Source organism: Halomonas sp. YLGW01 (assembly GCF_014840935.1).
GTDB lineage: Bacteria > Pseudomonadota > Gammaproteobacteria > Pseudomonadales > Halomonadaceae > Onishia.
Window position 1 is genome coordinate 3,398,765 of sequence record NZ_CP062005.1, and the last position, 54,303, is coordinate 3,453,067.

Here is a 54,303-nt window from a genome sequence, read left to right on the forward strand (position 1 = left end):
CCAAGGCAATGATCTGGCCCGTTTGTTCGGCAAGCGGAATGAACACCCCGGGGGAGATCATCCCGCGCTGGGGGTGATGCCAACGTAGTAAGACTTCAGTATTGCGAATCCTTCCACTACTGGCGTCGACCACTGGTTGGTAGTAGAGCTCAAGCTGATTGTGCCGCAAGGCTTGTTGCAATTCATGCCGAAGTAGCAGCTGATCTCGCGTCGTCTTCTCTACGCGTGGTGTGTACCACTGCCAGGTATGACGTCCCTGGCGTTTGGCTTCAACCATGGCCAGGTCGGCCCGCTGAAGCAGTTGATGGGGTGAGTGGACGGTGTTGTCGTCGTAGGCGACCCCTAGGCTTGCGCTGATGTACAGCACATTCTCGTCGAACTCGAAAGGTGCATCAAACAGTTGGAGCACCTGCTCCGCGATATTGATGATCGTTTGGTCGTCTTGTAGCTCCGGCATCAGCAGGACGAACTCATCACCCGTGATGCGAGCCAGGGTGTGATCTGGGCCGAGCAACTGACGAAGCCGGCTCGCCACCGCAACCAATAGCCGGTTGCCGACAACGTGGCCCAAGGCTTCATTGATCCCCCGTAGCCCATCCAGGTCGAGATACATCAGCGTCAATAACCCTTGGCGCTGCTCCTGATGGTCGTGGAACGCCTTGGTGAGATGGCCCTCTAGAGCATTTCGATTGGGTAAACCAGTGAGCTGATCGTGAGTGGCCTGATAGGCAATTTGAGCCTCTTGCTGGCGTTGTTGCGTGATGTCTTCTTGGGTGCCGATGAAGTGGGTGCACTGTCCATCGGCATCCATGACAGGACTGATGCGCAGACGATTCCAGAAAGGCGTTCCATCCTGGTGATAATTGAGCAACGTGATCTGCACACCTTCACGGGCCTCGATTGCCGTGCGAATCTTCGTGACGGCATCAGGATCCGTTTCTTCGCCCTGCAGAAAGCGACAATTTAAGCCAAGAACCTGATCTTGGGAGTAGCCAGTGATACGGCAGAAGGCCTCATTGACGTAGACCAGTGGCATGCCGGACTGGCGCGCATCGGCCATGACGACCCCGACGGGAGTGGCCTCGATACCACGTTCCAGAAGCTTCAGTTCCGCTTCCTGACGCTTGCGCATGGTGATGTCATGACAAATGGCATATACACCGACAACACCTGCATCCGTGGTCACAGGGAAGCTGGTCACTGTCAGCTGTCGGGTGCGCCCACCGGCGTGGCGACCAAGCATTTCTTGTTGCTGCGCTTCGCCATTTAAAGCCGCTTCGAAGGTAGCCTTTGCTTTTACATGGCAGCTGGGATCGAGCAAGTCCAAGAAATGGCGACCGACTAACGTGTCCTCGGCATAGCCGGTGAGGCTCTCCAGTGCCCGGTTAGCCTGCTGTAAGCGGCCATCCAGGCTGAACTTATAGACCCCATCCGGATGATTGGTGAACAATGACGTATGCCACGCCGTCAGGCTATTTAATTCCTGAGTGTCCTGGTCTCGAATGATGGCTAGAGCCGCCAGTGATGCGGCTTTTTTCAGGGTGTTTTGGCTAGCAGGAGACGGCTCTGCCGGGTGACGGTAATAGGTAGCGAAAGTGCCCAGCAGCTGCCCTTCGCGTGTCAGGATGGGCATCGACCAGCAAGCGCGTAGGCCCTCTAACCGGGCGGCGGCACGGAAGGCTTCCCAGTAGGTATCCGTCATAATATCTTCGGATATGACCATCTGGCGTAAGAAGGCCGCCGTTCCGCAGGTGCCAACGCCATCACCGATCTCGAGGCCTTGCATGGCCTTAAAGTAACGTGACGAGAACTGGGAGCCGGCAATCATGCTTAACGTCTTGCGTTTTGGCTCATAGTGCATGATGGACACTAGCGCGTCCGAGAGCAGGTGGCCTGCCCAATATGTGATCGCCTCGAGTACCTCCTCGAGTGGCGCCTCGTGCGCAATCATGTCATGAATTTTCTGCTGGTCTTCCAGTAGAGAAATATCGTGAGCCATAGAGTGATGCCTAGCTTACCTACCTAAACGTGGGCAAGCTCTTTAAGGAAGGGCGACACCGAGCATCGTCATATCGCAAGACGAAAGTATTAGGTGATGTCGTGGCGGCGTGCTTTCTTTTGCTCGTACATGGCCGCATCGCACAACGATAGTAGCATCGCTGCGTCATGCTGTTCCGGTTTGGCGGTGATCGTTCCCACACTCGCGCCAGAGTAGTCGATGATGTCGTCGCAGATGTGAAACTGCCCGGCTGTGAGCTCTTCCAGATACTGCCGGAAGGCTTGTTCGCTGGTGTCTGTGTGGCTTTCCCGTACGACCACAAACTCATCGCCGCCATAGCGTGCGATCAGATCATCCTTGCGGCAGTGTCGGGTCAGCTGCTGGGCCAATTCGATCAAAAATCGGTCACCGGCGTCATGGCCATGACGGTCGTTGATGGCCTTGAAGCCATCCAGGTCAATAAAGGCGACATATAAATGTTGCCCATTGAGCGCCGCGTGCTGAAGGCGCGCCTCCAGTCCCTGTACCAAGGCTCGACGATTGGCAATCCCGGTCAACGGATCGGTATTGGCGTGGTGCGCCAGGATGCGGTTTTCAGTGGTCACTAGCTGAAGCAGCCGCTCACTCTCAAGGTAACGTGAGATCAGCTGAGTAAACAGCGACATATAGTGAATCACCTCAGGCGACAGCGTGACCTGTTCGTCACTGGCGGCACACAAGGTGCCATACAAAGTGCTGTCGAGGAGGTAAACCGGTTCACTGAGATAGGTGCATAGCCCGAGCTCACGGGCAGCCATAGAGTCTCCCCAGTGCGTTGCCACGTCTTGGCTGTAGCGGCGACCTTCCAGGATGGCGCGGCGGCATAGTGTGTCACACCACGGCACTGAGAGACCCTCCGGGATAATCAGGTTACCGATATTGCGGGCATACACCACCGTTTGTACCTGCCTCTCTTCGTCGATCAGAGTGAAGTAGGTCGAGCTTAGCCCTGTGATGTCCGCTAACAAGTCGAGCAGGGGATAGATCAGCGCTTCCAGTTTTTCGCTTGGCGCTGGCGTGCCTGCCAGGCAATCCAGCAAAGCGGTGGTTTTAGCGTCAGCTTGGGGCATGGGAAGATTCCATTGCTTCCTCCAGGAAAAACCGACCATAGCATAATGGACTGCTTGTCAATAAAACGTATGTTTCATACTTTATATTCAGATGTAGGGTCCCGGATAAAAAATCTATAGCCAGATCACACTTGGCAGCTATTTCAATGCATTCTACATCTTCAGAACCTTCACCCCGTAGGTAGAGGGACTGACTATGTCTTCGAGCTTACCGATCTGTGCGAAATCACTTTGGGTGATTACGCTGCTGATGTTGGTGTCGGGAAAACGCAAGTTTTTGATGATATGCACCTGGGTCGGCATGCCCTTTCGGTCAATGTCCATTACCCAAGCGAGAAAGCCTCCCGAGAACTTGGCCAGGCTGCCGATTGGGTAGAGCCCATAGGTTTGGATGTACTCCACTAACACCGTCTTATCATAGGCAGCGCTCGCCCCATGGACCATGCGGTAGGCGTCTAGCGGCGAGCGAGGCGGCGCACCGTTTCGCACATTGCGTAGTTTATTGACCACTTTGATGACAGAGACCAGGCGAACCAGGGCTGAGAGCTGCCTACCGTGCTTGCCCGCAGGGTAGCCAGAACCGTCCAAACGCTCGTTGGCCTGTTCGATCACGGCGCGACAGATGGGACTGGGGGACCAGTCAAGCCCCTGCAACTTATGGCACAACACGGCCACGTGACCCTTGAGGATTTCCTTCTGCCCAGGGTTCATGTTGACCTTGAGTGACGGGATTTTCGGGCCGACCAGCAGCGGCTTGCCAAGGGTATGCATCAGGGCTCCCAGCACGGCTTCACGCACCCTGGGGTCGTATGGGTCACGCGCTAGCAGCATGTCGGCCAGCTGGCCTGCTACCTGCACTGCGTGGCGGACCCAATCCGGTTCGTCGCGCAAAGAGGAGAGGGCGTAGAGAAAGGCCTTACGGTCCTGCTCCACCAGGTGGCGCAGAGTGTCGACGCAATCGTAGAAGAGCTGCTCGGGGAACAGATCACGGGTTTTGATGTACATCAGCCCCACCTGAAGCTGGTGGGCAAGGTCCATCACACCGCGTTCCATGGGCGATTGGCGGGCGCGCTTCGCTCGCGCCTGGGTTTCACGCTGCCGGATCTTCTTCTCCTTGTTTCCGGGGATGAAGAGCGGGGAGTGGTGGTCCAGTTTGTTGTTGCTCCCTGTACGATAGGCCGCTTCTTTTTCCGACTCGGCCACATAGCGGAACAAGGTCTCTGACTGAAGCGTGTTCAGGTTGATGAACTGAATACCGGCCGCGGCATAGCCGTGATTGCCGAAGGGACGAATGTGACGAACCTTACCCTCGGCGAAGAACCGTTCTCCATTGGGAAACTCGATGGTGATACCGGGGATATGCTGATCAACGTTGATCGCCACACTTTCGGCCAAGTCTATATCCACCATGCACCCTCCCACCGACAGGTTGCGTAGCCGTGCCGGCATATTGAGCTCGTGAAGGTAGACTTCGATGCTGACCCTTGCATGCATCCCAAGGAGAAAAGGGATGCGGATTGCCCCTCGTTGCTCGGGCACGAATACCGACTCCGGGAGCTGGCAATCTAGGTGATAAAGCGAACTGTCGATCTTGAGCAGCTTGGTGGGGACATTGCTGAGGCTGTAGGTTTCGCGCTCCATGATCTGGTTGCTCTTGATAGCTTCCAGATCGAAGTTGATTCCGCCATTGGTCAGATATTGCTCGATGTCAGAACCAGCGTATGCCACTTCCAGTACCAGCTGCCCGCTACTCAGATCGAGATGGTGCACCTCTGCCCTCAACGGATAGGCCATGTCCTTCGCATATACTGACACCTCATGGGTGTGTTGCAGCAGTGAGTGAATCACTGCTGCCGAAGGGTTGGAGGACTGAGCCGGAATAGCCAAATTAATCACCTGAGAATGAAAAAAACTTTCACTTATATAAGTTGCTTAAATTTATAGGCTTTTTATCACTTTGAATGTGATCAATTTGCCTAATACCGTTTGTCGGTGAGTGAGTAGGGGCTAGCTTGCTTGTTACAAGTGACTCATTTTTTTGCATGCTAGCGGCCGCTCAGGCCGGCTGCCACTGCACGCGGTTGCGTCCCGCTTGCTTGGCGGCATATAGCCCCAGATCGGCGCGTTTGATCGCGGGTTTTAGCGAAGCCTCTCTAGCAATAACCAATGTGACACCCAGCGAGGCGGTGTAGCCTAGCATGCTGTCGTCCTTCGTATCCTGACCAACCTTGGCAGGGGTGGTGGCGACTGCCTTGCGCAGCCTCTCGGCAACCCAAAAGGCCTGCTCCCGATCAGTGTCAGGAAGCAGGATCGCGAACTCCTCGCCTCCCATGCGGCACAGTACATCGCCGTCACGTAGCATGCCGCGAGCCAAATCGGCGAAGGCTTGCAGTACCCTGTCACCCACGTCGTGGCCGTGAGTATCGTTGATGTGCTTGAAGTGGTCCAAGTCGATGGCAATCAACGATAAGGGGGCACCGCTACGCTTGGCGCGAGCGATCTCCATGGCTGCCTGGTTTTCCAGATGCCGTCGGTTGCCTAAACCGGTGAGCGGATCGGTCATGGCCTGCTTCGCCAGGGTCGCTTCCAGTCGTTTGCGTTCGGTCAGGTCGAAGACCGTGGCACGGGTGTACTTGAAGCCACGGGGGGTGATCGAGGCCGTGGCTTGAATGGCGACCGGTAAGGTGGTGCCGTCGCGGGTGACCAGCTCGCACTCCGCCGTACCTTCTTGCTGTGGCCCGAGGACCCCCTGAAAGGCGGCCCCAAAGGCCTCACGAGTGGCCGATGTCACGAAGTCCCGATAATACCGCTGGCCGATCACTTCGTCGGCGCGATAGCCCAGCCAGTCGAGTTCGGTGTGGTTCATCTTGACGATACGACCGTCGACATCCAGCGAATGATAGCCGCAGGGCGCACGTTCATAGAGGTCCCGCACCTCATTGGCGTACCGCTGAGCTTGCCGTTTTAGTATTTGCTGACGGTGACTGCTTACGGCCCAGGACACGCCTAGGAGAAGGGCAAGGACATAGAGCAAGAGCATCAGCCGCAAGGCGAGACTCTCCGTCACCAGGGCGACAATGCTTTGCTTGGGTAACAGCAGTCCCAGGTGCCAGGGGTGAGAGGACGGCAGACTCGCCACATTTTCCACCAGGCTCCGGTAATTCTGGGTTCGCATATCGAGAGTCTGCGACAGCAAGAGACGATCACTCAGGCTCGCGGGGCCCGGTTCCTCTTGGGAGAGAGACTCCCAGATATTTGGGAGGTGGGATGCAGCGGGGCGCCCGAATGGAATGACACTACTAGGTCCGGGAAGCAGCGAACGGCCGCTGGCATCGACCAGGATCAGCTGAGCGGCCTGGTCGCGGGCGATATCCTGATGGAGGGCGGCGGTCAGGTACTGCCAATCCAGGCTGAACAATAGGACGCCCTTCTTCTCCCCGCGGGTATCGAAGACGGGGGTGGCGATATCAATAACAGGAGCGAGGCCATCAGCGGTGTTTTCGTAGCTGATTTCATGGCCAGGAGGCGAGATATAGAGATCGCGAGAGTGCAGTTGCATGGCCGCCTGAAAATAGACGGCATCGGCGTGTGACATGCCCCGTGCGACCGGGGGGAGTGGCGACCCATGGTGGATACGAAAGAGCTCTTCTCCCTGTGAGTCCAGCAACACCATTTTGGTGTAGTGGGGGGCATGGATCAGCTGCGTTCGAAACTGCGCCGCGAGCTGGCGAGCTTCCCATGCGGGCGCCGGCGTGGGGTTCCCGCCGCGGGAGTCGCCCAGGTAGGAGAGGTAGCGTCTGAGCAGGGGTTGCTGCGCGATGGCCAGGATGTCGTTGAAACTCTCGTTCATCCCTCGGCGCAGAGTGGCCTGGCCCGCCTCCAGCATCGCCTCCGCGCTGGCCTTCTCCCCGTCGAAGCGGGCATCAAGATAGGCCTGGGAGAGCGGAAACAAGAGAGCAGTCAACAAGAGGCTCGGCACCACGACTGCCAAGACGAGTCGACTGCATAAGGTTTTTAGCGCCATCCATGAGGCTCCCAAAGCGCGACACCAAGACCACCGCGTCGCTACGCGGTGCTGAATGCTTAGCATAGTAATGCGCTTTGATGGAAATTACTCTAACGGGAATGCATCGTTAGCCAAATGGTGGGCTACTGCTGCTTTCTTGTTCGATGACAAAGCAGTTTGGTAGCTGGTGAAATGCCTCGAGGGGCATGGGAGCGGCGAAGAGGTAGCCTTGATAGATCGCGCAGCCCAGATCCGCCAGCACCGCGAGCTGAGCCGGTGTCTCTACCCCTTCGGCAACCACCGCCAGCCCCATACTGTCGGCGAGGGCGATAATGATGACGGCGATCGGGTGCGCCTGCATCTCGCGGTTCAGGTCACGTACGAAGGCGATATTGATCTTAAGGATATCCAGTGGCAGGGACTGCAGGTACCTCAGCGAGGAGTAGCCGGTCCCGAAGTCGTCCAGCGCAACGCTATTGAAGGGTGCTCGGTCCACCGACGGATTTCTTGAGCACCTCGGCGCAAACTTCCAGCGGTGCGCTCCACCCCAGTGTCTTGTGCGGCCGCGTGTTCAGTGAGTCGGCGATCTCGTCGAGTTCTTCCTGACTGTAGACGGAGAGATCCGTGCCCTTTGGCAGGTACTGCCGCAACAGCCCGTTGGTGTTACCGTTGGAACCCCGCTGCCATGGGCTATGCGGGTCAGCAAAGTAGGTCGCCGTACCGGTCTTTTGGGTGATCTCGGCATGCTTCACCATCTCTCTGCCTTGGTCGTAGGTCATGGAGAGTCGCAAGGCTCGCGGCACCTCATTGAGCTTATCGCTGAAGCCAACGGCCGCCGCCGTGGCCGTGGTGCCATCCACTTTCGCCAGAATCACAAAACGCGTAGTGCGCTCCACCAGCGTACCGACGGCAGAGCGATTGTTGGCGCCCATGATGAGATCGTCCTCCCAGTGCGGTCTTCGATCTCAGACGGCCGTATATGGATGCTGACCAGTTCGGGAATCTGCTGGCGTCGATCCTTACCACGACTGCGTGGCCGGCACTTGCCGTTGCCCTGCCGCAAACAGGCGATGAGCTCCTTCTTGAGACTGCCACGGGGCATCATTAGAGCGCGTTGTAGATGGCCTCATGCGAGACCTGTCGACGTGAATCGTTGGGAGTCATGCGCTTCAGTGTGCGGGCTACCTGTTCCGGTGACCAGTACTTGCGCAACAGGTAGACCACTACCTCGAAGAGATCACCGTCAGGGTACAGCTTGGGACGCTGACGTGGCCGATGTCGCGTCAAACGAGCCCGATATCCTGCCAGGCCGGCATCCTAGCCCTTGATGGGATCGACCACGTGGCGCGCGATTTCTCTCGACACGGTGCTCGGTGCACGGCCCAGATGAATGGCGATGGACCGGATCGAATGAGTCGCTCGCATCATCATAATGGCAGCTCGGTCTTCGGCGGTGAGATGGCGGTAGCAATGGGGCATGGCAACACCGTACCTGATGGTTCATGTGTTGCGCCTGGTCATTGAGACCGCCCTTTATTTTCCTCCCACACTAGAGGCAAGCAGGCCGATGGCGTTATTCCACGGTCACCGACTTCGCCAGGTTACGCGGCTGATCGACGTCGGTACCCTTGAGCACCGCCACGTGGTAGGACAGCAGCTGCAGCGGCAGTGTATAGAGGATCGGCGCCAGGGCCTCGTCGATGTGCGGCAAGCGCAGCACATGCAACCCCTCGGCTTCCTCGAGCCCCACGCTCTCGTCGGCGAAGACGTAGAGCTCGCCGCCCCGGGCGCGTACCTCCTGCAGGTTCGACTTGAGCTTGTCGAGCAGGGCGTCGTTGGGGGCCACCGAGATCACCGGCATCTCGCTGTCGACCAGTGCCAGCGGGCCGTGCTTGAGCTCGCCGGCGGGATAGGCCTCGGCGTGGATGTAGGAGATCTCCTTGAGCTTGAGCGCACCTTCCAGGGCGATCGGGAAATGAGCGCCGCGTCCCAGGAAGAGCGCATGGTGCTTCTCGGCAAAGGCCGTGGACAACGCCTCGATCTCGCCATCCAGCCCCAGCACCCGGCTCACCACCGAGGGCAGGCCACGCAGAGCCTGGACGATCTCGGCCTGACGACCCTCGTCCATGCCACGCACCTTGCCAAGGCCCAGGCTTAGCAGCATCAGAGCGGCGAGCTGAGTGGTGAAGGCCTTGGTCGAGGCCACGCCGATCTCGGGGCCGGCCTGCGTCATCAGCGTCAGGTCGGACTCGCGCACCAGGGAGCTGCCGGGCACGTTGCAGATCGAAAGGCTGCCCACATAGCCGAGGTCCCGGGCGAAGCGCAGCGCGGCCAGGGTGTCGGCGGTCTCACCGGATTGGGACAGGGTCACGAACAGGGTGCCCTCGGGCACTACCACCCGGCGATAGCGGAATTCCGAGGCCACCTCGACCTGAGTGGGGATACCGGCGTACTGCTCGAGCCAGTAGCGCGCCACCAGGCCCGCGTGGTAGCTGGTGCCGCAGGCGACGATATGCACCTGCTTGACCGTCGACAGCAGCGCCTCGGCCCCGGTGCCGAAGCTCTCGATAAGCACGCTGCGCTCGCCCAGCCGCCCCTCGAGGGTCGCCGCCAACACCTGGGGCTGCTCGTAGATCTCCTTGAGCATGAAGTGACGGTACTCGCCCTTGCTGGCGGCGCCGTCACCGTGCTCGAAGACCTGGATCGGCCGCTCCACGGCTTCGCCCGCGGCATCGAAGATCTCGATGCTGCCACCGCGACGCAGGCGTACCACGTCGCCTTCCTGCAGGTAGATGAAGCGGTCGGTGACCTGCAAGAGCGCCAGGGGGTCGGAGGCCAGGAAGGCCTCCTCGATGCCCACGCCGACCACCAGCGGGCTGCCCTTGCGGGCGCCGATCAGGGTATCGGGCTCGCCCCGGTGGATCACGCCCAGCGCATAGGCGCCGTCCAGCGTCGCCAGTACCCGCTGCACCGCCGCCAGCAGGTCCTGGCCGAGGGTGTACTCACGGCCGACCAGGTGGGCGATAACCTCGGTATCGGTGTCCGAGGTGAAGGCATAGCCCTGGCCTTCAAGTTCGGCCTTGAGGGTCTCGAAGTTCTCGATGATGCCGTTATGGACCACCGCCAGGCTGTCGCCGGACTGGTGGGGATGGGCATTGTGCTCGCTGGGCTTGCCGTGGGTCGCCCAGCGGGTATGGGCGATACCCACGCTGCCGACCAGCGGCGAGGCATCCAGACAGGCCTCCAGGGCCGCCACCTTGCCGGCGGCACGCTGACGATCGAGGCGCCCCTCGGCCGTCAACACGGCCATCCCGGCCGAGTCATAGCCCCGGTACTCGAGGCGCTTCAGGCCCTCTAGCAGAATGCCCTGAACATTACGCTCGGCGATCCCTGCGACGATTCCACACATGCCCTTCTCCTCTCGATTCTTGCCGACGGCCGGACCGTCATGTCGAGCCGTCGTGGCGCCCCGGCCGGGCGCTGATCAGCGTCGCACGCCCGGGGCGGATAGTGTCACTGTTGTCTGAGACGCCGTCAGTCCTTGACGACCTTGCTCGGGCGCGGCCAGTCGGCCTTGCTGATCTGGCGTGCCCGGGATACCGCCAGGGCGTTGTCGCCCACGTCCTTGCTGATGGTCGAGCCGGCCCCGATGGTGGCGCCCGTGCCGATGCTGACCGGCGCCACCAAAGCGGTGTTGGAGCCGATGAAGGCGCCATCGCCGATCTCGGTGCGATGCTTGTTGACGCCGTCGTAGTTGCAGGTGATGGTCCCGGCGCCGACGTTCACACCCTCGCCCAGGTGAGCATCACCGACATAGCTCAGGTGATTGATCTTGCTGCCCTCGCCAACCCGGGCGTTCTTGGTCTCGACGAAGTTGCCGACCTTGGCCTTGATGGCCAGCTGGGTACCGGGGCGCAGCCGCGCGAAGGGACCGACCCGATTGTGCCCCGCGGCCACCGCCTGATCGAGCACGCTGTGGGCCTCGACCACCGTCTCGGCACCGAGGTGGCTGTCGCGGATCACGCAGTAGGGCCCGATGCGAACCCCCTCGCCGAGGGTCACCTCGCCCTCGAAGACGCAGCCGATATCGATCTCGACGTCATGGCCGCAGGTCAGGGTGCCGCGCACGTCGAGCCGTGCCGGGTCGGCCAGGGCCACGCCCTCGGTCATCAGCCGCTCGGCGATGCCCTGCTGGTAGGCCCGCTCCAGGCGGGCCAGCTGCAGGCGATTGTTGACCCCTTCGACCTCCACCGGCGCGGCCGGCTGGGCGGTGACGATGCCCACGCCCTCGGCGGCGGCCATGGCGATCACGTCTGTCAGGTAGTACTCGCCCTGCTGGTTGTCGGCGGACAGCCGCGGCAGCCAGCGCTTCAGCTGCGCCGCGGTCATGGCCATGATGCCGGTGTTGCACTCCTTGACCGCGCGTTCGCGCTCGGAGGCGTCCTTGTGCTCGACGATGGCCACCGCCCGGTCCTGATCGTCGCGCAGGATACGGCCATAACCCGACGGGTCATCAAGGGTCACGGTGAGCAATCCCATGTGCTCCTCGTCGACCCGTTCGAGCAGGGCCGAGAGGGTCTCGCGGCGAATCAGCGGTACGTCCCCGTAGAGGACCAGCACCTTGTCGTGGCCGAGCTGGTCGAGGGTCTGGGCCACGGCGTGGCCGGTGCCGAGCTGCTCCTCCTGCACCGCGAAATGCACGCCGGTATCGCCAAGCGCCTGGCGCATGGCATCACCGCCATGGCCGATCACCACATGCAGCTTGTCGGCGCCCAGCCCCGCCGCGGTATCGATCACATGACGCACCATCGGCTTACCGGCGAGGGTATGCAGGACCTTGGGCTTGCGGGAACGCATCCGCGTACCCTGGCCGGCGGCGAGAATCACCACGTCGAGTGTCATCATGTCTCCTCGTTGTCTGACGCCGGGGCCTGGCCCGGTCGATTGATGCCTAACTTGTCGAGAGCGCCTTCGCCGACCCGCTCGGCGAAGGCCGGGCTGACCCGACTGCGCCAGCCCTCGCCGTCGCGCTCCAGAGTCAGCACCGCGAGTCCTTCACGGCGGGCGGTGTCGAGCGCTGCTCGGGGCCCCAGCACGCTGAGCGCGGTGGCCCAGGCATCAGCCTCGGCCGCGGTATCATCGAGCACCGTCACCGAGGCCAGTGCATGTTCGACCGGGCGCCCGGTGCGGGGGTCGATGGTATGGGAATAGCGTTTCCCATCCTCTTCAAAGTAGTTGCGATAGTCGCCGGAGGTGGCGAGGGCGAGATCGGTCAGGGCCAGCACGTACTGCGCCACCTGGCGATGCTCGTCGGGCACCTCGACGCCGACCCGCCAGGGCATGGCCTCGCCGTTCCGATAGCCGCGCAGCACGAGCTCGCCACCGATATCGACCAGGAAATGCTCGACACCCTGGGCCTCGAGATAGGCGCCGACCCGATCGACGCCGTAGCCCTTGGCCACCGCCGAGAGATCCACATAGACATCGCCGAGGCGCCGAGCACGGCCGGTTTCGGTATCGAGCTCGACCTTGTCGGGGCCGATCTGGGCGAGGCGCTCCTCGAGCAGATTCTCGGGCGGCACCGTCTCGGGGCGTGCCTCGGGGCCGAAGCTCCACAGGTTCACGAGTCCCCCTACGGTGATGTCGAAGGCGCCATCGCTCGCTCGCGAGACTCGCCGGCTGATCTCGAGCACCTGCATCAGCTCGGGCGAGAGGCTCTGCCACTCGCCGATCGGGGAGTGATTGAAGGCCGAGAGCTCCGAGTCCTCCCTGTAGGTCGACATCGAGGCATCGACCGCCTCGAGTGCCTCCCGAATGCCGGCCTCGAGGTCCGCGACTTCATCACGGCGCATCGGCTCGGCCAGGATCACCTGGTAGTAGGTGCCGAAGATCTGGCCCTTTAGCGTGATCGGCGCCTCGCGCAAGGGTTCGCTGCAGCCTCCCAGCATAACCGGAAGCAGCAGCATGAAAAGCGCGAACAGGGAAAGGCGGCGCGTCATGATCGTGGTCCTACCAGAAGAACCACACCAGCCACAGCCCGAAGACCACGCGATAGATCACGAAGGGCTGCATGCCGATGCGGTGGATGAAGATCAGGAAGTAATGAATGCACAGATAGGCGCTGATCCCGGACAGCAGGGTCCCCCCGGCCAGCGCTGCCCAGTCCACGGGCGCAGGGGACTCGAGCAGGTCCAGGGTCTTGAGGCCACCGGCCAGCACGATGACCGGAATCGAGGTCAGGAAGGAGAAGCGTGCCGAGGCCTCACGGCTCAGGCCCAGCATCAGGGCTGCGGTCATGGTGATTCCCGAACGCGAGGTGCCCGGGATCAGCGCCAGCGCCTGGGCCAGGCCGATCAGCAGGGCACCCTTCCAGTTAAGCTCGAACTCGCTGCGGGCACCGCGACAACGCGCGTCGGCCCAGCCCAGCAACAGCCCGAAGCCGGCAAGGCTCGCCCCGATCAGCACCGCGGAGCGCAGGTTGGCCTCGATCAGGTCCTTGCACAGGAGCCCGACCAGCCCCACCGGAATGGTGGCCAGGATCACCCACCAGGCGAGCCGGGAGTTCTCGTCCTGACCGCGTCCGGCGAGCGAACCGCACCAGCTGGTCACCATCCTCACCAGGTCGCGGCGGAAGTAGAGCACCACCGCCGCGAGGCTGCCGACATGCAGGGCCACATCGAAGGCCAGCCCCTGATCGGGCCAGTCGGTCAGTGCCGGCACCAACACCAGGTGAGCGGAACTCGATACCGGCAAGAATTCGGAGATGCCCTGTACCAGGGCCAGAACGATGACCTGTAGCCAATCCATGCAGTTCACTTTCGCTGTTCGAGTGAGATCGCCAGGCGCCCCCTGCGCCTGCCAAGCGGGGCTTGAGGATACACGTCACGGCCGCCCTTGTCCTCGCCGGCCCTTGTCCTCGTCTCTAGGCGAGCCCTCTATCCAAGCCCCAGCAGGTAGCGGGCGATGCCGAAGTAGATCACCACCCCGCAGGCATCGATCACCGTGGTGACCAGCGGCGCCGAGGCAGTGGCCGGATCCCAGCCGAGGCGATCGAGCAGGAAGGGCAGGCACATGCCGAGCAGGCTGCCGAACAACACGATGGTGATCATGCTCACCGCCACCACCATGGCGACTGTTTCACCGCCGCGCATCATGCCGATCGGCGCCACGGCCAGCGCCATGGTCAGGCCCAGGGCGCCGGCCACCAGCAGTTCACGGCCCATCAGCTTGCCCCAGTCACGCACCCCGACGTCGCCGGTGGCCATGCCGCGCACCGTCAGGGTGGCGGCCTGGGCACCGGCGTTGCCGCCGCTGCCGATCAGCAGCGGCAGGAAGAACACCAGCGCCACCTGGGCGGCGATGGTGTCCTCGAAGAAGGCGATGCCGGCGCCCGAGAAGAGGTTGCCGAACACCAGCAGCACCAGCCAGACGATGCGCTTGCGATACAGGCTCAGGAGCGGCACCCGGCTGACGCCGGTCTCGAGCTGACCGATCGACATCCCCTTGTGGATATCTTCGGTGGCCTCGGCTTCCACCACATCCAGGGCATCGTCGTGGGTGACGATGCCCACCAGCCGCTCGGCGTCATCGACCACCGGCACCGCCAGCAGATCGTAGCGAGCCACCAGCTTGGCCACATCTTCCTGCTCGGCATCCACTCGGGTGTGGATAACGTCACGGATCATCAGCTCGGCCACCGCCGCCCCGGGCCGCGCCACGATCAGCTGACGCAGCGACAGGGTACCGCTGAGCCGCCCGGCGTCATCGAGGATATAGACCTGATAGACGGTCTCGGCGTCCGGTGCCGTCTGACGCACCCGCATCAGCGCCTGCGAGACGCTGAGGCCGACCGGGATCGCAACATAGTCGGCGGTCATCAAGGCCCCGGCGGTACCTTCCTCATAGCTCGCCAGGTGCAGCACCTCCTCACGCTGGAGGCGCGCCATGCGGCGCAGCAGGGCCTCGCGGCGATCCTCGCCGATCAGGTTGAAGAAGTCGGTGCGCTCGTCCGAGCCCATCTCCTCCAGCAGCATCACCAACGGCTGGTCAGCCATGCCGTCGGCGAGCCGCTGCTGGGTCTCGTCACGCAGGTAGCTGAACACATTGCCGCCCCGCTCGAGCGACAACGCCTCGAGCAGGGCAAGTGCGGTCGCCTCGTCGTCGTCCTCATCGACGAAGGCCTCGAGCAGCTCCGCCACATCGGCGGAGCGCCGCTTGTCGAGCAGCGCCTCCACACAGGCTCGGTCCTGCTGCGCGAGGGCGGTCTCGAGCCGCGCCTTGTCGGTCTCGAGGCTGTCTGACACTGCCATGGCATCCTCCTGACACCGGTGGTTTCCTGCGCCGGCCCTCCGGCGGCGACGCACCGAAGAGCAAGAAACGGGCATCGCCAACACGAAAACGCCCCTTGAACCTGGGGTCCAAGGGGCGTCACGGACGGCCAGGGGTAAGGCTTAGCCCCTGCCGGCCTTCTTGCGCAATTGCTGAATGGTCCGCAACTGGGCAACGGCCTCGGCGAGCTCGGAAGCGGCTCGCGAATAGTCGAGATCGGCGTTGCTGTCGTTGAGTTCCTTCAGTGCATGCTGGCGGGCCTCTTCGGCGGCCGCCTCATCCAGATCATCGGCGCGCACGGCGGTGTCGGCCAGGATGGTCACTACCTTGGGCTGCACTTCGAGGAAGCCGCCGGTGATGTAGTAGTGCTCTTCCTGTCCGCCATCATGAATGACCCGCACCGGGCCCGGCGAGAGCTCGGTGAGCAGCGGCGTGTGACCCGGGAGAATACCCAGGTCACCCATCACGCCCGCGGCAATCACCTGCTCGACGGCACCGGAAAAGATCGAAGCCTCGGCGCTGACGATCTCGCACTTGAAGCTTTTCGCCATAGCTATGTCCCCTCTGGGGCTCCCGTAGGGTGGACGACCTTACTGCATGGAGTTGGCTTTCTCGACCGCTTCGTCGATGGTGCCAACCATGTAGAAGGCCTGCTCCGGCAGCTCGTCGTAATCGCCATTGAGGATGCCCTGGAAGCCACGGATGGTTTCCTTCAGGGACACGTACTTGCCCGGCGCACCGGTGAAGACCTCGGCCACGAAGAACGGCTGCGACAGGAAGCGCTGGATCTTACGCGCCCGGTTCACGGCCAGCTTGTCCTCATCGGACAGCTCGTCCATGCCCAGGATCGCGATGATGTCCTTGAGCTCCTTGTAGCGCTGCAGCACGCCCTGCACGCGGCGAGCGGTATCGTAGTGCTCGTCACCGACCACCAGCGGATCGAGCTGACGCGAGGTGGAGTCGAGCGGATCGATGGCCGGGTAGATACCCAGCTCGGCGATCGAGCGCGCCAGTACCACGGTCGCATCCAGGTGCGAGAAGGTGGTCGCCGGCGACGGGTCGGTCAGGTCATCCGCGGGCACGTAGACGGCCTGCACGGAGGTGATCGAGCCGGTCTTGGTGGAGGTGATGCGCTCCTGCAGGACACCCATCTCCTCGGCCAGGGTCGGCTGATAGCCCACCGCCGACGGCATACGACCCAGCAGCGCGGACACTTCGGTACCGGCCAGGGTGTAACGGTAGATGTTGTCGACGAACAGCAGCACGTCACGGCCTTCATCGCGGAACTTCTCGGCGATGGTCAGGCCGGTCAGGGCCACGCGCAGGCGGTTCCCGGGCGGCTCGTTCATCTGACCGTAGACCAGCGATACCTTGTCGATAACGTTGGATTCGGTCATCTCGTGATAGAAGTCGTTACCCTCACGGGTACGCTCGCCCACGCCGGCGAACACGGAGTAGCCGCTGTGCTCGGTGGCGATGTTGCGAATCAGCTCCATCATGTTGACGGTCTTGCCGACACCGGCACCGCCAAACAGGCCGACCTTGCCACCCTTGGCGAACGGGCAGACCAGGTCGATGACCTTGATGCCGGTCTCGAGCAGTTCGCTGGTCGCCGCCTGATCCGCGTAGCCCGGGGCCTTGCGGTGGATCGGCATGCGCTCTTGCTCGCCGATCTCGCCGGCTTCGTCGATCGGCTGACCGAGCACGTTCATGATGCGGCCCAGGGTCTCCTTGCCGACCGGCACGGAGATGGCTGCACCGGTGTTCTCGACCTCGGTGCCCCGCTTGAGGCCCTCGGTGGAGCCCATGGCGATGGTGCGCACCACGCCGTCGCCCAGCTGCTGCTGGACCTCGAGTACGGTCTCGCTCTGCGAGACATTCAGCGCGTCGTAGACCTTGGGAACTGCGTCCCGCGGAAACTCTACGTCAATCACCGCGCCGATGATCTGTACGATACGTCCGCTCATCTTGGTTCCTCTTAGATACCTGCAAATGAAACCTGTGTGCCTGGGCGGCCAGTCGCCGCGCGACGGCCCGGCCCAGTGGCGCTATACGGCTGCCGCGCCGCCAACGATCTCGGAGATTTCCTGGGTAATCGCGGCCTGACGGGCCTTGTTGTACACCAGTTGAAGCTCGTCGATCAGGTCGCCGGCATTGTCGGTGGCACTCTTCATCGCGATCATTCGCGCGGCCTGTTCGCAGGCGGCGTTCTCGACCACCCCCTGATAGACCTGGGATTCGATGAAGCGCACCAGCAGCCGGTCCAGCAGCACCTTGGCATCCGGCTCATACAGGTAGTCCCAGCTTGCGGGACGGCTGTGTTCTTCGTCTTGCGAGTCGTCACTACCCATGTCGGGAGACAGCGGCACCAGCTGCCGCACGGCCGGCTTCTGGGTCATGGTGTTCACGAACTGGTTGTGCACCACGTAGAGCCGATCCAGCTGACCCGCATCGTAGGCTTCCAGCATCACCTTGACGCTGCCGATCAGGTCTTCCACCGCGGGGGCTTCGCCCATGCCGCTGGTCGCCGATACCAGGCGTCCACCGTACTTGCGGAAGAAGCCGCTGGCCTTGGCGCCCAGGGCGCAGAAGTCGAGCTCGACGCCCTTGTCCTGCCACGCCTTGGCATCCTTGAGCACGGCCTTGAACAGGTTGACGTTCAGACCACCGCACAGGCCGCGGTCGGTGGAGACCACGATATAACCGACCCGCTTGACCTCGCGCTCGACCATGTAGTCATGGCGATACTCGGGGTTGGCGTCGGCGAGATGGCCAACGACATTGCGGATCTGGCGCGCATAGGGCTGGCTGGCCGCCATGCGCTCCTGAGCCTTACGCATCTTCGACGCAGCGACCATTTCCATGGCGCTGGTGATCTTCTGCGTATTCTTGATGCTCCCGATCTGGGTGCGTATCTCTTTTCCAGCTGCCATAGCGATCTACCTCTCGTTCGTGGCCCTCAGAAACATCCGTGACCCGGCCAGGGGCACGCCCTGACCGGGCCGGGGAATCACCAGCTCTGAGTGGCCTTGAACGTCTCGAGACCGGCCTTGAGGCCTGACTTGATCTCGTCGTTGTAGTCGCCGCTGGCATTGATCTTGTCGAGCAGATCGCCGTGCTCGGCCTTCATGTAGGCATGCAGGGCCTGCTCGAAGTCCAGCACCTTGCTGACGTCGACGTCGTCCAGGAAGCCTTCGTTGGCGGCGTACAGGGACAGCGCCATCTCGGCCACGGACATCGGCGAGTACTGCTTCTGCTTCATCAGCTCGGTGACGCGCTGACCGTGCTCGAGCTGCTTGCGGGTCGCGTCGTCGAGGTCGGAAGCGAACTGCGAGAACGCCGCCAGCTCACGATACTGAGCCAGGGCCAGACGCACGCTGCCGCCGAGTTTCTTGACGATCTTGGTCTGGGCCGAGCCACCGACACGGGAGACCGACAGACCGGCGTTGATCGCCGGGCGGATGCCCGAGTTGAACAGGTTGGTCTCGAGGAAGATCTGACCGTCGGTGATCGAGATCACGTTGGTCGGAACGAACGCGGAGACGTCGCCGCCCTGGGTCTCGATGATCGGCAGCGCGGTCAGCGAGCCGGTCTTGCCCTTGACTTCACCGTTGGTGAACTTCTCCACGTAGTCGGCGTTGACGCGCGCGGCGCGCTCGAGCAGACGGGAGTGGAGATAGAAGACGTCACCCGGGAAGGCTTCGCGGCCCGGCGGACGACGCAGCAGCAGCGAGGTCTGGCGGTAGGCCACGGCCTGCTTGGACAGGTCGTCGTAGACGATCAGGGCGTCTTCACCGCGGTCGCGGAAGTACTCGCCCATGGTGCAGCCGGAGTAGGCGGCGAGGAACTGCATCGGGGCCGGGTCGGCTGCGCCGGCCGCCACCACGATGGTGTGTTCCATGGCGCCGTGCTCTTCGAGCTTGCGCACCACGTTGGCAATGGTCGACTGCTTCTGGCCGATGGCCACGTAGACGCAGGTGATGCCCTTGCCTTTCTGGTTGATGATCGCGTCGATGGCGATCGCCGACTTACCGATCTGGCGGTCGCCGATGATCAGCTCACGCTGACCGCGACCGATCGGCACCATGGCGTCGATCGACTTGAGACCGGTCTGGACCGGCTCGTCGACGGACTGACGGGTGATGACGCCCGGGGCGACCTTTTCCACCGCGTCGGTCAGCTTGGCGTCGATGTCGCCCTTGCCGTCGATCGGGTTACCCAGGGCATCGACCACGCGGCCGACCAGCTCCGGGCCCACCGGCACTTCGAGTACCCGCCCGGTGCACTGGGCGGTCATGCCTTCCTCGAGCTGCTGGTAGTCGCCCAGCACCACGGCACCGACGCTGTCGCGCTCGAGGTTCAGCGTCATGCCGTAGATGCCGCCGGGGAATTCGATCATCTCGCCGAACATCGCGTCGGCCAGACCGTGGATCTGCACGATACCGTCAGACACGCTGACGATGGTGCCTTCGTTACGGGCTTCGGATGCGACATCCAGCTTTTCGATACGCTGCTTGATGATGTCGCTGATCTCGGAAGGATTCAGTTGCTGCATGCCATGTCCCTCAGACTCAGGCGGAAAGGGCCTCGTGGAGGCGGTTCAGTCGACCACGCACCGACCCGTCGATGACGGTATCGCCGGCGCGTAGGATGACGCCTCCCAGGAGGGTGGAATCCACCTGAGTGGTAATGGAGATTTCGCGGTTCAGACGCTTGGCCAGTGCACTCGCGAGCTTGTCCTGCTGCGCTTCATCCAGCGCGAAGGCAGAGACGATCTGCACGTCCATGCGCTTCTCTTGCTGGGCCTTGAGCAGCTCGAACTGCTCGGCGATAGCCGGCAGCGCGGACAGACGGCCCTGGGCGCCGATCTGACGCAGGAAGTTGCCGATCTCGTCGCTGACGGCGTCGCCGCAGAGCTCGAGAAGCAGGTCCACCTTCTGCGCGCTGGTCAGCTGAGGATTGCTCAGGACCCGCTGGTGCACGTCGCCCTGACGGGCGACCTGCGAAAGCGTTGCCAGCATGCCGGACCAGTCGTCGAGCGCCGCCTTGCCAAGCGCGTGCTCGAAGGCCGCCTTAGCGTAAGGACGTGCGACGGTAGACGTTTCCGCCATGGGTCACCTCCTCAAAGCTCGTTGGCGAGTTTGTCGACGAGATCGCGATGCTTCTGCTCATCGATGGAGGATTCCAGGATCCGCTCGGCGCCGACAACGGCGAGACGCGAGACCTGGGCACGCAGATCTTCCCGCGCGCGATTGATTTCCTGGTCGATCTCGGACTTGGCCGCGGTGATCATGCGCTCGCCTTCCTGGCGAGCCTGCTCGCGCGCTTCCTCGACCATCTGGCTCGAGCGCTTATGCGCCTGTTCCAGGATCTCGGCTGCCTGCTCCTTGCTCGCACGCAGCGTCTCGTTGGCCTCTTCTTGGGCCACCTCGAGGTCGCGTGTTGCACGGCTGGCGGCATCCAGGCCATCGGCGATCTTTTTCTGACGCTCATGGAGCGCATTACTGATCGGCGGCCACACGTACTTGGTGCAGAACCAGACAAAGATCGCGAAGGCGATCATTTGCCCGATTAGCGTCATGTTGATATTCACAGGGACGTACCTCTGACAGATTCGTGGCGACCGGAAACAAGCAAACCGAGCGCAGAGCGCTCGGCATGCCAATCGTTAACCGGCGACGACGAAGATCAGGTACATCGCGATACCCACGCCGATCATCGGCACGGCGTCGAGCAGGCCGGCCATCAGGAAGGTCTTGGTCTGCAGCTGGTCGCTCAGCTCCGGCTGACGCGCGGTGGTTTCGAGCAGCTTGCCGCCCAGCAGGGCGAAGCCGATGCCGGTGCCCAGTGCGCCGAGGCCGATCATGAGGGAGGCAGCAATGTAGACGAGTTCCATGGTGATGCTCCTATCGAGTTGAGATTAAAGTGCAAGGGGTTAATGGGTACTGCGTTATTGGTGACTGCGTAAATCAGTGATGCTCGTGTGCCGCATTCAGGTAGACCACCGTCAGCACGGTGAAGATGAATGCCTGCAGGGTGATGACGAGAATATGGAAGATGGCCCAGGGTACGTTCAGCGTCCAGGACACCCAGAACGGCAGCAGCGCGATCAGGATGAAGATCACCTCGCCGGCGAACATGTTACCGAACAGACGCAGACCGAGGCTGAGCGGCTTGACCAACAGGCCGATGATTTCCATCACCAGGTTGAAGGGGATCAGCAGCCAGTGATTGAACGGCGTCAGCGACAGTTCCTTGGCGAAACCGCCGAGGCCCTTGACCTTGACGCTGTAGAAGATGATCAGGCAGAAGACGCCGAGCGCCATGCCCAGGGTGGCATTGGGGTCCGTCGTCGGCACCAGCTTCATGTACTCGACGCCCAAGCGGGCGAACAGCTCGGGCGCCAGGTCAACCGGCACCAGCTTGAGCAGGTTCATCAGGAAGATCCAGACGAACAGGGTCAGAGCCAGCGGCGCGATCAGCGAGTTCTTGCCGTGGAAGGCGCCGCGCACGGTGCCTTCGATGAACTCGAAGATCATCTCGATGGCACTCTGCAGCTTGCCCGGCACGCCGGTGGTGGCGGCCTTGCCGACCTTGCGGAACAGCCAGATGAACAGCGCGCCCATGGCCAGGGACCAGCCCATGGTATCCAGGTGAATCGCCCAGAAGCCCATCTCACGAGCTTCGACGGCAGAATGCGCGATCGACCAGCCGTTTTCCGGATGATAGCCGTAGGTCAGATTCTGCAGGTGGTGCTGGATATACTCCGTCGGAGTGGGGTTGTTGCCTGCCATGAGCCGCCTCGATTTCAGTTGGGTGTCTGTCGCATCACCAGCCAGGAGGCCAGCCAGTGGGCGATCAGCGTCACCACATAAGCGCTAAAGAATAAAGCATGATTTGAGAGAGGCACTGTCAGGAACACCAGCGTGAACAATGCCACCGTCAAACCAAACTTGCCGGCCTCGGCCCGATAGAGCCCCCGGGCCACCGCTCGGGCGCGACTCCCGCCCTGCACGCGGAAGGCGCGCACGGCGAAATAGGCACCGGGCAAGGTCGCGACGCCACTGCCGACCAGCGCCGCCTTGCCGTTCTCGATACCGGCGATCAGGGCGGTAACAAGGCCGATCGCGGCCAGAATGAGGCCCTGAATCACGAGCAGGCGTGCAATGGGGGGTCGCTTGAGCTTGGCTGCCACCGTCGTCCCTGCCTTGCCTCGTCTGCCCATTCCTGTCGCCGCATACCGGCGACAGACTCCGGCGCGATTATAGGGAAGCACCCTGTCGGCTTCAACCGAAGCCATCGCGATTTTGCTCGATATTCCGCCAGTCTACGACCAATAGCCCGCTAAACGTCGCCAAATTACGTTAGCTTGCTAAATGAGGCCGCGGCCCGCCCGGGTGCGCAACGGCCCTAGCCTCGCACCTAACGGATGTGTCCCAGGATGCCATCCAGCTCATCGAGGCTGGTGTAGCGGATGGTCAGGCGACCCTTGCCGCTGCGCCCGTGCTGGATCTTCACCGGGGCACCGAGCAGCTCGCCGAGCTGAGTCTCGAGGCGCACCACGTCCGTCGAGCGGGGCTCGGCGGACGGCTTGGCCGGCGTCCCCTCGAGCAGCTGCTTCACCAGCGCTTCGGTGGCGCGCACCGTTAGGTCCTTGTCGACCACCTCGTGCGCCGCCCTGCGCTGGGCGGCACCGGACAGCGCCAGCAGGGCGCGGGCATGACCCATGTCCAGATCGCCGCGCTCGAGCAGGGTCTGCACCTCCGGATCCAGCGCCAGCAGGCGCATCAGATTGGCGACCTGGGCCCGGGACTTGCCCACGGCATCGGCGACCTGCTGTTGAGTCAGCTCGAACTCGTCCTGCAGGCGCTTGAGGGCCATGGCCTCCTCGACCGGGTTGAGGTTCTCGCGCTGGATGTTCTCGATCACCGCCAGGGCCAGGGCCACCTGGTCGCTGACCTCGCGGATCACCGCGGGAATGACGTCGAGCTCGGCCAGCTGGGCGGCGCGCCAGCGCCGCTCGCCGGCGATGATCTCGTAGCGCTCCTCATCGATCGGGCGCACCACGATGGGTTGCATCACCCCCTGGGCACGGATCGAGTCGGCCAGCTCCTCGAGCGCCTCGGGCTGAATGTCACGGCGCGGCTGGTACTTGCCACGGCTGAGCTGGCCCAGCGGCAGGCGCTCGAGGCGTTCCTGGTCCTTGGGCGCGAGGTCGTCCGCAGCGTCGATCGCCACCAAGGCCTCGCCATCGGCACCGTCGAGACTCTCGTCCGGCTGGAGGGAACGATGGCGTGAACCGGCACCGATCAGGGCATCCAGGCCTCGTCCCAGGGCTCGCTTACGCGTCATCTGCAATCCTCGAAATCGATCCAACGTTACAGGTCCCGCCCGATCGGCGGGGCGACTAGATCAGCTGACGGCGAATCAGCTCCTTGGCCAGCACCCGATAGGCCTGGCTGCCGCGAGAGAGGCGGGCGTACTTGGTCACCGGCAGACCGTGACTCGGTGCCTCGGCGACCCGCACGTTGCGGGGGATGGTGGTCTTGAGCAGGCCATCGCCGAAGTAGTCGTGCAGCTGCTTGCTGACATCACGGGTCAGGCTGTTGCGGGCATCGAACATGGTGCGCACGATGCCCAGCACCTCGAGGCGCGGATTGACGCTGGCCTGCAGCTGCTCGACCGTGTCGAGCAGCGCCGAGAGCCCCTCGAGGGCATAGAACTCGCACTGCAGCGGAATCAACACGCCGTGGGCGGCGGTCAGGGCGTTAACGGTCAGCATGTTGAGCGAAGGCGGGCTATCGATCAGCACCACGTCGTACTCGCTGGCCACGCTCTCAAGGGCCTCCTGCAGGCAGCGCTCGCGGCCCTCGTCACGATCGAGCAGCGCGACCTCGGCGGCGGTCAGGTCGCCGTTGCCGGGCAGCAGCGCATAGCCGGCCTCGGGGCAGTCCAGGATCACATCGGCGGGGCGCTGGTCGCCGAGCAGCACGTCGAGGACGCTGCCGTCGAGCTCGTGCTTGTCGACGCCGCTGCCCATGGTGGCATGGCCTTGCGGGTCGAGGTCGACCAGCAGCACCCGGCGGTCGAGGGCCGCCAGGCTGGCGGCGAGATTGACGGCCGTGGTGGTCTTGCCCACCCCGCCCTTCTGGTTCGTCAAGGCGATGATCTTGGTCACGAGCGGCATCCTTCCTGGGTCCGGCTCCCTGAAAGCGGGGGCAGCCTTGGTGATCGCGTTGCAGCGCTGTCTCAGTCGGTACGGCGGGCCAGCGTCAGCAGGTGGCGGGCGCCTTCCTCGCCGGGCACGGCCAGGGCGCGGCGCTCGATGAGGGCGACTCCGTCGGGCAGGGCCGCGAGCTCCTCGTCGCTGGCCTTGCCCTTCATGGCCAACCATTCCCCGCCCGGCGCCAGCAAGGGCTCGGTCAGGCCGATGAAGTCCTGAAGGCTCGCAAAGGCCCGGGAGATCACCTGGTCGAAGGGCGTGGCCTCGAAGGCCTCGACCCGCACCTGGCTCGGCGTGACATTGGTCAATCCCAGCTCGAACACCGCCTGGCGCTGGAAGCGCACCTTCTTGCCGTTGCTGTCGAGCAGGGTGACATCGAGTTCGGGCTTGAGGATCGCCAGCACCAGCCCCGGCAGGCCAGGCCCGGCGCCGACATCCAGCAGCCGTGGCCCCCGCACCTGGGCAAGTACCGAGGCGCTATCGAGCAGGTGTTTGGTGACCATGTCATCGAGCGAGCGTACCGCGGTGAGGTTATAGGCGCGGTTCCACTTGTGCAACAACGCCAGCAGGCCCAGCAGGCGCTCGCGCTGGGCGTCATCGGGGGCGATGTCGAGCGCCGCGAGCCCCGCGTCGAGCCGGGCGGCCACGGCCTCGGGGACCGTGTTGGCGAGGACGTGACTCATGCGCTTACCGCCTGGCTGTCGTCGAGCAGGCGACGCTTCTTCAGGTGGATCAGCAGGATCGACACCGCGGCAGGCGTCACCCCGGAGATGCGGCCGGCATGGGCCAGGGTCTCCGGGCGGGCGGCCTCGAGCTTCTGGCGGATCTCATGGGAGAGCCCCTCGACGCGCTGGTAGTCCAGGTCGGCCGGCAGCGGGGTCGCCTCGTGGCGCTTGAGCTTGTCGATCTCGTCCTGCTGACGCTCGATGTAACCCTGGTATTTGGTCTGGATCTGCACCTGCTCGGCCACCGCCGGATCATCGACCGGCTCGCCGGCTATGCCGGGAAGCCCAGCGACATCGGCGTACTCGAACTCCGGCCGGCGCAACAGCTCGGTGAGGCTGTATTCACGGGTCAGCGGCTTCTCGGTCTTGGCCTCGAGTGTTTTGGCCGCGGCACTGCCCGGCTGCACGAAACTGGTCTTGAGACGGGCGGACTCGCGCTCGATGGCCTCACGCTTGGTGGTGAAGGCCGCCCAGCGGGCGTCGTCGACCAGCCCCAGTTCGCGGCCGATCTCGGTCAGGCGCAGGTCTGCGTTGTCCTCGCGCAGCAGCAGGCGATATTCGGCCCGCGAGGTGAACATGCGATAGGGCTCTTGAGTGCCCAGGGTGATCAGGTCATCGACCAGCACCCCGAGGTAGGCCTGATCGCGACGCGGCGACCAGCCATCGAGGCCTTGTGCACGACGGGCGGCGTTGAGGCCCGCGAGCAACCCCTGGGCGCCGGCCTCCTCGTAGCCGGTGGTGCCATTGATCTGGCCGGCGAAGTACAGGTTGTGGACAAACTTGGTTTCCAGGGTGTGCTTCAGATCGCGGGGATCGAAGAAATCGTACTCGATGGCGTAACCGGGACGCGTGATATGCGCGTTCTCCAGCCCCTTGATCGAGCGCACCACCTCGAGCTGCACGTCGAAGGGCAGCGAGGTGGAAATCCCGTTGGGGTAGAGCTCGTGGGTATCCAGGCCCTCGGGCTCGATGAAGATCTGGTGGCTGGCCTTGTCGGCGAAGCGATGCACCTTGTCCTCGATGGACGGGCAGTAACGCGGGCCGACCCCCTCGATAGAGCCGGAGTACATCGGCGAGCGGTCGAGGTTGGCGAAGATGATCTCGTGGGTGCGCTCATTGGTATGCGCGATATGACAGCTGACCTGATCAGGATGCATCTCCCGGTTGCCGAGATATGACATCACCGGCGTCGGGCTGTCGCCGGGCTGTTCCTCGAGGTCGGTGAAATCGACGGTGCGGGCATCGATGCGCGGCGGCGTGCCGGTCTTCAGGCGGGCCACGTTGAACGGCAGTGCCCGCAGGCGCTCCGCCAGGGCATTGGACGGCGCATCGCCGGCGCGACCGCCGCGGCTCTGGTCGAGGCCGATATGGATCACGCCGCCGAGGAAGGTCCCGGTGCACAGCACCACGCTCTCACCGAGAAAGCGGATGCCGGTCTCGGTCACCGCGCCGCGCACGGTGTCGCCATCGACGATCAGATCGCCGGCCGCCTGCTGGAAGATCGTCAGGTTGGGCTGGTTTTCCAGCATGCCGCGGATCGCCGCCTTGTAGCGGACCCGATCGGCCTGGGCACGAGTAGCGCGCACGGCAGGGCCCTTGCGGGCATTGAGCCGGCGGAACTGGATACCGCCCATGTCCGTGGCCAGCGCCATGGCGCCGCCGAGTGCATCGATCTCCTTGACGAGATGGCTCTTGCCGATCCCGCCGATGGCCGGATTGCAGGACATCTGGCCCAGCGTCTCGATGTTATGGGTCAGCAGCAGGGTCTTGGCACCCATGCGAGCAGAGGCCAGGGCGGCTTCGGTTCCCGCATGGCCTCCGCCGATGACGATGACGTCAAAACGGTCGGGGTAATCCACGTTGCACCTCGAATGGCGCCGATGGCGCCGTGTCCATAGCCGTCGTCAGCCGACGGGGTGAGAAATCAGCCGCACAGTATAAACCTCCTGTGGGTAACCGTCAGGGGTTTTCCACACCCGGGTTCTCAGCCGTGAGGCTGAGTGAGGGGTTCAATATAAAAAACAGATTAAATAAAGAAGAAGTTCTGTTGTAGTAGTAACTACTGGTGTGGACACTTTCTGTGGAAAACCGTTGTTCCCCTTTTCTTATCAACATCATGAAATGTTGACTAGTCGTGTGAAAAACGGCGGAGGGCATGCGTACAGCCTGTCGCGAGCCTGTGGACGAAAGCGCGCCTTGTCCACAGCCGAGAATGACCCAAGGTTATCCACCGAGCCCAGCGCGGGTTGTTACCGCGACGATCAACATGAAGGGGTATGAGGCAAAAGGCGCTGATGCTGCCGGTCATGGAGAGATTGGACGGCCTTGGCAAAAAACTTGTCCACAGCCCAAAAAAAGGGCCTGTCGAGAAGTCGACAGGCCCTTTGGGGTGCCAGATCCGGTCACATGAAGCCGCACCGGAGAGGTTTGGGAAGCATGTGAAGCCGCAGCGTCAGTGCTTGAGCACGCGCCCCAGGAAGCTTTGGGTGCGTTCGTTCTGAGGGTTGTCGAACACGTCTTCCGGCTTGCCTTGCTCGACGATCTGGCCCTTGTGGATATAGATCACGCGATCGGCCACTTCCCGGGCAAAGCCCATTTCGTGGGTCACGATCATCATCGTCATGCCGGCCTTGGCGAGCTCGCGCATGGCATCCAGCACCTCGCCGATCATCTCCGGATCGAGGGCCGAGGTGGGCTCGTCGAAGAGCATCAGACGCGGCTCCATGGCCAATGCGCGTGCCAGCGCTACGCGCTGCTGCTGGCCGCCTGAGAGCTGGCCTGGCAGCTTGTCGGCCTGGTCGGCGATGTTGACCTGTTCCAGCAGCCGGTTGGCGTTCTCGATGGCCTGTGCCTCGTTGGTGCCACGCACCTTGATCGGTGCCAGGGTGACGTTGTCGCGCACGCTGAGGTGCGGGAAGAGGTTGAACTGCTGGAAGACCATGCCGACCTCGGTGCGGATGGTCTGCAGCGACTTGCTGCTCTTGCCGTGAGGCAGCAGCTCGTTGCCATCGACATCGATATGGCCGTTCTGGAACTCCTCGAGGCCGTTGACGCAGCGGATCAGCGTGGACTTGCCCGAGCCGCTGGCGCCGATGATCACCACCACTTCGCCGTGGCTGACCGAGAGTTCGATGTCCTGCAGCACGTGCAGGCTGCCGAAGAACTTGTTGACCTTCTCCATGCGCACGATCGGCTCGGCGCCGGGCCCTGTCTTGATATCTGTCATGATCGGTTCCCTAGTTGTACCGGCGTTCGTTTTCCCGGCTTATTGACCTACCAGTCCCTTGCGCTCGAGCAGGCGCAAGGCCAGCGAGAGGCTCAGGGTGATCGCGAGATACAGCATGGCGACCATCAGGTAGACCTCCAGGGCACTGAAGGTAGTGGCGATGTAGATCTGACCCTGGCGGACCAGTTCACCGACGCCGATCACCGAGAACAGCGAGGTATCCTTGATGCTGATGATGCCTTGGTTGCCAAGCGACGGGATCATGCGGCGAAAGGCCTGGGGCCAGATCACGTAGCGGAACGATTGGGTGCGCGACAGGCCCAGTGACAGGCTGGCCTCACGCTGGCCGCGCTCGATGGACTGCACGCCGCCGCGCACGATTTCCGAGATGTAGGCGCCGGAGTTGACCGCGATGGCGGCGATGCCGGCGACCAGCGCATTGACCGGGCCGCCGATGATCTGCGGCAGGCCATAGAAGATGAAGAGGACCTGTACCAGCACCGGCGTGCCGCGGAAGATCTCGATGTAGGCGATGGCCGGAATGCGCAGCCAGGCGAGCGGGCTGATGCGCAGAAGGCCAAACAGGATGCCGATCAGAAAGCCGATGGCGAGACCACCGAAGGAGATCAGCAGGGTGTAGGGAATCCCCGTCAGCAGGTAGGGAATCGAGGATATGGCGGCCTGCCAGTCGAATTGAAAGGTGACGTCCACGAGGGATCTCCCGTCCAGAAGCTTCGTCAGTTAGAGGGGGTGCAAAGGGCACCACGCAAAGGGGTCGAGCCTGGTGACTCGACCCCGTGCGACTGGACCATGTCTGGAGTAACGGCCAGCGTGCGCTGACGTGTCAGACATAGCCCCGGCGTGCCGCGTTATTCGGCGCTACCGAACCACTTTTCGTGGATCTCGTCGTAGGTGCCGTCTTCGCGCATGGCCGCGAGGGCCTCGTTGACGGGCTTCACCCACTCGCTGCCCTTGACCAGGGCAATGCCGTATTGCTGGCCTTCGTAGAGCGGGCCGACGACCTTGGCCCGGCCTTCGCCGCGGGTCTTGGAGAAGTAGCCGACGTTGGGCGCGTCGTAGAAGACCGCATCGACGCTGCCGCCGAGCAGGGCCATGTACATGTCGGAGCTGCCCGGATAGGGCGTGATGGTGGCCTCGTCACCGAGGTTCTCGGTGAGGTAGTCATAGCTCGTTGAGCCGATCTTGGTGCCGATGGTCATGCCGGCCAGGTCGTCGATGGTGCTGACGCTGTCGTTATCGGCGGCGACCATGATGCGCAGGCCGCTATCGTAGTAGGGATCGGAGAAGTCGACGATCTCGCTGCGCTCGTCGGTGATGGTGATGCCGGCGATGGCGATATCCACGTTGCCGGTCTGGATCGCGGGGATGATACCGTTGAAGTCCATGGTGTTCAGGTTGACTTCGAAGCCGGCGCGATCGGCGATTTCGGTGATGATGTCGATATCGAAGCCGACCATCTCGCCGGACTCGGTATCCATCATCTCGAAGGGCACGAAGCTCGGGTCGGTGACTACGTCGAGCACGTGGTTATCGGCGCTGGCAAGGGTGGACATGCCAAGGCCGAGGGCGAGAGAGGAAAGCAGGGAGGCTTTCTTATGCAGCTGTTTCATGAGGTTCCCCGTTTGGAAATTTTGTTTATGGAACGCGCCTTTAACAATGGCGAGTTCCCGGGGAAGCGTCAAGTTGAAGCAAAATGCGCCAGGTTGGCGGCGATTCACACCATGAAGGAGGCGCCGCAGCCGCAGGTGCTGGTGGCGTTGGGATTCTGGATCACGAAGCGTGCTCCGGCGAGGCCCTCTTCATAGTCGACCGTGGAGCCCACCAGGTACTGATAGGACAGCGGGTCAACGATCATGGCGACGTCATCGAAGGCGATCAGGGTATCGTCCTCGCTGGCATCATCGGCGAAATCGAAGCCGTACTGGAAGCCCGAGCAGCCACCACCGGTGACGTAGACGCGCAGCTTGAGCGCCGGGTTGCCCTCCTCGGCGATCAGTCCGCGCAGGCGCCGCTGGGCGCTTGGTGACAGCTGCATCGGCTTGAGGGATCCGGGGTCGAAGGATTCGGCACCGCTCATGGAGACACTCCCGCGGTTGATGGAATGGGGTTCATGCGAGGATTATCCCCAATCCCCAGCAAAAGGGTCAACTTTGGAGGAGGATAAGCCGGGGGCAGGTCACGTGCGAAGGCGCTATGAACCCTTCCCTGGGCGCTACCTCTGCCATCCATGGCAGAGGACCTTCGCTGTGATCTGCCTCCGACTTCCTGGGGATAACCCAGAGGGGGCAGTTCAGGGCATCAGTGCCGGCGCCTGGAGGCCCGCCATCTCGTCGAAGCCGAACATCAGGTTGAGGTTCTGGATGGCCTGGCCGGAGGCGCCCTTGACCAGGTTGTCGATCACGGAAAGGATCACCACGGTGTCGCCGTCGCCGGGCCGGTGCACGGCCAGCCGGCAGATGTCACTGCCCTTGACGCTACGGGTCTCCGGGTGGCTGCCCGCGGGCATCACGTCGACCGCCGGTTCATTCTCGAAGCGGGCCTCGAACAGCGCCTGCAAATCGCTGGGCTCTCCGGTCAGCTGGCCGTAGAGGGTCGCGTGGATGCCGCGGATCATCGGCGTCAGGTGAGGCACGAAGGTCAGGCCCACCGGCGCCTTGGCGGCCCGCGCTAGGCCCTGGCGGATCTCGGGCAGGTGGCGATGCCCGCTGGCGCCATAGGCCTTCATGGATTCGCTGGCCTCGGCCAGCAGCGAGCCGACCTTGGCGCCGCGTCCGGCCCCGGTGACGCCGGACTTGCAGTCGGCGATCACCCGCTCGCGATCGATCAGGCCGGCCTCCAGCAGCGGCAGCAGCCCCAGCTGCACCGCCGTGGGGTAGCAGCCCGGCACCGCGATCAGACGCGCCTCGCGGATCGCCGCGCGGTTGACCTCGGGCAGCCCGTAGACGGCCTCCTCGAGCAGCTCGGGGGCGCCGTGGGGCTGACCGTACCACTGAGCCCATTCCTCGGCGTCCTCCAGGCGGAAGTCGGCGGAGAGGTCGATCACCCGGGTGCCGCGCGCGAGCAGATCGCCGGCCAGCGCATGGGCGACGCCATGCGGCGTGGCAAAGAACACGGCATCGCAGCGCCCCAGCAGGTCGGCGTCCGGGGCGCTGAAGACAAGGCCCGGGTAGTTACCGCGCAGGTTGGGATAGAGCTCGTCCACGGCGAGGCCCGCCTCGGAGCGGGAGGTGATGGCCGCCACTTCGACCTGAGGATGCTGGGCCAGCAGCCGCAGCAGTTCGACGCCGGTATACCCGGTGCCACCGACAATGCCCACCTTGATCACGATGTCCCTCCTAAGGTGCCTGGCCGACCCTCGGCGGGGTCGAGTCTGAAGAGATGGTTCCGATATGATACACATGTCAGGCAATCATCGGTGGATTCACGGCTCCCTCATGGGCCCTTGGTCAAGGACGCGCCAACGTGCCACGCCTTCATTTCCCCGACCTGAGCCTCGCGACCTTCCGTCGCAAACTGGCCAATGTCGATGCACTGCCCCAGCTGTGTGTGCTGGGGACGATCGCCGGGCTCGCCACCGGCAGCCTGATGGTGGGCTTTCGCCTGTTGCTGGACCTGGGGGCGCTGGCCTTCATGCCGGGAGGGGATTCGGAAGCCTTCGAGGGGCTGCCGACCTGGAGCCGGGCGCTGTTGCCGCTGGCCGCGGTGGCGCTGATCGGCGTGGGCCTATGGCGCCAGCCGCCGGCGGCTCGCAAGCTCGGCGTCGGCCATGTGATCGAGCGCCTGACCTATCACCAGGGGCGCTTCCCGCTGCGTAACTGGCTGAACCAGTGGTGGGTCGGCGTGTCCTCTGTGCTCGGCGGACTCTCCGCCGGCCGGGAGGGGCCGGCGATCCATCTCGGCGCGGCGGCGGTCAGCGGCATCGGCGAGCGCCTGCGCCTGCCCCACAACAGCCTGCGGGTGCTGGTGGCCTGCGGCACCGCGGCGGGCATCTCGGCGTCCTTCAATACGCCGATCGCCGGGGTGATCTTCGCCATGGAAGTGGTGATGATGGAATACACCATCGCCGGCTTCATGCCGGTGATTCTGGCCGCCAGCATGGGGGCGGTGGTGGCGCAGCTGGTCTATGCCACCGAACCCGCCTTTCAGGGCTCGAGCGTGGCGCTGAATTCCTGGTTCAACCTGTCCTGGATCCTGGTCAGTGCGCTGGTGATCGGCCTGCTGGCGGGGGGCTTCATTCGCCTGGCCAAGCTCACCACCGGCTTCGCCGCCTGGCCCGTCGCGGTGCGCCTGGCCGCGGTGGGGGGCGTCACCGGCCTGGTGGCCTGGTGGTACCCCGAGGTGCAGGGCATCGGCTATGACAGCCTGGCGAGCGCCCTCGATGGCGGCCTGGCGGTGGACGTGCTGGTGGCGCTGGCGCTGGCCAAGCTGGCGCTGACCGCGATCACCGTGGCCAGCGGCATTCCCATCGGCATCATCGGGCCGGTGCTGGTCTCGGGCACCGCCGCCGGCGCCCTGTGTGGCCTGCTCGGCCACTGGCTATGGCCCGAGATGGCGGCACAGCCGGCCCTGTTCGCCATGCTCGGCATGGCGGCGATGATGGGGGCGGTGCTGCAGGCGCCGCTGGCGGCCCTGATGGCGCTGCTGGAGCTGACCCACAACCCCAACATCATTCTACCTGGCATGCTGGCGGTGGTGATCTCCGGGCTCACCGCGCGGCGCCTGTGTCGCTGCGAGGGCTTCTTCATCAACCTGACCCGCCATGGCCTGCATCCGCTGCAGCAGCCGCTTGCACAGGCTTTGTCGCGGGTCTCGGTGCCGGCGGTGATGGAGCGTAGCCTGGTGCGCAGCCAGCGGCTGGTGGGCCGCGAGGAGGCCGAGGCGCTCTTGCATGCCAAGCCTGCCTGGGTGGTGATCGTGCGCTCCCGGGACGACAAGCCGACCCTGGCGTTGAAGGCCGCTGATCTGGCCCGGGTGCTGCTCGACGAGGAGGTCTGGGCCAAGGAGCAGCATATCGACCTGCTCGAGGTACCGGGCCAGCGCCTGGACATGGCGCCGATCCATCTCGAGGCGACCCTCAGCGAGGCGCTGGATCGTCTTAACGAGGCGCGGGTCGATGCCCTCTATGTGGAAACCTCGACGGGGCCGATCAAGCGCCGAATTTCCGGTATCATCACTCGGGATAGCATCGAGGACTACTATCGCTACACGCCCTGAGGCCAGGATGGCCGCAGAGCGGCGTCTCCATCCCGCCGAATGCCCGAGGAGTGGTTATGTACCTATGGATTCAGGCCCTGCACCTGATCGCCGTGGTGACCTGGTTTGCCGCGCTGTTCTACCTGCCGCGGCTGTTCGTCTATCACGCCATGGCGCGCGATGCCGGCGACACCCAGGCCATCGACTACTTCCTGACCATGGAGCGCAAGCTGTATCGCGGCATCATGATGCCCTCGATGATCGCGGTGATCGTGCTCGGGGTGAGCATGCTGGCGATGGTGCCGGGACTGATGAGCCAGGGCTGGTTGCATGCCAAACTGGCGCTGGTGGTACTGCTGATCGGTTACCACCATGTGTGCCTGGCGTACCTGAAGAAGCTGGCCGTGGGTACCTGTCACAAGTCTCATGTGTTCTTCCGCTGGTTCAATGAGGCGCCGGTGCTGGTGTTGGTGCTGGTGGTGATCCTGGCGGTGGTCAAGCCGTTCTGATGCCTCATGCCCACGACTCCCCGATGCACGATACCCGTCGCCTGCCGGTGGTGCTGGTGCTGGCCGGCCACGACCCCAGTGGCGGGGCCGGGCTGACCGCCGATGCCGAGGCCATCGGCGCTTGCGGCGCCTGGCCACTGACCATCCCCACCGCCCTGACGGTGCAGAATAGCTGTGACGTGCGTGCCGTGATGCCCTGTCGCGGCGATGAGATGCGCGCCATGGCTGCGGCCTTGGATGAGTTCACGGTGGCCGCGATCAAGGTCGGGCTGGTGGCGGATCTGGAGAGCCTGGACGCGGTGGTCGACATCGTGGGTCGCTATCCCGGGGTGCCGGTGGTGGTCGACCCGGTCCTCAAGGCCGGCGGTGGCCGCGAGCTCACCTCCGCCGAGCTGATCGATGCCTTCCATGCCCGGCTGCTGCCACGGGTCGATATCCTGACGCCTAACCGGGATGAGCTTGCCCGGCTCACCGATGCGCGCTGGGAGAATGACACCGATCGCGCCATCGCGCTGATGGCCGAGGGCTGTCAGGCGGTGCTGGTCACCGGCACCGATACGCCGGCGGCGGGCAGCGCCGAGGACAAGGTTGTTCACACCCTGCATACGCCAGACAATGGGCGTCAATGGCAATGGCCGCGCTTGGCCGGCACCTTCCACGGTTCCGGCTGCACCCTGGCGGCCTCCCTGGCGGCACACCTGGCCGCGGGGGAGAGCCTGATCCAGGCCTGCGAGCTGGCCCAGGCCTACACCTGGCAGACACTGCGCCACGGCTGGCGCCCGGCCGATGGCCAGGCCCTGCCACGCCGCCTGTGGCGCCACCCGAGCCCCGCCATCACTTCGGAGTGACGATGTTGAAGCCCGACTGGACCCGTGGCCTCTATGCCATCACCGACGCCCGCCTGCTGCCCGATGACGCGCGGCTGCTGGACGCCTGCGAGGCAGCGCTGCGCGGTGGCTTGGCCCTCCTGCAGTACCGGGACAAGTCCGGCGATGACGAGAAGCGCTGGCGTCAGGCGAGTGCGCTTGCTGCGCGCTGCGCGGCCCACGGGGTGCCGCTGATCATCAATGACGATGTGGCGCTGGCCGCGCGCCTGCATCGGGCGGGCCATGAGGGGGTCGGTGTGCACCTCGGCCAGCAGGATGGCGAGGTGAGCGAGGCCCGGCGCCGGCTGGGACCCACGGCGATCATCGGCGTCACCTGCCATGATCGGCTGGAGCTCGCCGAGCGGGCCGCCGCCGAGGGCGCCTCCTACCTGGCCTTCGGTCGCTTCTTCGCCTCGCGCACCAAGCCCACGGCATCGCCAGCGGACCTGTCGCTGCTCGCCGGTGCTGGGCGGTTCGGCCTGCCGCGGGTGGCGATCGGCGGCATCTCGCTCGATAACATCGCCGAGGTGCGCGAGGCGGGGGCAGACCTGGCCGCTACCGTCGAGGCGGTGTTCGGCAGCGAGGATCCCGAGGTACGCGTCGTCGCGTTGAATCGGCAGCTGGCCGCGGACACCGCCAACCCATAGCTTATCCACAGGGCACTCACCGAAAGTTATCCGCAGTGTCCAGAGACTTATCCACAAAATTCGCTGCATCAGACCCGAGAGGCTTCCATGACCACCTCCGCAGAGCTCTTCGCACAGGCCTGTCGCCATATCCCGGGCGGCGTCAATTCGCCGGTTCGTGCCTTCAAGGGCATGGACCGTCCGCCGGTGTTCATCGAGCGCGCCCAGGGCGCCTACCTGCATGATGTCGAGGGCAAGCGCTACGTCGACTATGTGGGCTCCTGGGGGCCGATGATCACCGGGCATGCCGACCCGGACGTGCTGGGGGCGGTGCGCGAGCGACTCGACATGGGGCTGTCCTTCGGCACGCCGACGGCCATCGAGACCCGCATGGCGGAGCTGATCTGCGAGATCATGCCGTCTATCGACCTGGTGCGCATGACCAACTCGGGCACCGAGGCCACCATGTCGGCGATCCGCCTGGCGCGGGGCTATACCGGGCGCGACAAGATCGTGAAGTTCGAGGGCAACTACCACGGCCATTCCGATTCGCTGCTGGTCAAGGCCGGCTCCGGCGCCCTGACCCACGGCGAGCCGAGCTCGCCGGGTGTACCGGCCTCCTTGGCCGAGCACACCGTGACCCTGCCCTTCAACGATATCGACGCGGTGGAAGCCTGCTTCGAGGAGATCGGCGATCAGGTGGCCTGCATCATCGTCGAGCCGGTGGCCGGCAACATGAATTGCATTCCGCCGCGGGAGGGCTTCCTCGAGTCGCTGCGCGAGGCCTGCGACCGCCATTCGAGTGTACTGATCTTCGATGAGGTGATGACCGGCTTCCGGGTCGCCAAGGGCGGCGCCCAGGCGCACTTCGGCGTGACGCCGGACCTTACCTGCCTTGGCAAGATCGTCGGCGGTGGCATGCCGGTCGGCGCCTTCGGCGGCAAGCGAGAGGTGATGGAGCAGCTCTCGCCGCTGGGGCCGGTCTATCAGGCCGGCACCCTGGCCGGCAATCCGCTGGCCATGGCCGCGGGCATCGCCCTGTTGACCAAGATTCAGGCGCCGGGCTTCCACGACGCCCTCACCCAGCGGGTCGAGACCCTCTGCGATGGCCTCCAGGCCCGGGCCGATGCCGCAGGAATCGAGATGATCACCCAGCGGGCCGGCGGCATGTTTGGGCTCTTCTTCACCGCCCAGTCGCGGGTCGACAACTTCGCCCAGGCGACCGCCTGTGACGCCGAGGCCTTCCGTCGCTTCTTCTCGCTGATGCTCGACGAGGGGGTCTACCTGGCGCCCTCGGCCTATGAAGCCGGCTTCATGTCCAACGCCCATACTCCGGAAGACATCCAGGCCACCCTGGATGGCGCCGAGCGTGCCTTCGCCGCCATGCGACCGGCCTGACGAGGAGACATCATCGTGAGCGACGTCCTGATCCAGGCCCTGCGCGAGGCGGCCTGCTACGACCATCCGGTGGGCGAGATCGAGCTCCACGAGACGCATATCTCGTGGATCCTGCTGACCGGCGACTATGCCTACAAGATCAAGAAGCCGGTGGATTTCGGCAGTTTCCTCGATTTCTCGACGCTGGAGAAGCGCCGCGGCCTGTGCGAACAGGAGGTGCGACTCAACCGACGCCTGGCGCCGAGCCTGTATCTGGATGTGGTGCCGATCTCCGGCTCGCCGGAGGCACCTCGGCTCAATGATGACAGCGCCCCCTTCGAGTATGCGGTTAAGATGCGCCAGTTCAGCAACCGCCATCTGTTCAGCAGCCTGCAGGCCGATGGCGAGCTGTCGCTGGAGCTGCTCGATGACTTGGTCGATCAGCTGGTGGATTTCCACGAGCAGGCGGCCAGGGTCGAGGCAACGAGTCATCATGGCAGCGCCGACTCGACTCGTGGCATCGTCGCCCGGGAGTTCTCGCTGATCGGCGAGCGCTTGCCCGGTTCACAAGATCGTGAGCGGCTGGAGGAGCTTCAGGAACGGGTGGGCGAGATGGAAGCGCGACTGACGCCGGTATTTGCCGAGCGCCATCGCGAGGGATTCGTTCGCGAGACCCACGGCGACATCCATCTGGGTAACGCGGTGCGTCATCAGGGCCGGGCGTTGCTGTTCGATGGCATCGAGTTCAATGACGCCCTGCGCTGGAACGATATCGGTTGTGACCTGGCCTTTCTGTTGATGGACTTGGAGGCCCGGGGCGAGCTGATGCTGGCGCGTCATGCCCTGAACCGTTACCTGGAGCTCTCCGGCGACTACGCCTTGGTGCGGGTGCTCGACTACTACAAGATCTATCGTGCCCTGGTGCGGGCCAAGGTCGCCATGCTGCGTCATGCCGAGCCGGGGCTCCCGGCCGATGAGCGCACGTCGCTCTGGTCCGAATATCAGCGTTATCTGGCCTTGGCGGAAGGCTATAGCGAGTTCCGCTTCCCTTATCTGCTGATCGGGGTCGGGGTATCCGGCAGTGGCAAGAGTCGGTTCACCGGCGAAATGGTCAGGCGGCTGGGGGGCGTGCGCTTGCGCTCGGATGTCGAGCGCAAGCGCCTGTATGGCTTCGCTCCACAGGCCGATAGCCGCCAGGGGGGTGTGGATATCTATACCCCCGAGGCGACCGAGCGTACCTATCAGCACCTGGCCCGGCTCTGCGGCCTCCTCTTCGAGGCGGGACTGTCGGTGTGTGTGGATGCCACCTGCCTGAAGCGTTCACAGCGTGACTTGCTGGCCGATCAGGCCGAAGCGAGAGGGCTGGCGGTGATGATCATCAGCTTCGAGGCCGACGCGGCCACCCTCAGAGCACGGATCGAGAAGCGTGCCCGGCTGGGTGGCGATCCCTCCGAGGCGAGCCTCGCCGTACTCGAGCGACAGCTTGCGCATTTCGAGCCCTTCAGCGATGAGGAACGACGCCACCTGGTCCACCTGGATACGACCGCCGACAATGCCAGCGAGACGCTGGCCGAACTGATCCATCAGCACATGAATCACGCCTGATTTCCCCACCTCTAATAAAGACGTCGTGTGCTGGTTTACAAGAGTATACGGCGTCATTAACCCCCTTGTTTCCATGCGGTTTTCCCCTCTCCATTTGGCGCCATTCCACGTCTTCTCTCCCATCTTCTCCTTTCTTGTATCACTGCTGAGCCATTTCCTTTTCCCGCCTTAATATATTGAATTACAACGTTATAGAGCACTTTCACTGATCCGCTTCCTCTGGCTGAGTTACATGGATGAAACAGTTTCCATGCCGACGGTTAACCGCCTTTACCAGCCAAAGGCTTGCCCCTCCCCCTCCCCGTTTTTATTTCCTGAAACTTACAGTGATTTACAAACCGTTTCATAAAAGCTGGCACGCATTATGCCCAGTGAATATCGACTGCGACTGGATGCCGCCAGCCATTGACCGCTACCGGTTCACTGACGAGTCACGGTTCGCAGCTTGAGGCAAGGGATTCTATCCAGACTGGAGAAACGGTCATGAAAAACTATGTAATCGCGGGTACTTCGCTGCTGGCTCTGGTGATGGCGATTTCCGCTGCGCACGCCAACCCGAGTGTCGGTGTTGCCGACGACAATACCACTCAAAGAGTCGACTCGAGCGCCTCTGCTACCGGCGGAAATAGCGGTAACGCCAATGGTGGCAGCGGTCTGGGCCTGGGAGTCGGTGGCACTGGCTGGGGCGGTGACGCCAACGGCGGTGATGCAGAAAGTGGAGGTCAAGGGGGGGCCCAGCATGCGTCTCGCGGTCGCCCTGGTCGGGGTGGAGATGACGACGGCAACTATGGCGGTGACGGCGGTACCGGGGGTAATGGCAGCGGTGCCGCTGGTACCGGTAATGGTGCTGGCGCTGCAGGTGGTTCGACCGGTCGAGGCGGCGATGCTTGGGCCTACAGCGAATCCTTCAATACCTCCACCAGCGTGATCTCCATGCAGGAGATGAAATCACATGTCAGTGGTGCCGCCATCAATGTGAATGGAGGTAACGGTGCTCGTGGTGCCGATGGTGGCGACAGTGGGCATGCCGCTGCGCTGAACTTTACCGTTGCGGGTAATGGCGGCAACGGCAACGGCGGCGATGGTGGCAAGGCCAAAGCCAGAGGTGGTGATGGCGATGATGGCGGTGATGCCGGCAGCCTCGGCCTTGGATTGGGCTTTGGGGTAGGTGGCGAAGGTGATGCCGATGCCGATTCCGATGCAGGCGCCATTGCACTGAATAACAGTGAAGGTGCTGGCGGTGGAATGGCACACCGCGGCGGTCGTCGTGGCGGCGGCGGTAGTGGTGTCGACCAGGATGCCAATGCCGACGCAACCGCTCGTGCCAATGGCGGAACTGGAACCGGCGGCGCCGGAACCGGCGCAGGTACCGGTGATAGTAGGGCGAATGCCGGTGATGGCGGTGACGGCGCCTATGCCACAGCCGATAGCGGTAACGGCGGGGCTGGTAACGGCGGTGGTGGCGGTGGTGCCACCAGTGGTGCTGTGACTGCCTCCAGCGGCAATGGCGGTGCCGGTGGTGCCGGTGGCGCTGGCGGAGCTGCTCTGCTGAGCACCGGTGCGGCCAACGTTAGCGTGGCGGCCGGTAACTTCGGCGGTATCGCCAACATGAACGTCTCCACTGGCATCTACAACTCCCAGGTGGCCGGTACCAACGTTGCTGCTCACAGCAACGTCAACATCGGCAACTGATGGAAGAGTTCGACCGATGTGATATCGGAACGATCTCATCCTGAGGAGTAATTGTGAACGGCTGGCGGAGCTTGCTCCGCCAGCCTGTTGCTCATCAAGAGTATTCAAAGCAAGGAGTGCCAGGCCATGTTTGCAACAAGTGTTTGCTCGCCTCGGTACAGAGCCATTCTCATCGGCGCAGGATTAGTAGTTGCTGTGGGAATAAGTCAGTCAAGCCATGCCGACGAGTCCATTGTATCCAGCGGCTTCGGTGATCAGAACAGTCTCGATATGAGTGAGATGGAGGAGGCGCGAGGCAAGGAAGGAATCAACTTGACCAATGTGCAGAGCATCCAGAACGTCGATACCTCGGTTGAAACCACGTCCTTCAATGTTGGAGGAGACGTGAGAACCGGGAACGTCAAGATCGAGGCGGATTCACTGAACAGTTTCAGAGGGGTCGGGGTGTTCAATATCACCACAGGTAACGCCAATGCCGTGAGTGGGGCGGTGGGCATCAGTGTCTATATCGTCAATCCACAATGATGGTGCTCGATTAAGGCGCCGGTGAAACGACAAGAGGCACGAATCTGATGTCGCAGTTATTTCGTGTAGCGGTCATCTCGGTCACTTTGGGACTGTCGGCTCAGCCTGCAGCAGCAGGCCCCGTGACGATCGCCAACCCCTTTGGTTCCTTTCAGGTCAAGGCCGAGAGCCTGAATGAGCTGCGCTGGGAGAATGTGGTCCGTCAGCAATACGACTTCAGCTGTGGTTCGGCAGCCGTCGCGACTCTTCTGACCTACCACTACGAGCGCCCCACCACGGAAGCGGCCGTCTTCGAGTCGATGATACAGAAGGGGGATGTGGAGAAGATTCGTATCTACGGCTTTTCCATGCTGGACATGAAGCAGTACCTGGATTCGCGGGGACTCGACTCCGATGGCTTTCGCGTCAAGCTCGAGGACTTCATCAATATCGGCTTGCCCGCCATCACTCTGATCAATACGGGGGGATACAAGCATTTCGTGGTGATCAAGGGCATGGATGACGGCAATGTGCTGGTCGGGGACCCGGCCGTCGGCACTGTCGTGGTGCCCAAGGAACATTTCGAGACCCTATGGACGGGAAGTGTGTTGGGAGCTCGTGAGGATATGCTCCTGGCGCAACAGTACTTCAACAATGATCGAGATTGGCAGGTTCGTCCGGAATCTCCACTCGACCAGGGCATGCAGCGCTCGGCCACCGGTTCGGCCATGTTGCCACTGCCGGGACGCAATGAACTGGGGCGCTAATTGCTGCGCTCATATGAACCGGGGATCAAAGATTTATCACTATACGGTTTATCACTACAGGAGTGGCAAACCATGAAAGCGTCAAGAAACATCAGTAAGATAGTCGCTTGTCGGAGCGTATCAAGACATAGCTTCCTCGCCGTATTGCTGCTGGGGGCGACCACTGTATCGGCGGCTGCAGGTACCGAGAGCCTGCTCCTGCAAGAGGCCGCCATGGCACCACTTCAGGAAGATATCTACACCACTGCACATGCCACCATCATTCCGATGGACGACATGCAGGAACTGCGTGGAGGTTTCTCGATTGGCGGCGTCGACATGGACTTCGGTGCCACCTTGCAGACCAAGATCGATGGCATGGTACGCATGAAGACGCAGTTGGCTTTTACACAAGCCGGTATCAATATCGTCTCGCAAGAGGTATCAGGCTTATCGCCGGGTGTTACCAGCGTGAGTCCCAGTGCTAATCCAGTTACACAGATAGCACCTGATTCATTCAATCTATCGGGCCTCGCCAGTTTTTCCGGGTTGGCAATGTCCGACGCTGAGAGCTTTACAGCGGCGCTATATAAAATAACTAGAAATGCTATCGTAAGCGCTGTCGTCAGTAATGGTTCGGGGCAGGATATATCTCAAAGCATAAATATTGATATCAAGGTTAATAATATTGGAGACATCCGGTCTGCTCGGGAGCGTGCTTCATTTATACGTTCTCTTCATAATTATTGATTATACCGGATTGGAGGTGCTGTAAAATGGCAAGGAGCTCGATATCATCGAGCTCCTTGTCTTTTCTTTTCTCTATTAGAAAACATTGAATCCAAAGGGCGAGCGAAGGGTGAGAGTGGTATCCGGAGCGTCTTCTGTAATGCCAAATTCTAGATTGAGATTTAGAGCGACATCCGGATCTAGTTGATACGACCATCCAAGCAACATTGAGCCAATATTTAATGAAGAAGATGGAAATGTCACACCATTCACTTCAGTCTCTGTCTCTCCAATAAAGTCGTTTTTATAGCCCAAAGTGAAGGATGATTTTTGATTGATCGAGTAAGCCATACCGAAACTCAGCCTGACGGCATCTCCAGGATCAACTTCTCCAACAAATGATTCGCCTATTGATTTATTAACATCATCCTTCATATTGTATAGATAGCCAATGTTGGCAAAATAAATTGCCGGGTCTGACGGGGCTAGAATAGTCAGGCTCGGTTCAATGGAATGAAATCCAGACCCCGTAGCTAACTCAGATTCTATTCCATCGCTGTCACGATCAATATCAAAAGGACTTTCACCTGTTGTTGATTTATAGCGAAGGTTTCCAATGAAGAAGGGGGATCCATTCCCCCCTCTGTTGAGCTGATAGTGTGCTGCAACCTCGACATCACCAATCCCATCGCCGGAAAGTGATCTGTCGCTATACCTCGTTGCACCGCCCAAATTAGAGGTGTTCCCATAGGTGTCATCGCGATACACATACGGGACCTTTAGTTCAAGTTCAAACCTGTTGGTTACTCCTAAGCGACCTGTCAGCGATGCAGTCCAGCTATCACGGTCGACATCTTCTGCGTCTATGACACCAACAAGAAATGCTGGAACGATTTCCGAACCTCGAAATGTCAGTCGATTGACACTGGAGTGCGAGTACTGGAGCTCGGGTTCCAGTACTAGCCTGCCTTGCGGAGTCAACACCCCTCCAATATCGGGAATCGCCTGAATCTCTGGCTGAGCGGCTTGCTGAGGAGGGGGCTGGCCCACCTGCTCCATGTTCTCGTCGTTCGATGTCTGTGCATAGGCGGCACTGGCCACCATCATGGATAGCAGGCTAGGTGCCATGAACACCTTCTTGGTCATACTGATCATAGTAGTCCCCTTACCTTTCATCCCTTGTGATGCCAGCAGCGTCGTAAGCATCGAGTAGTATTAATTGCCAACTAATAATGGCGGATCAGTCATCATGCTTCCCTCGCCATCAGCTTAGTTGATCCGGGGTCGGCCTCAAGGAATTTACGCTAGGCCGGTATCCTTGATTGAGGTCTTCTTATCTATCTAGCCAGGAGATAGATTTGCTATATTAAGTGGCGTTGGCGCTAAGCCTTTTCCTTTTCCATCTACATCTTCTCCTGGGTGTCGGTGAAGCCGATGTTTTTCCATCATCCGATAGAGTGTCACACGCGAGATACCCAACTCCTTGGCGGCTCTTTGCACCTTGAACTTGTTCCTGACCAAGGCCGCGTTGATCGCATCATAATCGGCTATGTCCCTCGCCTTCTCCAGGGTGATCGGTTGTCGGAAGTCATTACTGCGGCGTTCGAGTCCCATATCTTCAGGAGATATCAAGCGGTTCTCACACATGACAGTGGCGCGCCTGACACGATTGATGAGTTCCCTGACATTGCCGGGCCACTCATATCTCTTCATCATTTCCCTGCTATCCTGGTCGAATCCTCGTACCCTTGATGAAGACTCATGAGAAAATTTCTCCAAGAAATGTTCGGCTATCGCTTCGATATCCTGGCTACGCTCTCTTAAGGAAGGGACGGATACCTGAAGTACGTTGAGTCGATGATACAGGTCTTCCCGAAAGCTGCCTTCCTGGACAGCTTTTTCCAGATCGACATGAGTCGCCGCCAACACCCTGACATCGACCGGGATATCGCCCACGCCGCCAATACGTTGCACTTTGTGATCCTCAAGGAATCTCAGCAGATTGACCTGCATCTCCAACGGAAGATCACCAATTTCATCGAGAAACAGGGTGCCACCCTCGGTCGCTTCGATACGCCCGATTTTGCGTTGTACTGCTCCTGTGAAGGCTCCCTTCTCATGGCCAAAAAGTTCGGACTGAATCAGGTGGGTAGGCAGGGCCCCGCAATTGACTGCCGTGAAAGGACCGTCACAACGTACAGAAAGATCGTGAATGCTCCTTGCGGTTAGCTCTTTCCCTGTCCCTGATTCACCACGGATAAAAACGGGGGCATCCACGGCCGCCACTTTTTGGATTGTGCAAAAAAGGGTCTTCATGGAAGGTGTGTTGCCCAACATCTTTACCGAGGTGCCTAGCTTGCTTATCTTCTGGTCATTTCTTTTTCGTTGCCTCTTGCGTATTTCCGAGATATTTCTGCATCGAACCAGTGACTCGACGATTTCGTCAACAGAGGCATCGCATCCATGAAAGCAGTAGATATTACGTGTGATGAAGTTATCTAGAGTTTCATCTTCTTCCTCTCTTGATGATGGAGACAGTTGCCACCCGACCCACTCGATATCCTTGCAGTGACCAATCAGATTTTCGATTCCTGAAAAGACATTGTCGTCAATGCTGTAAATGGCTACTAGCCCGACGGTAATTGAACTCGTTTCCTTAGCTTCTTTCAGGGTGACCTCGTCAGCTGACAGCCCTTTCCATCCTTTTTTTTCCAGGGAACTAAGATGTTGTTGAAAGTGTGGATGACACTCTTGAGGAAACAAAAAATAGTCAGGTGATACCATTAGCCTCACCTATCCTAAGGGGTGACAATTCATGGTTAATCAGGTTTGTCTCTCAAGCCCCTTTGAGAATTTTTTTTAATGGTGCAGGCGTCGTGGCCAGGTTCTGTCGCGCCCAGTTCATGGCCTGAATGCGGTTATGCACCTTGATCTTCTTGAAGATGTTGTACAGGTGTGATTTGACGGTATGCTCACTGACAAAAAGTTTATCGGCGATATCGGTGTTGGAGGCGCCCGAACTCAGCAGGCTGATGATCTCCATTTCGCGATGGGTCAGCCCGCATACCGGGCGATAGGCATTGCGCTGCTGTTGTCGGTAGAAATTGATCAGTCGCGCCATCAGGGTGCGTGACATCCACAGATCGCCTTCGATGAGCCGACCGATTCCCTTGCAGGTCAGTATCAGGCTATCGTTACGATAGAAGACGCCGTGAAAGTGGTAGGCGGCGAGTAGGTCCGCTGCATGGTCTTCATCGCGGAGGTTCAAGGCCGCCAGGATAACGGTGGAATCTTCCAAGGAGAGGTTGTGCCACTGCTGAATGGCTTCCTCACTGACATGGTCCGTATCCAACAGGACGATATTCTTGGTGCTGCCTTCCGGAATGGTAGAGGCATCCGGCGGCAGGGCACTGACGGTCTCATCCAGCTGTTCATGAATATATTCGATGAAGAGTTGAGACTGCGGACTGCAGTCCGTGACGAGCAGGATGGCGATGCCTGGATGACTCATGATCTGTACTCCGACGAAATATCTAGTATCCGGTCCGGTGAAGGCTGAGCTGATGCGGGGTCATTAATCTCGTCTAAGCGTTGTCTGTTCTTCCTATTTTGTAAAGTTGCGTTACAGTAAACGGCATTCCTCACCTCCCCGTCTCTGGCCAAGCCTTCTTCCGGGATTATAAAAAATCATTAATAATCTTGTGGTTACGTAATATTTTGATGAGTGAGTCGGTACGTCTACTGTACTGTGTTGAGCCAATTTTCAGCTCTCAACCTTTTTTTTGCGTTCTTGAAGCCATGTTTTTTAGTGATACTTCTAGTTCTGCGTCATTGGATGCCTTCCTTCGCCACATGTCGCCGAATCGTCACGACAGGTAAAATGGCTGCCTTTCCCATCAAGGAGTCGGGTAATGATGACGACGCAACAGATGGTTCTGGCCAGCGGAAATCGTGGCAAGCTGCAGGAGTTCGATCAGCTGCTTGCTCCCCTGGGCTACGCCGTGAGGCCCCAGGCCGAGTATCAGGTCGCCGAGGTAGAGGAGACGGGGCTGACCTTCGTCGAGAACGCGCTGCTCAAGGCGCGGGAAGCCAGTCGCGTCAGTGGATTGCCGGCACTCGCCGACGATTCCGGCCTGGCAGTGGATGCCCTGCAGGGTGCTCCCGGCATCTACTCGGCCCGCTTCGCGGGAGAGCCGAAGAGTGATGCCGCCAACAACCAGAAGCTGCTCGAGGCCCTGGTCGATGTCCCGGCAGGCCAACGTACGGCACGCTACTGGTGCGTGCTGGTCTACCTGCGTCACGCCGAGGATCCGGTACCGGTGATCGTGCAGCGCAGCTGGGAGGGCGAGATTCTCACCTCGCCGCGCGGCGATGGCGGATTCGGCTATGATCCGCTGTTCTGGGTGCCCACACTCAACCGGTCGGCCGCCGAGCTGCAGGCCAATGAGAAGAACCGCCTGAGTCACCGTGGCCAGGCCATGCAGGCCCTGCTCGAGAAGCTCTCCGTATGAGTGTTCTGCCGCCTCTGGCGCTCTATGTGCATGTGCCCTGGTGCGTGCGCAAGTGTCCCTACTGCGATTTCAATTCCCATGGAGTGGGCTATGGCGCCGACCTCCCCGAGGAGGCCTACCTAGAGGCCCTGCTCGCCGATCTCGATGCCGACCTGCCGCTGGCCGCGGGACGGGAGTTGGTCAGTATCTTCATCGGAGGGGGCACGCCGAGCCTGATGTCGGCGGCGTTCTATCGGCGCTTCCTTAAGGAACTTCGCACGCGATTGCCCTTCGCCAAGGACATCGAGATCACCCTCGAGGCCAATCCCGGCACCGTCGAGCATGACCGCTTTGAGGGGTATCGAGAGGCGGGCATCAACCGCCTGTCGCTGGGCGTGCAGAGCTTCCAGGCCCCGCAACTGGCCGCTTTGGGCCGGATCCATAGTGGCGACGACGCCGAGCGCGCCTTTGCGCAGGCCCGGGCCGCGGGCTTTGACAATATCAACCTCGACCTGATGCATGGCCTGCCTGGCCAGAGTTCGGCGCTCGCGCTGGATGACCTAAACCGGGCGCTGGCCCTGGCGCCCGAGCATCTCTCCTGGTATCAGCTGACCCTGGAGCCCAATACCGAGTTTCACTCTCATCCGCCGGTGCTGCCCGAGGAAGAGACGCTGTGGAACATTCAGGACGAGGGGCATGCCCGGCTCGAGGCCGCCGGTTTTCATCGCTATGAGATCTCGGCCTATGGTCGGCCGGGGCGTGAGGCGCGCCACAACATCAACTACTGGACCTTCGGCGATTATCTGGGTATCGGTGCCGGTGCCCATGGCAAGCTGAGTCGCCCTGGAGAGCGGAGCCTTGAGATCGAGCGTCGCTGGAAGAGCCGCCAGCCTGAGTCTTACTTGCGGCGCCTGAAGGATCCACGCGGTTTTGTGGCCGGCCATCAGCGTATCCCCGAGCAGGACCTGGTGCTGGAGTTCGCCATGAATGCTCTTCGTCTGGTCGATGGAGTCTCTCTCGATACCTGGATCCGACATACTGGCCGCCCCTTGGAGATGCTGGAACGACGCCTGCTTGAGGCCCGCAATAAAGGATTACTTGTGGAAGATCCCTCGCATCTGCGAGCCTCTGCACAGGGTTTGTTGTTTCTCAATGATCTCTTGGCTATGGTCAGTGACGACTAACCAAGTTGACGGGCTCGTGACCCATAGGAGTGTGAACCGCATGACCAACTATTTCCGCCTTGCTGTGCCGCTGGCTGCCGCCCTGACGCTGGCTGCCTGCTCGACCACCAACCCCAACACCGGTGAAACCCAGCGCAGCAACACAGGCACCGGCGCCGCAATCGGTGCTGCTGTCGGTGCCATGGCAGGCATGGTCAGTGGCAGCGGTGGTTCCAGCAGCCGTGACCGTGCGCTGATCGGTGCAGCGGTCGGTGCTGCCGCCGGCGGTGGCATCGGCGCCTACATGGATCGGCAGGAAGCCGAGCTGCGTGAGAGCATGCAGGGCACCGGCATCGGCGTGGATCGCCAGGGTGACAACATCATCCTCAACATGCCGAGCAGTGTGACCTTCGCCTTCGACTCCAGCGACCTGACGACTGCCGCCCGCTCGGCGCTGAACGATGTCTCTAACGTGCTCCAGCAGTACCCGGAGACCCGCGTGAACATCGCCGGCCACACCGACAGCACTGGTGCCGCCGACTACAATCAGCGTCTGTCTGAGCGGCGTGCCTCGGCGGTCGGCAACTATCTCGCCCAGACCGGTGTGCCCGGCATGCGTCTGTCGATGACCGGCTATGGCGAGAATCAGCCGGTCGCCAGCAACGACAGCGAACAGGGCCGTGCCCAGAACCGTCGTGTCGAAATCACGCTGAGCCCGATGCAGCAGCAGTAATACACCATCCTGCGCCTGCCTCGGCAGGCCGCATCCTGACCCGCGGGCTTCCTCGAGCCCGCGGGTCTTTTTCATGGACCCGCCTATGCTTGCCTATCAGCATGCCTACCATGCCGGCAATTTCGCCGACGTTCACAAGCACCTGACGCTGCTTGCCGTCATACGTCATTTATTACGTAAAAAATCACCTGTTACGTATGTCGATACCCATGCCGGTCGCGGCTGCTATCCTCTGGATGCTCAGGAGACCCGCAAGCTGCAGGAATATCGTCAGGGGGTGGCGCCGCTCTGGGAGACGAGGGAAAGGCTGGGCGACAGTGATGCTCTGCTTAAGGAATGGCTCGATGCGCTTGCCAAGGCTCAGCGCGAGACGCGGCCCGAGGGCGAATCCCGGCTGGCGGTCTATCCCGGCTCGCCCTGGTGGTTGACTCAGGCCCTGCGCCCACAGGACCGGCTTAGCCTCTTCGAGTTGCACCCGGGAGAGCACGAGCACCTGGGCGCGCAAGCTCTGCCGAGCAACGCCCGGCGCATCCATGGCGATGGGCTCGAGGGGCTCAGGAAGCAACTGCCGGTGGCGACACCACGCCTGTGCGTGCTGATCGACCCAAGCTACGAGCGCAAGGAGGAATATGCCGAGGTCGCGTCTACCCTCGCCGAGGTCGGCCGCAAGGCGCGCCATGGAGTGGTGATGATCTGGTATCCGCTGTTGCCGGCGGGGCGCCACCGTCTGCTGCTCGAAGAGGTGAAGCGGGCCGGGCTGCGCAAGCTGTGGCGCAGCGAATTCATCCTGAAGGACCCCGGAGAGGCCGCCCACGGGATGTACGGCAGTGGCATGTTGGTGATGAATCCGCCCTGGGGGCTCGAACAGGCGCTGGGTGAAGCGATGGCCCGGATTCGCCCGATCTTGGCACCACAGGGCCGCCACGAGAGCGGCTGGTGGGTCGGTGAGTAAGCGTTAACTATTCAGGAGGGTGCGGTGTTCAAGAGGTGAGCGCGCCTCTGCTGCCAGAAACACCGCGGGATGGCCGAGCCTGCCGCTTGCCCGAGAGGCAGGCTCGACGCCGGGACGTCATTTGCCGATGCAGAAGCTGCCGAAGATCTCGCCGAGCAGGTCGTCGGCGCTGAATTCGCCGGTGATCTCGCCTAGGGACTGCTGAGCCTCGCGCAGGTCCTCGGCCAGCAGCTCGCCCGCGCCGAAGCCCGCCAGCTGGGCCTCACCGTTCTCAAGCGCCGCGGTGGCGCGATCCAGGGCATCCAGGTGGCGCCGGCGGGCCGAGAAGCGGCCCTCGGTGTTGGCGGAGAAGCCCATCACCGTCTTCAGGTGCTCCTTCAGGTTATCCACACCCTCTCCGGTTCTTGCTGAGAGACGCACCACCGGGGTGGCTGTGGACAAGTCGATCCCCGGCGCTTCCTGGCTGGTATCGACCTTGTTGCGGACCAGGGTCAGCCGGGCGGGATCGGCGAGGCGGGCGACGAATTCCGGCCAGATCGCCATCGGGTCGGTGGCCTCGCTCGCGCTGGCATCGACCATCAGCAGCACCCGGTCGGCCTTCTCGATCTCCGCCCAGGCGCGGGCGACGCCGATCTTTTCGACGGCGTCCGGGGTATCGCGAAGCCCCGCGGTATCGATGACGTGCAGCGGCATGCCGTCCAGGTGGATATGCTCGCGCAGCACGTCCCGGGTGGTGCCCTCGATATCGGTGACGATGGCGGTATCCTGCTCGGTCAGGGCGTTGAGCAGGCTCGACTTGCCCGCATTGGGGCGCCCGGCGATGACCACGCTCATGCCCTCACGCATCAGTGCCCCCTGGCCGGCGCTGGCGCGGACCTGGGCCAGCTCTTCCTTGACCGCGGTCAGCATGGCCGCGACCTTGCCATCGGCCAGGAAGTCGATTTCCTCCTCCGGGAAATCGATGGCCGCCTCGACGTACATACGCAGCTCGATCAGCCGCTGGACCAGCGCCTCGACCCGGCTCGAGAATTCGCCCTGCAGCGAGCGCAGGGCGTTCTCTGCGGCACTGCGCGAGCTGGCATCGATCAGGTCGGCGATGGCCTCGGCCTGGGCCAGGTCGAGCTTGTCGTTGAGGAAGGCGCGCTCGGAGAACTCGCCGGGGCGAGCCAGCCGTGCGCCCTGCTGCACGCAGCACTCGAGCAGCAGGTCCATGATCACCGGACCGCCATGGCCCTGCAGTTCCAACACGTCCTCGCCGGTGAAGGAATGCGGCCCCTCGAAGAAGAGGGCGATGCCCTCGTCGATGATGCCGTCCTGGCCCTGGAAGGGACCATAGTGCGCCTGACGAGGCCTGGGCAGGGTGCCGAGCATCTGGCGGGCGATTGCCGCACACAGCGGCCCTGAGACGCGCACGATGCCGACCCCGCCACGCCCCGGCGGGGTGGCGAGGGCGGCGATGGTGTCCTGGGTATAGAGACGACTGGCGGCCATGATGACTCCGATGACAGGGGCTGAGAATTGTCCCGTGACGGGGGCAGAAACGCCAGACCCCCGCCGGGGCGGGGGTCTGGAAGCGTGGCGATGACCAGGATCACTCCTTGGTCTTCATGCCCTTGCCGACGCTTGGGTCGTTCTCGATGTTGCGGGTGATGAACCACTGCTGGAGGATCGAGATGGTGTTGTTGACCACCCAGTAGATCACCAGGCCCGCCGGGAACCACAGGAAGAAGAAGGTGAAGATCACCGGCAGCATCTTCATGATCTTCGCCTGGGTGGGATCCGGCGGCGTCGGGTTCAGCTGCTGCTGCACGAACATGGACAGGCCCATCAGGATCGGCAGGATGAAGTAGGGATCCTTCACCGACAGGTCCTGCACCCAGAACATGAAGGGCGCGTGGCGCAGTTCGACGGATTCCATCAGCATCCAGTACAGGGCGATGAAGACCGGCATCTGGATCAGGATCGGCAGGCAGCCCCCCAGAGGATTGATCTTCTCCTTCTGGTAGAACTTCATCATCTCCTGGGACATCTTCTGGCGGTCGTCGCCGAACTGTTCCTTGAGACGCTGCATCTCGGGCCCCAGCTTGCGCATGCGGGCCATCGACTTGTAGGCCTTGGCCGACAGCGGGAACAGGACCAGCTTGACCACCACGGTCAGGACCACGATCGACCACCCCCAGTTGCCGAGCAGGTCATGGATGTGGTCGAGCAGCCAGAACAGCGGGTTGGCCAGGAACCACAGCCAGCCGAAGTCCACGGTCAGCTCCAGGTGGGGCACCACGGCCTCGAGGCGTTCCTGCACCTTCGGCCCCATGTAGACGGTGGCGCCCAGAGCGGCTTCACCACCCGGTGCCAGCGTCTGCAGCGGTCCGGCGAAGGCGGCGACATTGCGTCCGCGCGAATCGGTGGCCGCGTAGTACAGGTTCTGCTGGTTTTGCTGGGGGGCCCAGGCCGTGGTGAAGTAGTGCTGAATCATGGCGACCCAGCCACCTTCGACATCACGGTTGTTGAAGCTGCCGTCCTGAATGTCCTCGAAGTCGACCTTCTGGTAGTGGTTGTCTGGCGAGGAGTAGGCGGCCCCCAGGTAGGACTGCATACCGAGGCCGGAGCCGGTGCTCGGGTCGGCGCTGTTGTCCCGGGCGAGCTGACCGATGAAGCGCGCGCTGACGGGCTCTTCACGATCGTTGTTGAGGAAGTAGTCGACATCGACCGCGTAGGTGTCGCGCTGGAAGGTCAGGCGCTTGGTGACCTCGACGCCGTTGACCACGGCGCCCAGCTCCACCGTCAGGCTGTCCTCGCCTTCATCGAGGCGATAGTCGGTCTGGCTCGGGGTGAAGGCAATCCGCCCCTCGTGGCCTTCGAGCTGCAGGCCCGACTTGGCGACGAAACTGCGATTCATGTTGTCGGAGAGCAACACGAACGGCTGGTCGGAGGTGTTGGTGAGCTTGTGATCGAGCAGGGCCGCATAGACGATATCGCCGCCTTGCGGGTCGATGCGCACATCGAGCACATCGGTGGTCACGGCGACCAGGGCGCGGCTGTTGCCGTTGGCGGCGGCCGGTTGGGTCATGTCGCCGTTGAGTTCCGATGCCCCGTTCGAGGTGGTCGGAACCGACAGCCCCGACGTTTCGTCGTTGCTGGCCTGGCCCGTGTTCTGGCTACTGGTGGCGACCGTGGGCGCCTGGGTCTCAGCGGTGACCTGGCCGTAGTCCTGGTTCCACTGCACGACCAGCAGGTAGGCCAGCACGGCGAGAGGAATCAGCAAGAGGAGTCGTTTTACGTCCATGAGGGTCCTGCCCGATGGAAAATGAACATTCTGCAGTGCAGCGCTTGTGGCCCCGTCAACACACACGAAAGCCTGCCGAGGGCAGGCTCCGAGGATCGCGAGGACGTCCGATCAGGACAGCGAGGTCGACTGCTTGCGAACGTCTTTTTCCAGACGCCGCCACATGCCATGAAGCTGGCGATGCAGAGTGTCATTATCCAGCTCGTGAACCCCGCGCCGAGCCAGGACGATGATGTCCACGGCGGGCAGGCGATGCTGCTGGTGACGAATGGATTCACGCACTAGGCGCTTAAGACGGTTGCGGTCGACGGCTCGACGCACGGTCTTCTTGCTGAACACCATGCCGACTCGAGGGTGGCCCAGGGAGTTGTCGCAGGCGAGTGCCAGCAGTCCCCTGCCGTGAACCTTGAGTGACGCATGGTCGAAGACGTGACGGTATTCCCCGGCGTTCAGCAGGCGCAGCGACCGGGGAAAGTCCTGATGGGGCAAGTGCAATCCGAGATCACGCGCTCAGACGCTTGCGACCCTTGGCACGGCGACGTGCGAGGACGGCACGGCCGTTCTTGGTGGCCATGCGTGCACGGAAGCCATGGTTACGCTTGCGCTTGAGAACGCTGGGCTGAAAGGTGCGTTTCATAACTATTGATTCCCACGTGGTTAATTGGACATGACGTCTAATTGGCGAAGCCCTGGCTCCGACGGGGAACCCGGGTAGATTCGGCTCAAGACCGGGAATTCTAGTGAATTCACCGACGCGGTGCAATTTTTCCGTTGACCCCGGGTGCGTTTTTCGCCGTGACCTTCGATGCCCAAGATCCAGTCGAGGCCTGGGGTCTTACGGGTCATCAACAGCCATATAGCTTCAATTACTATTATTAGATCTTTTAACTGATGTTGTGATTAATGGTGGGGACAATATCTGTGGATAAGTAGGAATAGGTGATTCATTACATATTTTTATAGTCGTCACAATCCTGTGGGGAAACGGTCGACATCAGGCGAACGGTCGGGGGACAAGCTGAGAACAACATCGCGATCTGTCCACAGCCGGAGGTTATCCCCAGATCGGCCCAGCGGTTCTCAAGTCAATGAACGCAGGGTTGTCCACAGGGCGATCGGCATGCGTCGCCATGTGGATAACCCGAGCTTCGGGCGCTACAATGCGTGTCTTTCGTCAACCGGTTGGTGAGGTCGC

49 protein-coding genes and 1 pseudogene (1 of these 50 running past the window's edge) are annotated in these 54,303 nt (G+C 62.1%); 14 read left to right on the top strand and 36 right to left on the bottom strand.

The window, feature by feature from the left end; genetic code table 11:
• The 29 genes and pseudogenes from IEJ03_RS15540 to argC all read right to left on the bottom strand — a co-directional run.
• On the bottom strand, positions 1-1,999 hold the 5' portion of the coding sequence (locus IEJ03_RS15540; protein WP_192035689.1) for an EAL domain-containing protein. It extends 569 nt beyond the left edge of the window; 1,999 of the gene's 2,568 nt are visible here — the first part of the coding sequence; it begins with the start codon at positions 1,997-1,999; its stop codon lies beyond the left edge, outside the window.
• An 89-nt stretch (positions 2,000-2,088) separates the two neighbouring features.
• Positions 2,089-3,108: a diguanylate cyclase gene (locus tag IEJ03_RS15545; RefSeq protein ID WP_192035690.1), complete on the bottom strand. Its 1,020-nt coding sequence runs from the start codon at positions 3,106-3,108 to the stop codon at positions 2,089-2,091.
• 153 nt (positions 3,109-3,261) lie between these two features.
• Entirely contained in the window at positions 3,262-4,902 is a 1,641-nt protein-coding gene (locus IEJ03_RS15550; protein WP_192037369.1) for a PilZ domain-containing protein, read from the bottom strand.
• 262 nt (positions 4,903-5,164) lie between these two features.
• A complete protein-coding gene (locus tag IEJ03_RS15555) occupies positions 5,165-7,132 on the bottom strand; it encodes a diguanylate cyclase (RefSeq protein WP_192035691.1) in 1,968 nt (655 codons plus the stop codon).
• Positions 7,133-7,241: 109 nt separating this feature from the next.
• Positions 7,242-7,610 carry an EAL domain-containing protein gene (locus tag IEJ03_RS15560; RefSeq protein ID WP_192035692.1) on the bottom strand — a complete coding sequence of 123 codons (369 nt, stop codon included), beginning with the start codon at positions 7,608-7,610 and terminating at the stop codon, positions 7,242-7,244.
• A pseudogene (locus IEJ03_RS15565) lies at positions 7,588-8,593 on the bottom strand (IS30 family transposase). The gene IEJ03_RS15560 and the pseudogene IEJ03_RS15565 overlap by 23 nt, the downstream one beginning before the upstream one ends.
• Before the next feature lie 94 nt (positions 8,594-8,687).
• Positions 8,688-10,523, bottom strand: a complete 1,836-nt coding sequence (gene glmS / locus IEJ03_RS15570) for a glutamine--fructose-6-phosphate transaminase (isomerizing) (protein ID WP_192035693.1) — start codon at positions 10,521-10,523, stop codon at positions 8,688-8,690.
• Positions 10,524-10,648: 125 nt separating this feature from the next.
• The gene (gene glmU, locus IEJ03_RS15575; RefSeq protein WP_192035694.1) at positions 10,649-12,019 is read right to left on the bottom strand and encodes a bifunctional UDP-N-acetylglucosamine diphosphorylase/glucosamine-1-phosphate N-acetyltransferase GlmU; all 1,371 of its coding nucleotides are present in this window, start codon (positions 12,017-12,019) and stop codon (positions 10,649-10,651) included.
• Complete coding sequence (locus IEJ03_RS15580) at positions 12,016-13,113, bottom strand: FAD:protein FMN transferase (RefSeq protein WP_192035695.1); 1,098 nt, start codon at positions 13,111-13,113, stop codon at positions 12,016-12,018. Before IEJ03_RS15580 ends, glmU begins: the two co-directional genes overlap by 4 nt.
• A 10-nt stretch (positions 13,114-13,123) precedes the next feature.
• Positions 13,124-13,921, bottom strand: a complete 798-nt coding sequence (locus tag IEJ03_RS15585) for an undecaprenyl-diphosphate phosphatase (RefSeq protein ID WP_192035696.1) — start codon at positions 13,919-13,921, stop codon at positions 13,124-13,126.
• 128 nt (positions 13,922-14,049) lie between these two features.
• Entirely contained in the window at positions 14,050-15,423 is a 1,374-nt protein-coding gene (mgtE, locus tag IEJ03_RS15590) for a magnesium transporter (protein ID WP_192035697.1), read from the bottom strand.
• Between the two features lie 141 nt (positions 15,424-15,564).
• Positions 15,565-15,993: a F0F1 ATP synthase subunit epsilon gene (locus IEJ03_RS15595; protein ID WP_192035698.1), complete on the bottom strand. Its 429-nt coding sequence runs from the start codon at positions 15,991-15,993 to the stop codon at positions 15,565-15,567.
• 39 nt (positions 15,994-16,032) lie between these two features.
• Positions 16,033-17,409, bottom strand: a complete 1,377-nt coding sequence (atpD, locus tag IEJ03_RS15600) for a F0F1 ATP synthase subunit beta (protein ID WP_192035699.1) — start codon at positions 17,407-17,409, stop codon at positions 16,033-16,035.
• Positions 17,410-17,490: 81 nt separating this feature from the next.
• Positions 17,491-18,375 (bottom strand): F0F1 ATP synthase subunit gamma, encoded by an 885-nt coding sequence (gene atpG, locus IEJ03_RS15605; RefSeq protein WP_192035700.1) that lies wholly within the window; start codon positions 18,373-18,375, stop codon positions 17,491-17,493.
• A 77-nt stretch (positions 18,376-18,452) separates the two neighbouring features.
• Positions 18,453-19,997 (bottom strand): F0F1 ATP synthase subunit alpha, encoded by a 1,545-nt coding sequence (atpA, locus tag IEJ03_RS15610; protein WP_192035701.1) that lies wholly within the window; start codon positions 19,995-19,997, stop codon positions 18,453-18,455.
• 16 nt (positions 19,998-20,013) lie between these two features.
• Positions 20,014-20,553 carry a F0F1 ATP synthase subunit delta gene (locus tag IEJ03_RS15615; RefSeq protein ID WP_192035702.1) on the bottom strand — a complete coding sequence of 180 codons (540 nt, stop codon included), beginning with the start codon at positions 20,551-20,553 and terminating at the stop codon, positions 20,014-20,016.
• A gap of 11 nt (positions 20,554-20,564) precedes the next feature.
• On the bottom strand, positions 20,565-21,035 hold the full coding sequence (locus IEJ03_RS15620) for a F0F1 ATP synthase subunit B (RefSeq protein ID WP_192035703.1): 471 nt from the start codon (positions 21,033-21,035) through the stop codon (positions 20,565-20,567).
• Between the two features lie 75 nt (positions 21,036-21,110).
• On the bottom strand, positions 21,111-21,338 hold the full coding sequence (gene atpE, locus IEJ03_RS15625) for a F0F1 ATP synthase subunit C (RefSeq protein ID WP_192035704.1): 228 nt from the start codon (positions 21,336-21,338) through the stop codon (positions 21,111-21,113).
• 73 nt (positions 21,339-21,411) lie between these two features.
• Entirely contained in the window at positions 21,412-22,236 is an 825-nt protein-coding gene (atpB, locus tag IEJ03_RS15630; RefSeq protein ID WP_192035705.1) for a F0F1 ATP synthase subunit A, read from the bottom strand.
• A gap of 14 nt (positions 22,237-22,250) precedes the next feature.
• Positions 22,251-22,637 (bottom strand): ATP synthase subunit I, encoded by a 387-nt coding sequence (locus tag IEJ03_RS15635; RefSeq protein ID WP_192035706.1) that lies wholly within the window; start codon positions 22,635-22,637, stop codon positions 22,251-22,253.
• A gap of 227 nt (positions 22,638-22,864) precedes the next feature.
• The gene (locus IEJ03_RS15640; protein WP_192035707.1) at positions 22,865-23,794 is read right to left on the bottom strand and encodes a ParB/RepB/Spo0J family partition protein; all 930 of its coding nucleotides are present in this window, start codon (positions 23,792-23,794) and stop codon (positions 22,865-22,867) included.
• A gap of 55 nt (positions 23,795-23,849) precedes the next feature.
• Complete coding sequence (locus tag IEJ03_RS15645) at positions 23,850-24,620, bottom strand: ParA family protein (protein ID WP_192035708.1); 771 nt, start codon at positions 24,618-24,620, stop codon at positions 23,850-23,852.
• A 71-nt stretch (positions 24,621-24,691) separates the two neighbouring features.
• Positions 24,692-25,348, bottom strand: coding sequence for a 16S rRNA (guanine(527)-N(7))-methyltransferase RsmG (gene rsmG, locus IEJ03_RS15650; protein WP_192035709.1), 657 nt, complete (start codon positions 25,346-25,348; stop codon positions 24,692-24,694).
• Positions 25,345-27,249, bottom strand: a complete 1,905-nt coding sequence (mnmG, locus tag IEJ03_RS15655; RefSeq protein WP_192035710.1) for a tRNA uridine-5-carboxymethylaminomethyl(34) synthesis enzyme MnmG — start codon at positions 27,247-27,249, stop codon at positions 25,345-25,347. The genes rsmG and mnmG overlap by 4 nt, the downstream gene beginning before the upstream one ends.
• A 593-nt stretch (positions 27,250-27,842) precedes the next feature.
• Complete coding sequence (locus tag IEJ03_RS15660; RefSeq protein ID WP_277950333.1) at positions 27,843-28,616, bottom strand: amino acid ABC transporter ATP-binding protein; 774 nt, start codon at positions 28,614-28,616, stop codon at positions 27,843-27,845.
• A gap of 39 nt (positions 28,617-28,655) precedes the next feature.
• Positions 28,656-29,327: an amino acid ABC transporter permease gene (locus IEJ03_RS15665; RefSeq protein WP_192035711.1), complete on the bottom strand. Its 672-nt coding sequence runs from the start codon at positions 29,325-29,327 to the stop codon at positions 28,656-28,658.
• A gap of 158 nt (positions 29,328-29,485) precedes the next feature.
• A complete protein-coding gene (locus IEJ03_RS15670; RefSeq protein WP_192035712.1) occupies positions 29,486-30,247 on the bottom strand; it encodes a transporter substrate-binding domain-containing protein in 762 nt (253 codons plus the stop codon).
• A 104-nt stretch (positions 30,248-30,351) separates the two neighbouring features.
• A complete protein-coding gene (erpA, locus tag IEJ03_RS15675; RefSeq protein ID WP_192035713.1) occupies positions 30,352-30,714 on the bottom strand; it encodes an iron-sulfur cluster insertion protein ErpA in 363 nt (120 codons plus the stop codon).
• A gap of 213 nt (positions 30,715-30,927) precedes the next feature.
• Positions 30,928-31,962, bottom strand: coding sequence for an N-acetyl-gamma-glutamyl-phosphate reductase (gene argC, locus IEJ03_RS15680; RefSeq protein WP_192035714.1), 1,035 nt, complete (start codon positions 31,960-31,962; stop codon positions 30,928-30,930).
• Positions 31,963-32,099: 137 nt separating this feature from the next.
• On the opposite strand from argC, the gene IEJ03_RS15685 reads away from it, so the two are divergent.
• From IEJ03_RS15685 to IEJ03_RS15730, 10 genes are all read left to right on the top strand, one after another.
• Positions 32,100-33,851, top strand: a complete 1,752-nt coding sequence (locus IEJ03_RS15685) for a chloride channel protein (RefSeq protein WP_192035715.1) — start codon at positions 32,100-32,102, stop codon at positions 33,849-33,851.
• A gap of 56 nt (positions 33,852-33,907) precedes the next feature.
• A complete protein-coding gene (gene hemJ / locus IEJ03_RS15690; protein WP_192035716.1) occupies positions 33,908-34,339 on the top strand; it encodes a protoporphyrinogen oxidase HemJ in 432 nt (143 codons plus the stop codon).
• 23 nt (positions 34,340-34,362) lie between these two features.
• Positions 34,363-35,187 carry a hydroxymethylpyrimidine/phosphomethylpyrimidine kinase gene (locus IEJ03_RS15695; protein ID WP_192035717.1) on the top strand — a complete coding sequence of 275 codons (825 nt, stop codon included), beginning with the start codon at positions 34,363-34,365 and terminating at the stop codon, positions 35,185-35,187.
• Between the two features lie 2 nt (positions 35,188-35,189).
• Positions 35,190-35,852, top strand: a complete 663-nt coding sequence (gene thiE, locus IEJ03_RS15700; protein ID WP_192035718.1) for a thiamine phosphate synthase — start codon at positions 35,190-35,192, stop codon at positions 35,850-35,852.
• Between the two features lie 87 nt (positions 35,853-35,939).
• On the top strand, positions 35,940-37,229 hold the full coding sequence (hemL, locus tag IEJ03_RS15705; RefSeq protein WP_192035719.1) for a glutamate-1-semialdehyde 2,1-aminomutase: 1,290 nt from the start codon (positions 35,940-35,942) through the stop codon (positions 37,227-37,229).
• A gap of 15 nt (positions 37,230-37,244) precedes the next feature.
• Entirely contained in the window at positions 37,245-38,813 is a 1,569-nt protein-coding gene (locus IEJ03_RS15710; protein WP_192035720.1) for a bifunctional aminoglycoside phosphotransferase/ATP-binding protein, read from the top strand.
• Between the two features lie 483 nt (positions 38,814-39,296).
• Positions 39,297-40,505 carry a hypothetical protein gene (locus tag IEJ03_RS15715; RefSeq protein ID WP_192035721.1) on the top strand — a complete coding sequence of 403 codons (1,209 nt, stop codon included), beginning with the start codon at positions 39,297-39,299 and terminating at the stop codon, positions 40,503-40,505.
• Between the two features lie 126 nt (positions 40,506-40,631).
• Positions 40,632-41,030, top strand: a complete 399-nt coding sequence (locus IEJ03_RS15720) for a hypothetical protein (RefSeq protein ID WP_192035722.1) — start codon at positions 40,632-40,634, stop codon at positions 41,028-41,030.
• 47 nt (positions 41,031-41,077) lie between these two features.
• The gene (locus IEJ03_RS15725) at positions 41,078-41,776 is read left to right on the top strand and encodes a C39 family peptidase (protein WP_192035723.1); all 699 of its coding nucleotides are present in this window, start codon (positions 41,078-41,080) and stop codon (positions 41,774-41,776) included.
• Between the two features lie 72 nt (positions 41,777-41,848).
• Positions 41,849-42,505, top strand: coding sequence for a hypothetical protein (locus IEJ03_RS15730; RefSeq protein ID WP_192035724.1), 657 nt, complete (start codon positions 41,849-41,851; stop codon positions 42,503-42,505).
• 75 nt (positions 42,506-42,580) lie between these two features.
• Here the strand turns inward: IEJ03_RS15730 and IEJ03_RS15735 are convergent, their stop codons facing one another.
• The 3 genes from IEJ03_RS15735 to IEJ03_RS15745 all read right to left on the bottom strand — a co-directional run bounded on the left by IEJ03_RS15735 (position 42,581) and on the right by IEJ03_RS15745 (position 45,995).
• Positions 42,581-43,639 carry a transporter gene (locus tag IEJ03_RS15735; RefSeq protein WP_192035725.1) on the bottom strand — a complete coding sequence of 353 codons (1,059 nt, stop codon included), beginning with the start codon at positions 43,637-43,639 and terminating at the stop codon, positions 42,581-42,583.
• A 186-nt stretch (positions 43,640-43,825) separates the two neighbouring features.
• On the bottom strand, positions 43,826-45,268 hold the full coding sequence (locus tag IEJ03_RS15740; protein WP_192035726.1) for a sigma-54 dependent transcriptional regulator: 1,443 nt from the start codon (positions 45,266-45,268) through the stop codon (positions 43,826-43,828).
• Positions 45,269-45,320: 52 nt separating this feature from the next.
• Positions 45,321-45,995 carry a LuxR C-terminal-related transcriptional regulator gene (locus IEJ03_RS15745; RefSeq protein WP_192035727.1) on the bottom strand — a complete coding sequence of 225 codons (675 nt, stop codon included), beginning with the start codon at positions 45,993-45,995 and terminating at the stop codon, positions 45,321-45,323.
• A 400-nt stretch (positions 45,996-46,395) separates the two neighbouring features.
• Between IEJ03_RS15745 and rdgB the strand changes: the two genes are divergently transcribed.
• From rdgB to rlmJ, 4 genes are all read left to right on the top strand, one after another.
• The gene (gene rdgB / locus IEJ03_RS15750) at positions 46,396-46,995 is read left to right on the top strand and encodes an RdgB/HAM1 family non-canonical purine NTP pyrophosphatase (RefSeq protein ID WP_192035728.1); all 600 of its coding nucleotides are present in this window, start codon (positions 46,396-46,398) and stop codon (positions 46,993-46,995) included.
• Positions 46,992-48,158 carry a radical SAM family heme chaperone HemW gene (gene hemW / locus IEJ03_RS15755; protein ID WP_192035729.1) on the top strand — a complete coding sequence of 389 codons (1,167 nt, stop codon included), beginning with the start codon at positions 46,992-46,994 and terminating at the stop codon, positions 48,156-48,158. Before rdgB ends, hemW begins: the two co-directional genes overlap by 4 nt.
• Before the next feature lie 40 nt (positions 48,159-48,198).
• A complete protein-coding gene (locus tag IEJ03_RS15760; RefSeq protein WP_192035730.1) occupies positions 48,199-48,870 on the top strand; it encodes an OmpA family protein in 672 nt (223 codons plus the stop codon).
• An 85-nt stretch (positions 48,871-48,955) separates the two neighbouring features.
• Positions 48,956-49,822 (top strand): 23S rRNA (adenine(2030)-N(6))-methyltransferase RlmJ, encoded by an 867-nt coding sequence (gene rlmJ, locus IEJ03_RS15765; RefSeq protein ID WP_192035731.1) that lies wholly within the window; start codon positions 48,956-48,958, stop codon positions 49,820-49,822.
• 117 nt (positions 49,823-49,939) lie between these two features.
• Here rlmJ and mnmE read toward each other — a convergent pair whose 3' ends face one another.
• From mnmE to rpmH, 4 genes are all read right to left on the bottom strand, one after another.
• Complete coding sequence (mnmE, locus tag IEJ03_RS15770; protein WP_192035732.1) at positions 49,940-51,313, bottom strand: tRNA uridine-5-carboxymethylaminomethyl(34) synthesis GTPase MnmE; 1,374 nt, start codon at positions 51,311-51,313, stop codon at positions 49,940-49,942.
• A gap of 100 nt (positions 51,314-51,413) precedes the next feature.
• On the bottom strand, positions 51,414-53,108 hold the full coding sequence (gene yidC, locus IEJ03_RS15775; protein WP_192035733.1) for a membrane protein insertase YidC: 1,695 nt from the start codon (positions 53,106-53,108) through the stop codon (positions 51,414-51,416).
• 111 nt (positions 53,109-53,219) lie between these two features.
• The gene (gene rnpA / locus IEJ03_RS15780) at positions 53,220-53,597 is read right to left on the bottom strand and encodes a ribonuclease P protein component (RefSeq protein WP_192035734.1); all 378 of its coding nucleotides are present in this window, start codon (positions 53,595-53,597) and stop codon (positions 53,220-53,222) included.
• Between the two features lie 13 nt (positions 53,598-53,610).
• The gene (gene rpmH / locus IEJ03_RS15785; protein WP_092388829.1) at positions 53,611-53,745 is read right to left on the bottom strand and encodes a 50S ribosomal protein L34; all 135 of its coding nucleotides are present in this window, start codon (positions 53,743-53,745) and stop codon (positions 53,611-53,613) included.
• Positions 53,746-54,303: the final 558 nt, after the last annotated feature.

What these genes read in the sequence shown, in the direction of transcription:
- IEJ03_RS15545 (WP_192035690.1), bottom strand. Translation starts at nt 3,108, where the DNA reads ATGCCCCAAGCTGACGCTAAAACCACCGCTTTGCTGGATTGCCTGGCA.
- IEJ03_RS15550 (WP_192037369.1), bottom strand. Translation starts at nt 4,902, where the DNA reads ATGGCCTATCCGTTGAGGGCAGAGGTGCACCATCTCGATCTGAGTAGC.
- IEJ03_RS15555 (WP_192035691.1), bottom strand. Translation starts at nt 7,132, where the DNA reads ATGGCGCTAAAAACCTTATGCAGTCGACTCGTCTTGGCAGTCGTGGTG.
- glmS (WP_192035693.1), bottom strand. Translation starts at nt 10,523, where the DNA reads ATGTGTGGAATCGTCGCAGGGATCGCCGAGCGTAATGTTCAGGGCATT.
- glmU (WP_192035694.1), bottom strand. Translation starts at nt 12,019, where the DNA reads ATGATGACACTCGACGTGGTGATTCTCGCCGCCGGCCAGGGTACGCGG.
- IEJ03_RS15580 (WP_192035695.1), bottom strand. Translation starts at nt 13,113, where the DNA reads ATGACGCGCCGCCTTTCCCTGTTCGCGCTTTTCATGCTGCTGCTTCCG.
- IEJ03_RS15585 (WP_192035696.1), bottom strand. Translation starts at nt 13,921, where the DNA reads ATGGATTGGCTACAGGTCATCGTTCTGGCCCTGGTACAGGGCATCTCC.
- mgtE (WP_192035697.1), bottom strand. Translation starts at nt 15,423, where the DNA reads ATGGCAGTGTCAGACAGCCTCGAGACCGACAAGGCGCGGCTCGAGACC.
- IEJ03_RS15595 (WP_192035698.1), bottom strand. Translation starts at nt 15,993, where the DNA reads ATGGCGAAAAGCTTCAAGTGCGAGATCGTCAGCGCCGAGGCTTCGATC.
- atpD (WP_192035699.1), bottom strand. Translation starts at nt 17,409, where the DNA reads ATGAGCGGACGTATCGTACAGATCATCGGCGCGGTGATTGACGTAGAG.
- atpG (WP_192035700.1), bottom strand. Translation starts at nt 18,375, where the DNA reads ATGGCAGCTGGAAAAGAGATACGCACCCAGATCGGGAGCATCAAGAAT.
- atpA (WP_192035701.1), bottom strand. Translation starts at nt 19,997, where the DNA reads ATGCAGCAACTGAATCCTTCCGAGATCAGCGACATCATCAAGCAGCGT.
- IEJ03_RS15615 (WP_192035702.1), bottom strand. Translation starts at nt 20,553, where the DNA reads ATGGCGGAAACGTCTACCGTCGCACGTCCTTACGCTAAGGCGGCCTTC.
- atpE (WP_192035704.1), bottom strand. Translation starts at nt 21,338, where the DNA reads ATGGAACTCGTCTACATTGCTGCCTCCCTCATGATCGGCCTCGGCGCA.
- atpB (WP_192035705.1), bottom strand. Translation starts at nt 22,236, where the DNA reads ATGGCAGGCAACAACCCCACTCCGACGGAGTATATCCAGCACCACCTG.
- IEJ03_RS15640 (WP_192035707.1), bottom strand. Translation starts at nt 23,794, where the DNA reads ATGACGCGTAAGCGAGCCCTGGGACGAGGCCTGGATGCCCTGATCGGT.
- rsmG (WP_192035709.1), bottom strand. Translation starts at nt 25,348, where the DNA reads ATGAGTCACGTCCTCGCCAACACGGTCCCCGAGGCCGTGGCCGCCCGG.
- IEJ03_RS15660 (WP_277950333.1), bottom strand. Translation starts at nt 28,616, where the DNA reads ATGACAGATATCAAGACAGGGCCCGGCGCCGAGCCGATCGTGCGCATG.
- IEJ03_RS15670 (WP_192035712.1), bottom strand. Translation starts at nt 30,247, where the DNA reads ATGAAACAGCTGCATAAGAAAGCCTCCCTGCTTTCCTCTCTCGCCCTC.
- erpA (WP_192035713.1), bottom strand. Translation starts at nt 30,714, where the DNA reads ATGAGCGGTGCCGAATCCTTCGACCCCGGATCCCTCAAGCCGATGCAG.
- hemJ (WP_192035716.1), top strand. Translation starts at nt 33,908, where the DNA reads ATGTACCTATGGATTCAGGCCCTGCACCTGATCGCCGTGGTGACCTGG.
- IEJ03_RS15695 (WP_192035717.1), top strand. Translation starts at nt 34,363, where the DNA reads ATGCACGATACCCGTCGCCTGCCGGTGGTGCTGGTGCTGGCCGGCCAC.
- thiE (WP_192035718.1), top strand. Translation starts at nt 35,190, where the DNA reads ATGTTGAAGCCCGACTGGACCCGTGGCCTCTATGCCATCACCGACGCC.
- hemL (WP_192035719.1), top strand. Translation starts at nt 35,940, where the DNA reads ATGACCACCTCCGCAGAGCTCTTCGCACAGGCCTGTCGCCATATCCCG.
- IEJ03_RS15715 (WP_192035721.1), top strand. Translation starts at nt 39,297, where the DNA reads ATGAAAAACTATGTAATCGCGGGTACTTCGCTGCTGGCTCTGGTGATG.
- IEJ03_RS15720 (WP_192035722.1), top strand. Translation starts at nt 40,632, where the DNA reads ATGTTTGCAACAAGTGTTTGCTCGCCTCGGTACAGAGCCATTCTCATC.
- IEJ03_RS15725 (WP_192035723.1), top strand. Translation starts at nt 41,078, where the DNA reads ATGTCGCAGTTATTTCGTGTAGCGGTCATCTCGGTCACTTTGGGACTG.
- IEJ03_RS15730 (WP_192035724.1), top strand. Translation starts at nt 41,849, where the DNA reads ATGAAAGCGTCAAGAAACATCAGTAAGATAGTCGCTTGTCGGAGCGTA.
- IEJ03_RS15735 (WP_192035725.1), bottom strand. Translation starts at nt 43,639, where the DNA reads ATGATCAGTATGACCAAGAAGGTGTTCATGGCACCTAGCCTGCTATCC.
- IEJ03_RS15740 (WP_192035726.1), bottom strand. Translation starts at nt 45,268, where the DNA reads ATGGTATCACCTGACTATTTTTTGTTTCCTCAAGAGTGTCATCCACAC.
- IEJ03_RS15745 (WP_192035727.1), bottom strand. Translation starts at nt 45,995, where the DNA reads ATGAGTCATCCAGGCATCGCCATCCTGCTCGTCACGGACTGCAGTCCG.
- rdgB (WP_192035728.1), top strand. Translation starts at nt 46,396, where the DNA reads ATGATGACGACGCAACAGATGGTTCTGGCCAGCGGAAATCGTGGCAAG.
- hemW (WP_192035729.1), top strand. Translation starts at nt 46,992, where the DNA reads ATGAGTGTTCTGCCGCCTCTGGCGCTCTATGTGCATGTGCCCTGGTGC.
- IEJ03_RS15760 (WP_192035730.1), top strand. Translation starts at nt 48,199, where the DNA reads ATGACCAACTATTTCCGCCTTGCTGTGCCGCTGGCTGCCGCCCTGACG.
- rlmJ (WP_192035731.1), top strand. Translation starts at nt 48,956, where the DNA reads ATGCTTGCCTATCAGCATGCCTACCATGCCGGCAATTTCGCCGACGTT.
- mnmE (WP_192035732.1), bottom strand. Translation starts at nt 51,313, where the DNA reads ATGGCCGCCAGTCGTCTCTATACCCAGGACACCATCGCCGCCCTCGCC.
- yidC (WP_192035733.1), bottom strand. Translation starts at nt 53,108, where the DNA reads ATGGACGTAAAACGACTCCTCTTGCTGATTCCTCTCGCCGTGCTGGCC.
- rpmH (WP_092388829.1), bottom strand. Translation starts at nt 53,745, where the DNA reads ATGAAACGCACCTTTCAGCCCAGCGTTCTCAAGCGCAAGCGTAACCAT.